Source organism: Bacillus sp. NEAU-Y102, assembly GCF_054788175.1.
The window spans coordinates 229,680-287,350 of sequence record NZ_JBTWFK010000001.1 but is presented as its reverse complement, the minus strand read 5'-3'; the positions used below and the strand labels follow the sequence as shown (position 1 = coordinate 287,350).

The window sequence follows — 57,671 nt, the reverse complement described above, 5'->3', positions numbered from 1 at the left end:
GGATAAAGATCCGGTTCCAGTTTGGTCTAAGGATGGTAAAACTCATTATTGCTTTAGTGGCAAACGAATCACGCGTGGTCTGTACCAAAGTAAAGCAGGAACATGTATCCATGCTGATATTAATGGTGCGCTGAATACATTGAAAAAATCAAAAGTTGTAGAATTAGATGGCAATCTCAAGGTAAAAACGCCGATTCTATTAGAAGTGCAAAAACGTAAGGCTGTTGCTTCGCGCATAGCTTAGTGGGTGTGTCAACCATCCATGTGTACTCGACTTGTCGGGGCTTGTAGCACACGCCGGATTCATCTGAGTGGTGGCTTCTTCTATAAGGGAGAACTGCTCTTTTTCGAAAGGGTGGTGGAAGTGGGAAAACAATCATTCGTTGTCAGTACCAACCAAAAACATACTTGGGGTGTTACCATAAGGTGGCATGAACGCTAGAGCGTCAACTGTCTAGTAATAGACAGAAAAGACCTAGCATTCAAACTCAAGCCCCACTGAAAGGCTTTATCTCAGTAGGGGTAGTTGACGGCTACAGTATGTTAATATATGAGAAACAATATTTTTGATTGTAGGAGGAAAACAATGAACAGCGACTTTACCTTGGCCATACACAGTTTAACTTATTTAGCTTTACAGCCAGACCGGATGTCAACAAGTAATGCTATTTCAGAAAGTGCAGGTGTTCACCCAGTACGCATTCGCAAAGTACTAAGTTTGTTAAAAAAACATAAGTTTATACAATCGAAAGAGGGGACTGGTGGCGGTTTTATTTTCGCTCGCGATTTAGATGAAATTAATCTTTGGCATATTTATCAGATAACCTCTGAAGGTGCTTTGCAGCCGAAGTGTCCAGAATCAAACAATCAGTGTGTTGTAGGTTCGAACATGCGAAAAGTTCTTTTCGCTATTTTCTTAGGTGCTGAAGAGCATCTAGGTGAATACTTAAAGAATTATACAATGAAAGAAGTTGTTGAACTTATCAATCAAGAGCGTTAAGCGGCTTAATTATTATATAGCCGTGAGTTCTTAATACTTAAATGTAATGAAAAATATTACAGTATAATTTGTTTTTATATCTTTTTTATCGTCACAAAAAATATTTATAAGAAGGTGAAACGGTATGATGTCAAATAATAATCATGTTTTAAAAGTAGGAGATTGGGTTCGTGGAATATCAAATGAAGGTGAATTAATAGTTGGTTATATTGTATCACTTGATGATGTAGAGGATATAGTTACAGTTAGTATTGTGAAACGTGACGGCAAGTACACAATAAACGAAGCGATTTTACTCTTTAGTAAACACGTTAACAAACTTCCTGAATCAAAGGTAATAAATAAGGAACAAATCCTTTATCTTATAGATCTTGCATTATTAACAGGGGATGAAGAATGGTTTATCGAGCTTTCTTCAAAATTAAACTCGATAAAAGAGCTAGTTAATGAGGGATTTTAAAATTTAAACTTTTGAGGATGCACACAATCCGCCTTATGGAGAGGACATAATTACTTTTCGCATAAAAGGAAATGATGTAAAAACGATTCATTACAAACATAGAGATATCCCTGAAGAAGAGCCGAACAAACTACAATTAAGATGATATTGAAGTGATTTGTTTGTGTATTCCTGATAACGATAATTATGTAAATGAGCTGTCCATATGGGGCAGCTTTTTTGTTTTTTGCTCAGTGTAGCTTTTTAAATTGTATATGAATTCAATATTAATAATATATATCCTAAAATTTGGTTTTTGTATTTTGGGATTTTTTTCTTTTTACCTACATTAATTATTTATTAGAATATCTTTTATGTTTAAAATAAAATTTTTTGATAAAAGGGGATATAAGTATCTTTATAATAAGTCACCTAGAAAAACAATGTATTATTGTATTTTTTACTAACTAATTCAGCTTTAAGCGATAAAAACAATGGCTACATGCTAACTGTAAAATATTATCCATATAAAATTATTCCGCTTTAATATTTCTGAAAATATAAAAATATTAATTTTATAAATATACACGTTATAATGAGGGCGTCGAGAGAAATTTTATTATCTCTGGAGAAAATATAAAAAATGCGATTATTAGTAAGAAAGGTGTGTGATTAGAGGCGAAATGTATGTAATGTGCTTCAGTGGCTTGTGTAAGCAATATCATCAGTGCTACCGAAGTTATGAAGGTAATGTATAGAATTGAGAAAGAAATGCCTCGCAAATGAAGAGAGGCCGGTTTAGCTAAAATTACTGTTAAAAGTAAAAAAAGAGAAACCATTAAAGTAATACACTGTTATTAGAAATGTTGCAACGTATTTATGAAGTCTATTCTATATTGTTCTCTTAAGAGGTCTTTATATAAAGAGCGGATATTACGAGTAAACTTTTTTGTGAACGCTAACAATTATATTAGGACGCTAACTAGCGAATGTTTCAATTTGGATTCATTATGATGAAGGACATACAAAGTGGGGCAACTTGTAAGGAATTCATTTTCCGAAAAGGGAATATTTGTTAGGTGTAAAGAGAGATGTAGGAATAGATACAAGGGGGAGTTATTATATGAACGGGAATACTGCAAAGAAAATAGAAGTTCAAGCTGAAAATACCGCACTAAAAAATGAGCAATATGCAGATCCGAAAAAGTGGCATAAGCAGGATACTACATGGGCACTCAGTCTATTTGGAACTGCAATTGGAGCAGGGGTGCTCTTTTTACCGATTAATGCAGGTTCAGGTGGTTTATTATCTTTACTACTAATTACATTACTTGCATATCCAGTTATGTACTACTCACATAGGGCGCTTGCTAAAATGATATACGCTTCTAATTCTGCTGATGAGGGGATCACAGGTACAATTAGAGAGTATTTCGGAAATAAAGCGAGTATCATTTTTAACATCGTATATTTCAGTTCAATTTATACAATCGTACTAATGTATTCGGTTGCGCTTACAAATACTGCAAGTAGTTTTATCGTGCATCAATTGCACATGCCAGAGCCTCCAAGGGCTATTTTATCACTTGTATTAGTTCTTGGTCTTATCGCTATACTGAATTTTGGTCAAGATATCACTGTAAAGATCATGAGTATGCTAGTGTATCCTTTCATAGCTTCTCTACTGTTTATCGCAATATCTTTAATTCCACAGTGGAATACGTCAATGCTTAGCTTTTCAGCTGTTTCTACTGCTTCAACAGGAACAGGATATTTGGGAACGATACTGTTGATTCTACCAATCATCGTATTCTCATTTAATCATTCACCTATGATTTCATCATTTGTTGTGAAACAGAGAGCTACGTATGGAATCGAAGCCACTGATGCTAAATGTGCGCAAATACAAAAGGTTTGTTATATCATGACATTCGTTGTAGTTATGTTCTTCGTTTGGAGTAGTGCACTGAGCTTAACTCCAGAGGATTTAAAAATGGCAAAAGAGCAAAACTTATCAATCCTTTCATATCTTGCGAATGAACTTAATTCACCTGTAATCACGATTGCAGCTCCAATTATTGCTTTTGTGGCTATTACAAAGTCTTTCCTTGGCCATTATATCGGAGCATTTGAAGTAATGCGTGACATGATTATTAAGTTCGGTAAATCACGTGGAAAAGATATTGAAGAAAAAACAATTAAGACAATCGTCCTTACTTTTGTTGTATTATCATGTTGGTTTGTTGCTTATACAAATCCAAGTATTCTTGGACTTATTGATTCTCTAAGCGGTCCTTTAGTTGCTGCTATCTTATGTCTATTACCGATGTATGCGATTCAAAAAGTGCCAGTACTAGCTAAATACAAAGGGAAAATGAGCAACGTATTTGTTATTATTGTAGGTGTACTTACTGTCTTAGCAAGTATTAAGTCATTATTCTAATTCACTATTATTGGTATTAGTGTAAAAATAGTTAACATGAAAAACTTTTTGGACAAACTTCTCACATTGGAGAGTTTGTCCTTTTTTAGTCATTCTATCAACTTGCCGACAAACAAGCCACCTTCCAGGCAGAAGGTGGCTTGTTTCGGTATTAATTTATTTTAACTATTCATGTCTGAATGGCCCTTTTGGAGCAATTAGCTCTAAATTAGTACCATCTGGATCGGGGAAGTAGGCAACTCCTGTACCAAATCCAGATTTCTAGCCGTCTTCTTGAAAGATAATTGGTTCGTCATATGGTGCTATCCTATGCCCATCAAGCTAACAAAATGGATTGCCTCTGAAACAAAAAATGATTTTTATTACTATAAAAAACGTAAAGTATCTGTTTTTAGAAAAAATTAATTTTTATAAATTGATGGAGATATAACTCAATTCTTTTATATATTTAGTTAAATATGATTGTCAGAATGAACTTAAAGTAATTATGATTTCTAGAAATACGAACTGATGTTTTGAATTGGTTTAAAGTTGCTGGAACAAAATAAAACCAATTGAGCAAAAAAACTTGCAAAAATAAAAAGAGAGATGTATATTAATTGATGTATCAATAATTGATGCATCAATTAATATTTTGACAAGAAAGAAAAGGAACATTTTATGAAGGAAATGTTCGTAAATATCAGTGGAGAAGAACGCAAAATACTTATTCATGTTCTATTACAGATACAAAAAAATGTAGAGAATATTAAAGAATAGAGAGTGTAGGGGGCAGAATAGTGTGGAAATAATCGCAGCTATTTTAGTCGGGATCGTAGCATTAGAACATTTGTTTATCATGATCCTTGAAATGTTTTTTATTGATTCAAAAGTAGCGAAACGTGCTTTCAAATTACCGAAGCATTTAGAAGGAGATCGAAACGTAGCCATTATGTTTGCAAACCAAGGTTTATATAATGGATTTTTAGCGGCTGGTCTCATTTGGGGACTTGTACTTGGGCTCAATCCAATTGGTTATATGGTCCAATTATTTTTCGTGATTTGTGTGGTGATAGCAGCTATTTTCGGAGGTTTCACATCTAATAAATCAATTATTGTGAAACAAGGACTTCCAGCTGTTTTAGCACTAGTTGCTCTTTTATGTATGATATAGAATCAAAGTTTCTCAATAAAAGAACTCATTTTTGAAAAAATACGCTATTCTTTCTTTAGAATTATAGGAAAGGATAGCGTTTTTGTATGTCTATTTCTATATGTAGTGAATTACAACTATTCCTTCAAGGGATTCAACTGCTTTTCAGCTTTTGGATATATTTTCATCCATCTTTGTTTCCTCCTATTGTTGGATAGTGTAATAATTGATAAAAATTTTGATGAAATTGGATTATAATGATTGATCAAAAAAGCTAGTGATTAAAAATATTATTCTTTAGTACATACATTTTTAAGATGTTAAATATATTTCATAATAGTCTCTGTAAGATAAGGGTAACTAGAATAGTACTTTTTATAACTTTGAATATCATTCATAATAGCACCAGTAAGAAGAAAACAAGCTTTACGGTACTAGTCACCAAAGATGTTACAGTAGTTTATTTAGAATCAGATTGATTGAAAGGTTGTACTATATGGCCTAATAATTTCGAAAAAATGTCGGTGTGGCATAAAACAATTATGGAGGTTAAAGATATGAGTACTTCAAATTTGAATGAAATAAGTAAACGAATTTTAATAGAGGAGGAAACACTTCAATTTTCCTCTTTTACAAATGAAGATGCACTGCAACTAGGTTTATTTATCATTGAAACAGCGAAGAAAGAGGGGAAATTGATTGCTGTTGATATAACGAAAAACGGTGTGCAATTGTTTCATTTCAAAATGACAGGGACAAATGAGGAAAATACGAAATGGATTGAGCGTAAAAAACGAGTCGTTTCTCTGCATGATCATAGCTCGTATTATATGCAGATACAAAGTGAAATAACTGGAATCTCATATAATGAAAAATATCTTTTAGATACTTCGGAATATGCTGCGTTTGGTGGCTGCTTTCCTATCAGAATAAAAGACGTAGGGGTTATTGGAATGATAACAGTTTCGGGATTACCACCAGAAGAAGATCACGAATTGGTTATAAGAGCAGTTAAGAATCATCTGAAGCAATAATAAAAAGGCCAAAACGAACAAGAATATGTTCATTTTGGCCTTTTTATTATTCATTTCATGTAATGAACATAGATCTAATCTTTTTCTAATAAATACATGAGTACTAAAAGATATTAGGGAATGAAGAATCTTTAATCCGAGACACTTTTCTTGACGATGATAATTTATGTAGTTAATATGATAGATATAAAATAACTTAATTACTTTTAATAATTAAATTATTTTATATAAGTTATAGTAATTAAGTAGTATGTGGTAAAAATGCTTTGAATTGCCACTATTAATATTGGGGACAATGAGAAAGCGACAAATATAAAAAATTTGAAGTTAAGAAGCAAGAGTGAATCAACAATGATAGTAGCTTCTGTACAATGCATTTTTACTATAGTGACAATGACTATACATCACGAGGGGGACTGAACTTGGAATCAATGACCTTTGTTTTATTTGGAGCGACAGGGGACTTAGCAAAACGCAAAATTTACCCCGCGCTATATAACTTATATAGAGATCAAAAGCTTCCAAAGCAAATATCTGTTATCGGGCTTGGAAGACGTGAAGTGTCTCATATAGATTTTCAAAAAAGAATAAAAGAATCAATAGAGACGTTTTCTCGTCAGAGGGAAGAAGGTACTCCGGAACTCGAAGGTTTTTTAGATAATTTTCGCTATTGTCCATTAGATGTGAGTAAACCGGAAGACTATGAGAGGTTATTACAAGTCGTTCGTGAAAGGGAAGAGGAACTACATATAAAAGGTAATAGAATGTTCTATCTTTCAGTTGCTCCTGAATTTTTCGAGACCATTGCTTTAAATATTAAGGAAAGCGGACTTGATAAAACAGATGGATGGAAACGCCTGATGATTGAGAAACCGTTTGGGCACGACCTTACATCTGCTCGTGAGCTTAATGATAAGCTTAGTCGCACGTTTGAAGAAGACGAGATATACCGTATTGATCACTATTTAGGTAAACCGATGATTCAAAACCTTGAAGCACTAGAATTTGCAAATCCTGTTCTCCAATCGATTTGGAACAAAGAACATATAGCAAATGTACAAATTACAGCTAGTGAAACAGTTGGGGTTGAAGAAAGAGCCGGATATTATGATCATGCAGGAGCCATTCGAGATATGGTTCAAAATCATATGTTACAAATATTAATGATGACTGCTATGAATCTGCCGGAAAAGGTTAATGCGTGTGAAATTCGAGAGGAAAAACGAAAAGTAATGGAGACGCTTCGTAAAGTGAAAAAAGAAGACGTTCAAAGCCATATCATTCGCGGTCAATACTCTTCAGGAGAGATAAAAGGCGGGCAAGTTGTAGCGTATAAAGAGGAGCCAGGAGTAAATCCTTCTTCTAACATAGACACATTTGTTGCTGCTCGTTTGTGGATCGATAATCCATTTTGGACTGGCGTTCCATTTTATATACGAACAGGAAAACGAATGAAAGAAAAGTCCACTCGTATTGTAATCGAGTTTAAAAATACGTTAAAACAGCAATATCAAGATAATAATCCAAATGCAGCACCTAACTTATTAATAATTGAAATTAGCCCAGGTGAGAATGTTTCATTACAGTTAAATAGTAAAAATCCATTGAAAAATGGAGAGATTGAACCGATGCGTATTAACTTTACTTGCGAGCAAGTGGATGTGGGAGTACCTGAAGCGTATGAAAGACTCATTCATGATGCGGTGAGTGGAGACGCTACATTCTTTGCACATTGGAGAGAAGTTGAATTGTCATGGGAATGGGTACAACCAATTCTTGAAGCGTTCGAGGAAAACTTATTACCGCTTCATGAATATGAGTCTGGTTCATATGGTCCAGAAGCGTCTAATGAACTGTTGCAAGAAAGTGGATTTAAATGGTGGTTAGATCAAGAGACGGAAAAATAAGTACTTTCTTTCATGAAAGCATTTAGGGGGACGATTACTATGGCACAAAACATAAATCAATTAGCAGTGAATACACTTCGTACGTTATCGATTGATGCTATTAATGCGGCAAACTCAGGTCATCCAGGTCTTCCGATGGGAGCAGCACCAATGGCTTATGCATTATGGGCGAATCATTTAAATTACAATCCTAATCACCCAGAATGGTTTAACCGTGATCGTTTCGTTTTATCGGCAGGACATGGATCTAGTCTGTTATATAGCCTACTTCATTTAGCTGGATATGACGTTTCAATTGATGACTTGAAAAACTTCAGAAAGTTAAATAGTAAAACACCAGGACATCCTGAGTTTGGTCATACTCCTGGAGTTGAAGCGACTACAGGCCCGTTAGGACAAGGGATTGCTAATGCTGTCGGAATGGCAATGGCAGAAGCTCATTTAGCAGCGAAGTTTAATAAGGATGGTCACTCTATTATAGATCACAATACGTATGCTTTAGTCGGAGATGGTGACTTAATGGAGGGTGTCGCTTATGAAGCGATGTCAATGGCAGGACATATGAAACTTGGCAAGTTAATTGTACTGTATGATTCAAATGAAATTTCACTTGATGGTGAATTAGGCATTGCTTTCTCTGAAGATATTCAGAAAAGGGCAGAATCTGTACATTGGCAATATGTAAGAGTTGAAGATGGAACCGATGTCGATGCTATTACAAAAGCCATTACATTAGCGAAAGAAAATACGGATCAACCTACTCTTATAGAAATTAGAACCATTATAGGTTATGGAAGTCCAAAAGTTGCTGGAACGAATAAAGCACATGGTAATCCGCTTGGAGTAGAAGAAGCGACAGCGACAAAACAAGTGTATGGTTGGCACTATGAGGAAGACTTCTTTGTGCCTGAAGAAGTAACAGCTCATTTTAATGAACTGAAACAAAAAGGTATTGAAAAAGAGAACGAATGGAATGAGCAATTTAACGTATACAGAGAGTCAAACCCTGCACTAGCAGATGAATTAGAAAAAGCGATTACAGGTGAGGTTTTAATTGAAGCGAAAGACATTCTATCTTTTGATACTGAAAAAACAATTTCCACTCGTGTTGCAAGTGGGGAAGCTATTAATCATTATGTGAAATCGATTCCTTCTATTTTCGGTGGAAGTGCGGATCTTTCTCATTCTACGATGACAGATATAAAAGGTGAAGCAGTATATGCAGTAGAATCATATGCTGGACGAAATATATACTTCGGTGTACGTGAACATGCAATGGGCGCGGCAGCGAATGGACTGGCTCTCCATGGAGGAGTAAAACCTTTCGTAAGTACATTCTTTGTATTTAATGATTACCTTCGTCCATCGATTCGACTGGCTACACTGCAAAAGTTACCTGTTACTTACGTATTTACACATGATTCGATTGCTGTAGGAGAAGATGGTCCAACGCATGAACCAATTGAACAATTGGCAGCGCTTCGAGCAATTCCTGGTCTAACAGTTATCCGTCCGTCAGATGCAAATGAAACAGCAAGTGCTTGGGCGTATGCTTTACAGCAAACGGATGGTCCAGTCGTTTTAGTACTGAGCCGTCAAAATTTACCGGTGTTTAATGAAACGAAAGCGAACATAGAGAATCTCTCTAAAGGAGCTTACGTATTAACACAAACAAATGAAAATCCGGATGTAATTTTAATTGCGACAGGTTCTGAAGTTTCTTTAGCTGCTAGTGCGAAAGCAAAATTAGAAGAAGATCAAGTTTCTGTTCGCATCGTTGCAATGCCAAGCTGGGAGCTATTCGATCACCAATCGAAAGAATATAAAGAATCGGTTCTTCCGTCTTCTGTAAAGAAACGAGTATCTCTTGAGATGGGTGTCTCTCTCGGCTGGGAGCGTTATGTAGGACAAGAAGGAAAAGTGCTATCAATTGAAACATTTGGAGCTTCAGGAACTGGAGCTGAAGTCATGAATCTATTTGGATTTACGACAGAAAATGTTGTTCAAATTACAAAAAATGTGTTGAATTCTTAAGCTATGACTGTGAATACCTTTCTGTACATATTAACATTTCAGTGCTGAAAGGTATTCCAGATTGTAGTGATATGGATTTTTAATAAAAGATGATTTGAGGAGGAATTATATTATGCAAGTAGGATTAATTGGGTTAGGTAAAATGGGATTAAATTTAGGGAAAAATTTAATGGATCATAAACATGAAGTAGTAGCATTTGATTTAAATACGAGCGCAGTAGAAGAAATGAAAGAGTACGGGGCAACAGGTACATCTAGTTTAAGTGAACTTGTTCAGTCATTACAATCACCAAGAATTCTTTGGGTAATGGTACCACACGCTGTTGTTGATTCTGTTATTGATGAGGTTACACCACTTTTATCAAAAGGAGATATTTTAATTGAAGCTGGTAATTCACATTATAAAGAGTCTATCCGCCGATATGAGCAATTAAAGAAAGATGGCATTCACTTTATGGATGCAGGAACTTCTGGTGGAATGGAAGGCGCTCGCAATGGTGCTTGTTACATGATCGGAGGAGATCAAGAAGCTTGGGACATCGTTGAACCTATCTTCCGCGATACAGCTGTAGAAAATGGGTACTTATATGCTGGAAAAGCTGGTAGTGGTCACTTTTTAAAAATGATTCACAACGGAATTGAATACGGTATGATGGCTGCTATTGGTGAAGGATTTGAGGTTTTAGAAAAAAGTGAATTTGACTACGATTATGAAAAAGTATCAAGAGTATGGAACAACGGTTCAGTAATCCGCTCTTGGTTAATGGAATTAACTGAAAATGCATTTTCTAAAGATGCAAAACTGGATGAAATTAAAGGCGTTATGCATTCTTCTGGTGAAGGGAAATGGACAGTAGAAACAGCATTAGACCTTCAAACAGCAACTCCTGTTATTGCGATGTCTCTATTAATGCGCTACCGCTCATTAGACAATGATACATTTACAGGAAAAGTTGTAGCAGCTCTGCGCAATGAATTTGGCGGACATGCAGTAGAAAAGAAATAAAGTGAAACTTTAATCAGTGGGGGCTTCATCCCACACCAATCGGGCTTTTACGGGATAATCATATTAAACATGTAACTCATCAACGTATAAAAACTGGAGGGAATTGATCATGAAATTTTTTATTGATACTGCAAATCTTGAGGACATAAAAAAAGCATATAAACTTGGAGTTTTAGCTGGTGTTACAACGAATCCTTCTTTAGTAGCAAAAGAGGGCGTTAAGTTTGAAGACCGTATCGCAGAAATTTGTCAGACAGTACCTAAAGTTGAGTCTGTATCGGCAGAGGTAACTCCGGATGCTGTTACGGCAGAAGAAATGATTGCTCAAGCAGAAGAATTAATTAAAATTAACGGTGGCGATAAAAATGTCACGATAAAACTTCCAATGACGCTAGCAGGATTAGAAGCTTGTCGCTACCTTACTGAAAAAGGTGTGAAAACGAACGTTACACTTATTTTCACTGTGAACCAAGCACTTTTAGCTGCTCGAGCAGGTGCAACGTACGTTTCTCCATTTTTAGGGCGTTTAGATGATATTTCTGAAGATGGCGTATTATTAGTTGCTAAAATTGCTGAATTATTCGATGTTCATCAATTAGATACACAAATCATTGCAGCTTCTGTTAGACACCCAGATCACGTAACTCGTGTAGCGATGGCAGGCGCTCACATTGCAACAATTCCTTATAAAGTAATTGAACAACTTGCTATGCATCCATTAACAGATCAAGGTATTGAAAAGTTTGCTGCGGATTGGGCGAAAGCGCCTAAATTATAATGAAGTGAAATGTTCACTAATTGCTTTTTTACGAGAGGGTCAATCTCTATGTGACTTCATCCTATAAACTTAATCTTGATTTTGACACCTTATTACGTGAAAACAGCAATATCATACAGAAACGATTCATTTTCAAATTAGTACAATAGATATGAAAAGGCCCCCTTATGAGAGTAAAGTTAGTTAGCACGTAATTCTCATAAGGGAGAGTCTTTTTTCGTATAAACCATGGTACTCCCAAGTATGTATACATAATTAGTAAAGAATTGAGAGTGTTCTTTTTTAATGGGATATTCTGAAAGGGGTTACATAGTGAGATCGAAATATATGATCGGTGTAGATATTGGGACAACTAGTACAAAATCGGTTTTGTTTTCAATTGATGGATCTGTTATTGCAAGTCATGGAATTGAATATCCTTTATATTCTCCTACGCCTGAAATAGCAGAACAAGATCCAGAAGAAATCTTTCAAGCGGTGATACATACGATTAAAGAAGTTGTGCAATCAAGTAATATACAAGCGGTTGATATTCTCTGTGTTTCTTTCAGTTCGGCAATGCATAGCGTTATCGCTGTAGACGAAGATGGAAATCCGTTAACGAAATGTATCACGTGGGCAGATAATAGAAGTGCAAGCTGGGCGGAGAAAATAAAGAATGATATGAATGGTCATGAAATTTATTTACGTACTGGGACACCTATTCATCCGATGTCACCACTTTCGAAATTAGTTTGGTTACAGAATGAGCGGGTAGAATTGTTCGCAAGAAGTTATAAATTCATTTCTATTAAAGAATATGTTTTCTACAAGTTATATAAAGAATATGTAATTGATTATTCTATAGCATCAGCGACAGGGATGTTTAATTTGAAATCTTTAAAATGGGATGAAGAGGCTCTACATGTTGCGGGAATTACAGATGACAAGCTTTCTAAACTTGTTCCAACAACGCACAGTTTAACAGGATTAGATGAAGAGCTTGCCAAAGGGATGAATGTACTTGTTTCTACGCCTTTTGTAGTAGGAGCGAGTGATGGAGTACTATCTAATTTAGGTGTAAATGCAATAGACCCTGGCGTTGTGGCTGTTACAATTGGTACAAGCGGTGCGATACGTGCTGTAACAAATCGTCCTGTAACAGATCCAAAAGGTAGAATTTTTTGTTATGCGTTAACTGAAGACCATTGGGTAATCGGTGGTCCAGTTAATAACGGTGGTATGATTTTCAGATGGGCTCGTGACCAATTGGGCACTTCAGAGATTGAACTTGCGAAGCGTTTAGGAAAAGATCCATATGAAGTACTTACTGAAATAGCAGCAAATGTGAATCCTGGATCTGACGGTTTATTATTTCATCCGTATTTAGCAGGGGAAAGAGCTCCTTTATGGAATGCAAATGCACGGGGATCTTTCTTTGGACTCGGATTGCATCATAAGAAAGAACATCTTATCCGTGCTGTTTTAGAAGGAGTAATTTATAATTTATATACCGTTCTTCTCGCTTTAAAAGAGCTAATTGGCGAACCAAAAAAAATTCAAGCGACAGGCGGTTTTGCAAGATCGGAACTTTGGAGACAGATGATGGCAGATATTTTCCATCAAGACGTATATGTTCCTGAAAGTTTCGAAAGCTCTTGCTTAGGTGCTGCAATCCTCGGTTTATATAGTTTAGGTGAAATAGATACATTATGCGTAGTTTCTGAAATGGTAGGGGCAGATTTTCATCATGGGCCAAACATGGAAAGTGTGGAAAAATATAAAGATTTAACACCAATCTATATTCGTCTGTCTCGTCAATTGGAAGAAGAATATGAAAGTATAGCAGCGTACCAAAAAAAGTGGGTTTAAAAGCTATTTATCAAGAAAATATGGTAACGTATAAAGAGGTACTCCGATTTTTTAGGATACTCTTTCAACATAAAATATTTTAAGAAGTATGATGAACGAAAAATATAGGGAGAGAGGGTTATAAAAATGAAGGATAACAAAGAGTTTATTGGATATGTTGGAACTTACACAAAAGAAAATAGTGAAGGAATATATAAGATTACTTTAGACACAGAAGCAAAAAAAATTAGTAATGTAACACTTGCCGCTAAGCTGGATAACCCTACATATGTAACGATTAACCGAAATAATGAGTATCTCTATTCCGTTGTTAAGGAAGGAGAATCTGGTGGTGTAGCTGCCTATTCAATTGATAGTAAAACTGGAGAGTTAAAGGCAGAAAACAGACAAGTAGTAGAAGGGGCTTCTCCTTGTCATGTGAGCGTTGATAGTGGGAATCATACGGTAGTTACAGCAAATTACCATAAAGGAACGATTGAGTCTTTTGAAATAAATGAAGAAAATGGAACTGTAAATCCTGCTTCATCTATTATGGCGCATGAAGGTTCAGGTCCAAATAAAGAAAGACAAGAAAAACCACATGCACATTACGCGGGATATACTCCTGATGAAAAATATGTGATAGGTGTTGATTTAGGAATTGATAAGTTAATTACGTATGAAATAAAAGATAGTACATTAACAGAAGTGAATAGTTTATCTGTAAATCCAGGGAGTGGTCCAAGACACATTACTTTTCATCCAAATGGAAAATACGCTTATGTAATGACGGAGCTTAGTTCAGAGGTTATTGCGCTAACATATAACTCGGAAGAAGGATCCTTTACAGAAGTACAGTATATTTCTACTCTTCCAGAACACTTTGATGAAAATAGTCAAGGAAGTGCTATCCATATTTCTTCTGACGGCCGTTTTGTATATGCAGGTAATCGTGGTCATAATAGTATCGCTATTTATAGCGTAGATCAAAATTCAGGTCAGCTTACATTTGTTGAACATACATCTACAGAAGGAAATTGGCCGAGGGACTTTGTATTAGATCCCACTGAAAAGTTTCTTGTTGCTACAAATGAAAAGTCACATAATCTTGTGCTATTTTCAAGAGATGAATCTACAGGAAAGTTAACACTTTTACAATCTGATGTTGCTGTGCCAGAGCCTGTTTGTGTGAAGTTTTTAAATGTTTAAGTTGTGTTCGATATAATTTCATATACTCAGAAAACAATAAAAAGCAAAGCGATATCGCTTTGCTTTTTATTGTTTCTTTTTCGGTCTACGTACTAATTCGCCGCCGCAGTTTGGACAAACGTTGTGTCTTTCTTCTGTACATGGTGCGCAAAATGTACATTCATATACACAAATGTATGCTTCAGAATCTTGTTCGAGCGATTGATCGCAAATTTGACAGTTTGTTTTCATTTGTAGTGCCATAATAAGTCTCCTTTTAGTTAGAAAATTTATAATTTAATTATAATTCATTAAATAAAAATAGTCCTTTTCAATTGAAAGGAAATCGAATGATAAAGTTATGAATTGAAACGAAAGATGCCGGTTTATTTTAAAATTGATTATTTATTACAGTTGGAATATTATGAAATAGTCAAAAGACAACAGGGGGTATAGATTTTGACTAATCATAATGATCATTTAAAAGCAAACTGCGAAAAATGCTTCGGTCTATGTTGCGTTGCATTACCGTTCGCAGCATCGGTAGATTTTGCAGTGAATAAAGATGGTGGTAAACCATGTTCCAACTTACAATCAGATTTTAGATGTAGTATACATAAAAATCTTAGAGGAAAAGGTTATAAAGGTTGTACAGTATTTGAATGTTTCGGCGCTGGGCAGAAGATTTCTCAAGTTACATTTAACGGGGTTGATTGGCGGAAAGATGCTAAGCATGCGAGAAAAATGTATGATGCTTTTCCAGTTATGCATCAACTTCATGAAATGCTTTGGTATTTGAATGAAGCGATTCTTTTAAAGGCAACACAGCCAATTCATAAAGAGCTGAAGACCGCAATTGAGGAGACAGAGCGACTTTCGAATTTAAATCCAGATGAGTTAATGAAAATAAATGTTCCAGTGCATAGGGCAGAGGTAAACATTCTTCTTTTAGAAACGAGCGAATTAGTATGGAAGGAAATGAATACTGCGCGTAAGAAACGAATCATACACCGCGGTGCAGACCTTATGGGAGCAAATCTGAAAAAGAAAGATTTACAAGGTGCAAATTTAAGAGGAGCATATTTAATTGCGGCAAACTTAAATGGAGCAGACTTACGAGGGGCAGATCTCATCGGAGCAGATTTACGAGATGCAGATATTCGCGGGACTGATTTTACAAATAGTATTTTCCTGACGCAAGTTCAAGTTAATGCGGCTAGAGGGGACAAACATACGAAATTACCGAAATTATTGTCTCGTCCATCGCATTGGAGTGCGTAAAGAGTGAGGAGTATTTAGTGTGGATATATTTCAGTATTTAGAAGAGATGCAAGAGGATGTCTTTTCGTTAGCAGTAGAGCAAATAGAAGCGAAGTATTATGATATTTGTTGCATGTTGGCGTCTACAGAATATGCAGAACGAATTAAAGCAATTGATTTAGAGTCATATAAGGAAAGTATTCGAGTAGGTTTGGATGCAGCTGTAGAAATGGCTACTAATGAAGAAGCAAAGGCGATTTATTTTGAGTATGATCTTGATAACGAGTGGAATAGTCAGTTTTATCCCGCATTAACGGGCAGTAAGACCCCCACCTCAAAATTCAGCGAAAGCAAAGAAGTTACGTGGGAGGTCAACTGCCCGTAAAAGCCCGATTGGTTCAACTAATAATCAGTGGGGATGAAGAACGCCCCCACTGATTAAAGTTTCACTTTATATTTGTGAGGAATATGTTTCAATGGAAGAAGAGGACGATAATTGGGCTTCTGAATGGACATATAATATTGAGGGGCCGGGGTCTGTAGAATTAGCGGATATGTATAATGAAAATGGCTTTGACACAAGTGAAAAAGCAATCGGTATAACTTTATATTTAATTGCTAAAACGCTGTGTAGTTTTATAAGTGTACGTAGTGAAGTGCAAAGTAATATACCGATTTGTATTGGTTTTCACGACCAAGATCCAATTATACGAACAGGCAGAGACTAAGAATCTCTGCCTGCTTTTTATTTCTTTTCAAAAGTAGTAATTAAAACGCTACATATAATGAGAATACCACCAATGAAAAAGTTACTATTTAATGTTTCATTTAAGAGCAACCAACCAAGTAACGATCCAACGATAGGTTGGAAGAAGAAAAATAAGGAACCGATGCTTGCATCCAGTAATTCTAATCCTTTATTCCAAAGGAAAAAGGCACCTGCTGTTGAGACGATTCCTAAGTATAATACGCCTAATATTACGTACGTATTTACTGTTCCGATAGAGGCCGCTTGTAGCTCCCATATCATAAAAGGTGTAATAAAAAAGAGTGAAAAGAAAATTGCGTACGTTGTAATAACTAAGGATGAAAATTGGATTGAAGCGATTTTTACATAAATAGATAGTAAAGCCCACGTAATAGCGGCTCCAACTAAAATGATTGTTCCGATAAAATAGGAGCCGATTTCAATATCCCATCCGATTACGATAATGACACCGATTGTCGCTATTACAGTAGATAAAAGTCTACGAGCAGTTAGTTTTTCTTTCAAAATGAGCGCTGCAAATATAACCATAAATGCAGGTGTAGCTGATGTAACTAACGAGCCTGTATGAGCGTCGGATAATTTTGTTCCGATAAATTGGCATGTGATTGAAATGAAATAGCCGATAAATCCAATCCAAGCGAATAATAGCCAATCTTTTTTGCGAATGGTTGCTTTTTTCTTTTGCTTTTTCTCAGCTATTTTCAAAATGAAATACAAAACAACAAAAGCGATAATAAAGCGTAACCAAACGAGTGTCAGTGGTGGGATAAAATCGAGTATGTATTTGCTAACAACATACATACCACCCCATATACTTGCTGCTAGTGATAAATATATAGCTCCTAAAATTGTTTGTTTCATGTAAAGTACCTCCGTCTATTTTTAGGGTAATATGAGTTCCCTAAGACGAGGCGTAGTGTATGTGCTAAATGAATGCCCGTCTTAGTTTATAGACGGCCTACAGGTTGATCGTTTTCGAATGAAGTGTTGTAGTACATGAGTGCATTCCTCCTTCATATTTTATAATGATATTATAACTTAATTTTCAGTTTATTGTACTGGGTTATTTTTTTAGAAATAGAACGGTATGTTCTAAAATAAGAAAAATTGAAAAGAACAGGTGATTTCATAAATATATTTGGCTAGCACGTAATTAATGAAATTTAATAATTTAATTATATAAGTAGAATCATATTCTATAAGTTTAAGAAAATATATGAAGTTGTGTATAAATTGTGAATAATAAACCGTCACGTTTGACTGTACAGTTTATGTGTTGTATGATGTAAGTAATATAAACAAGGGGGGAAGATCGTTGGGAAGGTGTATCGAATCGGACAGTTGGCTCTCATGGCTCACGTGTCGAAACGAACGATTGATTATTATACGAATCTAGGTATCTTAAAAGCGGAGCGATCTCAATCTAATTATCGCTATTACGACGAAACAGCATTTGAGACATTACAATTTATTGAGAAGTGCAAAGAAATGCATATGCCGCTTTGTGAGATTAAAGAGAAAATCGAGGAGAAGAAGAAGCTGCTCGGTATCAATGAACACGTTTCGAAACAAGTGAATGAAGTGACAGACCATATTCACCGATTAGAAGTGGAGCTTACTGAGTTAAAACCGCTTTTAGATGAATTGACTGATTCACAACGTGAAAAAATATCGAAATCTTTATCAGGTCAAACGACAGCTTTAATACAGACACTTGCTCTATTATTATAGAATAAGTGAAATCCGACCTCTTTAATTTTTGTATCGGGCTATGTTTTCTAACAAACAAATAAGAAAACATTATAGTATACAGGAGGTGGACACCTTAGTTTTTTAACTAAGGGGATTCATTGGAAATATTTAATTTAGTCATGGTTGCGATTTTAATCGCATTTACTGGATTTTTCGTAGCAGCAGAGTTTGCGATTGTAAAGATACGTTCAAGCCGTATCGATCAGCTTGTTGCGGAAGGAAAACGCGGTGCTTTAGCAGCGAAAAAGGTAACAACAAATTTAGATGAATATTTATCTGCTTGTCAATTAGGTATTACAGTTACAGCTATGGGATTAGGTTGGTTAGGTGAACCGACAATCGAAAAGTTATTACACCCGTTATTTGAGAAATGGAACTTAAATCCGTCTATTTCATCAGTATTAACATTTGGTCTTGCTTTTATGATTATGACGTATTTACACGTTGTAGTAGGGGAATTAGCTCCGAAAACGATGGCAATTCAAAAGGCTGAAAGGGTAACGTTATTATTGGCAGGTCCATTAATGATGTTCTATAAAGTAATGTATCCATTTATTTGGGTATTGAACGGTTCAGCTCGTGTGATAACTGGTTTATTCGGTTTAAAGCCAGCTTCAGAACATGAAGTAGCTCATACAGAAGAAGAATTACGTCTTATCCTTTCAGATAGCTATGAAAGCGGCGAAATTAATCAAGCTGAATACAAGTATGTAAATAACATTTTTGAATTTGATAATCGTATTGCGAAAGAGATTATGGTACCGCGAACAGAAATCATTGGTTTCTACCTGGAAGATTCAGTAGAAGAACACATGAAAGTAATCCAAAATGAGCGATACACACGTTATCCGATTTTTGGAGAAGATAAAGATGATATTATCGGTATGGTCAACGTAAAAGATTTCTTTATTCGATATATGACCGAGGATCAAAAAGATTTATCATCTATTCGCTCGTATATGCGTCCGATTATTGAAGTGATGGAAACGACTCCAATTCACGATTTATTACTTCAAATGCAGAAAAAGCGAATTCCGATGGCTGTTTTATATGATGAGTACGGAGGAACAGCCGGAATTGTAACGCTTGAAGATATCTTGGAGGAAATCGTCGGCGAAATTCGTGACGAATATGATGAAGATGAAGCACCACCAATTCAACATGTGAACGAGCAACATATCATTGTTGATGGAAAAGTGCTTATCTCAGAAGTGAAAGATTTATTTGGATTACACATCGAAGAAGATGATGTGGATACAATCGGTGGATGGATTATGATGCAAAATCATGAAATCGAAGAAGGACAACACGTTGAGGCGGAAGGTTATGAATTTAAAGTGTTAGAAAAAGACGCTTACCAAATTAAACGTGTTGAAATTCGTAAGATGGAACAAGAACAAGAAGAAGAGAAAGCAGCAACTGTGTAAGTTGCTGCTTTTCTTCTAAAGTACAAAAAATGAGAACTTAGGAGCGGATATTTTGATTCAAGAAGCCTTACGTGTATATCGATTACAATTGTATGTGATCTTTAGTGGTTTACTACTTATGTGGACGATTACTCCGTTTGGAAAACAAGTGACAGGGTTTGGTATTGGATTAGCAGTAAGCGCCTATTGTCTTTGGTTATTAGCTCGCAGGGTGGAGAAACTCGGAAAAAGTATCGTAATGAAGGAAAAGGCTCCTGGGTTAGGAGTTCTAAACCGATTTGCAGCTGCCATTTTAGGAGCAATCATCATGTATGAAATTGAGCATGAAATGGAAATGTGGGCATTTGGTACAGGCATTTTAGGTGGTCACTTTTTAATGATTGCAAATTTAGCTTATGCGAATATGCAGTTAGTGAAAGAGGAAGAGGAAGAGAAGCAAAGGGAACATGCTTCGAAAAACATAGAGCTATGATGAAAGGGGCCTAATGGGGTTCCTTTTTTGTGTTTAAGTGAGCTAATGAAAGGAATCAATTTTACGACAAATATAATACGCTTCTTTTTTTCGTTTTTCAATAGTATGAAAAATAATGTAAAAAAATTTAAAAACCCATCGATTTCTAAAGGTTATGTATGTTATTATGACAAAAGACTTTTTGAAAGAGGTGGATACCAATGTTACAAGCGTTACTTATTTTTGTGCTTCAAATTATTTATGTTCCAATTTTAACAATCCGTACGATTTTGCTTGTAAAGAATCAAACAAGATCCGCTGCTGGTGTTGGATTGTTAGAAGGAGCTATTTACATTGTCAGTTTAGGTATTGTGTTTCAAGATTTATCAAATTGGATGAACATCGTTGCCTATGTCATTGGCTTTAGTACAGGACTTTTATTAGGCGGTTATATAGAGAATAAATTAGCAATTGGTTATATTACGTATCAAGTTAGTTTACTAGACCGTTGTAATGAATTAGTAGATGAACTACGTCACTCTGGATTTGGTGTTACGGTATTTGAAGGCGAAGGAATTAATTCTATACGTTATCGCTTAGATATCGTTGCAAAGCGCTCTAGAGAGAAAGAACTGTTAGAAATCATTAATAAAATTGCACCGAAAGCGTTTATGTCTTCTTATGAAATCCGTTCATTTAAAGGCGGATATTTAACGAAGGCGATGAAGAAGAGAGCGTTAATGAAGAAGAAAGATGAACATGCATCGTAAAGAAAAGGGAGTAGTGCAGCTTTAAAAGCACGGCATAACCCCCATATGTAAAAGAGAGGAATCTATTTCAAATTTGATTCCTCTCTTTTTTATGAAGGGATTTATCTGTTAATTGGAAAAATTGAATCGTATAATTATTTTTTCTATTCATCCTCAAATTAATGATTAGCCATACAACTTGAATAAATACTGGTATAATAAACGCGATTAATAAAACGATAAGTGATATTGATTTAATTTCGGATGTTTGAGTAACACCAGCACCATCAACATCTCGTAGCCAAATAATAGCGGCCCATATTCCAAAAATGATAATCCAAAACATGTTGCCAATCCACCAAGAAACCCATCGTTTTTTCATGTTAGAATTCCTTATATTTACACTCTGTTAAAAGTATATTTTCGTTCGTTACATTGATCCCACTATTTGCCGGGCAGTCCGTAAAAGCTCGATTGGTGAGGGTTAATAATTAGTGGGGGATGATGCACAAAACCCCTACCGATTAAAGTTTCACTTTATAATGAAATAACTATAAAATTAGTTTTTCTTAACTGTATACCTAACTTGTTTAAAGGTTACCATTTCTCCATCTTTATCATCATCTTTTGTTTGCAAAAGTTGAACTTTTGGCTTGTAGTCCGTCCTATGAGCGTGTTCGATATCTTTAATGTTAAGCTTGTAGGATTCACCATTATTAATTTTTTGTTCCAATACTTTTTTATTAGCAACATAAATAAAGGTCACTTTATTTTCATCAATGCCCTCGGTCTTAATTTCTAATTCATTATCTTTTGTTGTAATGGTTGGTGTTAATAATTCCATACTGCCGTTTCCAGTTTCTAAAGAATTTCCTGCAATAGCTGAACATCCGGATAATATGATTCCGGTGAATAGAAGAACAGCTAATTTCTGTTTCATAACATCCCTCAATTCCATGTGAATTTTGATTTTGGTATTGCTAGATTACTAGTGTGGAGCGTAAATGTTTAGTTAGTACCCTTTTAATTGTACCATAATATGTAAATTAAAACAGGATGTATATCCAATTTAAGGGAGATTAAAAAATTTACTGATTGTTGTAAATTCGTGTGTTTTAGCTTCTATTTCAATCGAAATGTAGACGAGAGAAAGAAATTTTTTTATAGAAATTATAATTTTTACATTTTACAATAATGATAGGGAATAGATGAATTCATTTACTTCGGAGGTAGTTATTTGAACATTAATGAGAAGGCAATTGAAATGTTTGAACAAAATAAATATGAGGAAGCAATGGAACTGTTTCAACAAGCAGTACATGAATCTAGAGACGTACAATCTCTCAATAATCTGGCTTGGATGTACTTTTATGAGGAAGAGAATGATGATAAAGCTCTTGAATTAATAAGAGAAGTTGTTAAGTTGAATCCTTCTTCATACTTTCCTTATAACATCTTAGGGGAAATTTACACGAAACAAGAAAAATGGGAAGAAGCGAAAGAAGTATTGCAAAAATCTATTTCGATGCAACCATCGGATGAAGCATTTCACAATGTAGCTGTAGCGCATTATAACCTTGGAGAGTTAGAAAAAGCTTCGGAATTTTTTTTGCGAGTTGCAGGGGATTCGGACTATATAATGTATAGCTATGTAAAATGCTTAATTGATTTAGGGCGAACGACAGAAGCGAAAGAGAAGTTAGATGCTTTTAACAGGAAATCTGATAATTTTTTAGGAGAAATTCATGTAGCAGATTTATATGTTGAGTTGAATTGCTATAACGAAGCAATTGAATGGTTCGAAAAGGGATACAAAGAAGTTTGGAAAAGTCCTAACTGGATTGGTAGGTTTGTATATGCTCTATATAAAGCTAATAATTTCTCCCATATAAATGAAGTTATACAGGAATCTATCGAAGCGAAAACATCAGAAATAGAAGATGTTCAGAATGAAGAAGTAGAAGAAAACTGGACAGAAAAAGATAAGAAAGAGTTAATTGAGGAATATACAGAAGAGAATAATTGTTATAAAACAATGATAGAACGTATCAAATCTGGATATGTTCCAGGGTTAGAATTTGAAACTTATCATTTAGGGGGGTGCTATTTATTTGGTTGTAAAAGACATAATCATCTTGAATATGAAAAATAAAAAGATTCGACTGTCAAGTATGATGGTCGAATTTTTTTATTATAGGTTGCTTGTCTAAAGGTACCATCTCAATTGTAATGTGTTAAAGAGGTTTCGTCTCATTACATAGGTATATATCCTCTTTAGAGCTCCCTTTTTTAATATTTAAAATATGGAGTGAAATAAAACCAATAACTCCTATTCCGCCGAAAATAAGCCATGGTGTATACATTCCGTTTAAATTGGATGTAAACGATGTCCCGGTATAGTTACCGATGATAAAACCAAATGCGAGTGATAGTTGATAAAATCCGAAGAAAGTGGCTGTATATGATTCATTACTGTAATTTGCAATAGCGATATCAGCGTTAGGTAATACGAGTGTTTCACCGATTGTAAATAAAATTACACAAATAAAGAGCCAATATGGGTGTTGAAATAAAGGAATGAGTAAAAAGGAAATACTCATTAATAAAACACCGTATTTAATAATCGAAAGTGTGTTGTATTTGTGGAATAATTTTCGGAATAATACCATAAATATGACGCCTGTTATCGCATTTATCGTAATAACGAGTGTAGCAAGTTGATTGCTATTACTAATGTTTTTCATATGAAGTGGAAGTGCGACAGTAAGCTGAGTAAACATAATATAGAAGAAAATCATGATAAAGGAAAACAGAAGGAAAGACTTGTTTTGTAAGATGGCCTGTATTCCTAATGTAATAGACGTGTTTTCAGTAGTGACATGGAAGTGATTTTTAAGTAAGTAAAAGATAAAAGCAAATAACAGCATAAGAGATCCTGTTAGAGAGAAAGCGTAGAGTGGATTGAGTAAGAGTAAGAACCCTCCTGCAATTGGTCCGATTATTGCACCGCAATTAAAGCTAAGGTTTAAATATGTAAATAAATTTTTTCTCAAATGAGCTGGCTGTGAGCCAAATATAGCGCGAGCGGCAGGTTCGTAAAATGCAGTTCCGAAGCCAATAAGTGCAGAAGAAATAGAAATTGTATAGAAATCAGAGCATATTCCTAAAGCGATAAATCCGATTCCTCTCAAAAATAAACCAGCTATCATCATAATGATATAGCCTATTTTGTCAGCAATTAACCCTGAGAATAATGGGATAACTCGTGATGTAATTGTCATAACCGTCAACACTGTTCCTACTTGGACAGCAGAAAAATGAAGAAAGGTTAATAGATAAATAGCTAAAAATGCGTATACTGCAAAATACCCAAAAGACATAAAAAATGAAGAAATAAGCATGAAACGTATCGGTGTTGAGAAACTTTTCATAGAAATCCCCCTAATTATGTAACCAGTAAAATTATTTGATGGTTAACTATTTTATACTATAATTATACATAAAGTCAGAAAAAAGTAAATTTTAAGAAGAAGGTGGATCGAATTGAATCAAAACGCTCCAAATGAACTAGAATATATTCGGGAATTTTTAAATACATGGAGAATACCAAACGATACGAGAGAGCCAATTGATTTGCTGCAAACAAAAGAAGATATAAAGCTCTTTATGAAAGAATATTTTGATGAAGAGTTTCCATTTCATACGATAGAGGAATTAAGAGGTTTTCGAGAAGATATTCGGATGACAATTGAAGGCGAAGGATCATTGCAAAAATGGTTAGAGAAATACCCATTTCATGTACATATAAAGGAAGATATGAAAGGTATTACATATGAACCAGTATATGAAGAGAATGTGTATACAAAAGTGCTAAGCATTGTGTTAATGTCAATTCAAGAAAATGTGTGGGGAAGGTTAAAAGCATGTCCAGATTGTCGCTGGGTATTTTATGATCATTCGCGAAATGGAAGTAAAAGATGGTGCGGTATGTATGCTGGAGAAGAAGGAGGAAGAGCATGCGGGACGATTGCAAAAGTGAAAAACTACCGGGCGAAGAGAAAAGGGCGATCTGGTTATGATATGTAAGTAATATTAGAGAAAGAAAAATGGATGGGGGGAATGATATGGAAGGCACACAAATGTTAGCTTTAAACAAAAAGTGTTGGGATACAGTTGCACCATATTTCTTTCAAGTGGATTGTTTACCGAAATATGGTCCGTATACGGCGTCTGAAGATGAGATTCATTTGTTCGATTCAATTAGAAATAAAAAAGTTCTTGATATTGGGTGTGGAAGTGGACATTCGTTGCAATATATGGCAGAGCATAGGGCAGAGGAAGTATGGGGTCTTGATCTTTCAAGTGAACAAATTAAAACAGCGAATAAAACGTAAAAGCGTTGGAATCCAAAGTTAATATGCGGAGCAATGGAAGAAGAAGGAGATATTCAGAAAGGGTATTTTGATATTATATATTCCATTTATGCATTAGGTTGGACTTCAAATTTAGGAAAAACAGTAGAGTTTATATATTCCTATTTAAAGCCAGGAGAAAGTTTTATTTTTAGTTGGGAGCACCCAGTATATTCAAACTTACAATATGGTACAGAAGAAGTTGCTATAAAGTCTTCTTATCATGAGGAAACGTCCATTACGTTTGAAACATTTAAAGGAGAAAATGTACAAGCGATATTATATAAGAGAAAAATAAGTACATATATAAATGAGTTAAATAGAGCAGGCTTTATAATTGAGAGAATAGAAGAGCCTGAACCATCGAGCTCGTTTGATGGAGGACTAGCTGAGCCGTCTACGAAATATTATTCTTTATATAAAGCTAGGATGGTACCAACTACTTTTATTATTAAGGCGAGGAAATAAATTGTTTTATAAAAAGAAGCCTATCGTTTCAAATAGTTGAAATGATAGGCTTCTTTATTTTTAAAAAATAAGGTCAGAGGTGTACTTTTTTTAAAAAAATGCATTTCATATAAAAGGTGTAATGATTTTAGGGAAGGGGGATTGTTGTGCGTCATCATAAAAATTGCAAAAAATTCGGAGTGGCACTGCCTCTTCCGCTTATAGGTGCAACTGGTCCAACAGGTAATAGTGGCCCTGTAGGTCCAACTGGAGGGCATGAAGGTCCTGTTGGTCCAACAGGGACGACTGGACCGACGGGAGCAACTGGTCCCCAAGGACCTCAAGGTATCAGGGGAATACAAGGTTCGCGAGGGACAACAGGAGCGCAGGGAATACAAGGAGCTGTTGGTGATACCGGAGAGCAAGGTATAACTGGTCCAACTGGCCTCCAAGGTGCTCAAGGATTAATCGGAAACCAAGGTCCAATTGGTGATATTGGGGTACAAGGATTAGAAGGAACACAGGGAGCTACGGGTCCTGCTGGTAGTCAAGGAATACAGGGCATACAAGGAATACAAGGGGAAGTAGGTGAGCGAGGACAAACGGGGGCACAAGGAATACAAGGAGAGAGAGGGGTAACTGGTTCCCAAGGTCCTCAAGGTGTTCAAGGGATACAAGGAGAGCAAGGGGCTACTGGTATACAAGGAGAAGACGGCGCTCAAGGAATACAAGGAATTACTGGAGAACAAGGACACCAAGGTGATCAAGGGGCACAAGGTGTAGTAGGACCAACTGGTTCTACTGGAATACAAGGTCCTCAAGGTATAAGCGGAATAAAGGGAATAACCGGTGTAACAGGCCCTCAAGGTCCACAAGGAGTTCAAGGAATACAAGGAGTAAGTGGATCCACAGGTTTTCAAGGAGCAAAAGGAGTACGAGGGATAACAGGAGCAACTGGTCCTACTGGTACACAAGGCTCAGAAGGACCACCGGGTGGTCCGACGGGAACAACCGGTCCAATTGGTCCATCTAGTGGAGTGACTGGTCCATCAGGTCCACCCGGCCCGCCAGGAGGTCCAACAGGTCCAACGGGTGCGACTGGTTCAACAGGTGTAAGCGGAGGGATAGGACCAATTGGAGCGCAAGGAGTGCAAGGTATAACAGGTCCAACAGGTCCTCAAGGTGTAAGGGGAGTCCAAGGTTCCCAAGGTGTAGTTGGAGCAGTTGGAGTCCAAGGGGCACAAGGTCCTCAAGGTAACCCAGGTATAACGGGTCCAACGGGTGCAGAAGGTTCTCAAGGAATACAAGGTACGCGTGGAGTAACTGGTCCGACAGGTGCAGAAGGCCCTAAAGGTATTCAAGGTATTCAAGGTGTAATAGGCCCAACAGGTGCACAAGGAATGGTGGGAGTACAAGGGATAGCCGGTCCAGCTGGTGTTACAGGAGCGGAAGGAGTTCAAGGTGAACAAGGAATCCGAGGAGCAACTGGTCCAGCTGGAGCGCAAGGTATACAAGGAGTACAAGGAATTCAAGGGGAAACAGGAGCAGCTGGAGCACAAGGTCCTCAAGGAGTTCAAGGGATACAAGGGACTACGGGATTGACGGGTGCACAAGGTGCACAAGGTCTTCAAGGAGTGCAAGGAATAATCGGTCCGACTGGAGCTATTGGTTTGCAAGGTCCTCAAGGATTACAAGGAATAACGGGTCCAACAGGAGTTCAAGGAGTGCAAGGAATACAAGGAGTGCAAGGAATAATCGGTCCAACAGGAGCACAAGGAATTAGAGGTCCCCAAGGAAATACAGGGGAGGTCGGTATAACTGGCCCTCAAGGAGTCCAAGGGGCACAAGGTAGTCAAGGACCCCAAGGCCCACAAGGGAATATTGGAATTACTGGTGCAACGGGTGAAACTGGAGCTACTGGAGCAACCGGGTCAACTGGACCACAAGGTGTGCAAGGTGTTCAAGGGATTACGGGAATACAAGGAATAACAGGAATGACAGGCGATATAGGTGCAACGGGTCCGCAAGGAATACAAGGTATACAAGGAATTCAAGGTTTGCAAGGCCCAATTGGAGCAAGTGGGGTGACAGGTGCTAGTGGTAGTATAGGCCCAGTTGGAGCGCAAGGTAGTCAGGGGCAAAACGGAGCGGTTGGACCAACAGGCGCAACTGGTAATGTAGGATCAATAGGTTTCTCGGGGATAGCAGGAGCGACTGGAGCGACTGGTTTACCTAGTGGGGGCGGTTATTTCTTTTCCACTGCAACGAGTACAATTGCAGCGAATGCGCTAATACCAATTAATTCTGGTTCTACAATTTTTGGAGCAGGAGTTAGTTTAACAAATGCGACAACTATAACGTTAAGTACGCCAGGGATATATTTAATAAGTTATTATTTTCAAGGGGATGCAATTTTGGGGAATGAAACGATTTCGGTAAGGCTTGTTTTAAACGGAACGCAAGTCGCAGGGAGTTTTATTCTTTATGTTACAAAAGGTAATTTTATATTAGAACCAGCGATTTCAAATACGATGGTAATTGAAGTTACTTCTCCAAATTCCACTTTGTCATTACAAAATGGTCCATTAGCTATTGGGCATGTAACGACATTAGCGGGAGTAATAACAGCTAGCTTAAACATATTACAAATAGTTTGATGCGTTACAAACGGGAGGAGATGCTTGTGAAGAATCAAGATAAGTGTAGTAAGTTTCAAGCACCTATTCCTTTTCCGCCGCCAGGTATTACGGGGCCCACTGGACCAACCGGTCCAACAGGTGCTTTAGGTGGACCAACTGGACCGCAGGGAATACAAGGCGTACAAGGTCCAATCGGTCCAACAGGTCCGACAGGAATACAAGGGGTGCAAGGGGTACAGGGAGAAAATGGTCCAACAGGTCCAACAGGTTTAACTGGACCACAAGGCTCTCAAGGTAGTCAAGGACCTATGGGAGAACAAGGCCCACAGGGAATACAAGGTGTTCAAGGAATTCAAGGCGAAAGAGGTCCGACAGGTCCAACTGGTATTCAGGGGATACAAGGAATTCCTGGTCCAATCGGTCCAACAGGTTCAACAGGAATACAAGGCATACAAGGAATGCAAGGAGAAGTCGGTCCGACAGGTCCAACAGGAATACAAGGTATACAAGGAGTGCAAGGGGACAATGGTCCAACAGGTCCGACTGGAAATACTGGTATACAAGGTGTTCAAGGTAATTTAGGAAGTAGTGGTTTACAAGGTATAACAGGAATACAAGGAATACAGGGTCTAATTGGTCCAACAGGCCCAACAGGTTCTCAAGGAATCCAAGGGGAACAGGGGCCAATGGGGCCACAAGGGGAAACTGGTGTTCAAGGTTTACAAGGTCCCCAGGGAGAAATGGGGCAGGTAGGTCCAACCGGTTCTCAAGGAATCCAAGGAGTGCAAGGTGTAATCGGTCCGACAGGGGCAACTGGTTTATAAGGGGATCCAGGTCCAACTGGAGCAACCGGATCAACTGGGATAACCGGTCCGACTGGTTCTGCAACGGGTCCAACAGGAGCAACAGGTCCAACCGGTCCAACCGGTCCAGCAGGATCACCAGGGGGTCTAACCGGTCCGACTGGAGCAACAGGGGCAACAGGGGCGACAGGAGCAACAGGAGCAACAGGAATCCAAGGAGTGCAAGGAATACAGGGTCCAACAGGAGCAACCGGTTTAACAGGTTTGCAAGGGGTACAGGGGCCGATGGGGGCAACAGGTCCAACGGGTGACCAAGGCATTCAAGGTCCACAAGGGATACAAGGAGTAACCGGCCCGACAGGTCCGCAAGGTCTACAAGGATTACAAGGCTCAATCGGCCCAACCGGTCCGACAGGTCCCCAAGGAGTGCAAGGGGCACAGGGTCCAATCGGTCCAACCGGCCCACAAGGGGTTCAAGGTATACAAGGTGAGCAAGGAGTAAGGGGAGCGACAGGTCCAACTGGTTTACAAGGTCTACAAGGCGTACAAGGTCCGAGTGGCCCAACTGGCCCACAAGGAGTGCAAGGCGTACAAGGTCCGAGTGGCATAACAGGCCCAACCGGTCCTCAAGGAATACAAGGTATCCAGGGACCGCAAGGAAGTATAGGCCCAACCGGTCCTCAAGGAATACAAGGAGTGCAAGGTCCCCAAGGTCCAACAGGTCCGACAGGGGCAACGGGTCCTCAAGGAATTCAGGGAATCCAAGGTCCAATTGGTCCAATTGGTCCAACTGGTCCCCAAGGAATTCAGGGGATACAAGGAGTGCAAGGTCCAATCGGCCCAACCGGTCCAACCGGCCCTCAAGGTCTACAAGGAATAACCGGCCAGGCGGGCCCAACCGGTCCAACAGGAGCAACCGGTCCGACTGGAGAAACGGGTCCCCAAGGTCCTCAAGGAATTCAAGGATCACAAGGAGAAAGGGGTCCAACGGGAGCAACCGGCCCGACTGGAGAAACGGGTCCCCAAGGTCTTCAAGGAATCCAAGGTCCCCAAGGGATAACGGGTCCAACGGGAGCAACCGGCCCGACTGGAGAAACGGGTCCCCAAGGTCTTCAAGGAATCCAAGGTCCCCAAGGGATAACAGGTTCGACGGGAGCAACCGGCCAGACGGGAGTGACTGGTGCCACTGGCCCGACTGGAATACAAGGCATACAAGGAATAACTGGAGCAACAGGAGGAACGGGAGTAACAGGCCCAACCGGCGCCACTGGTCCAACCGGCTTAACTGGAGCAACAGGATCATCTGCTATATCGACAGGTGGTGGCTATTTCTTTTCTACATCAACAAGCACAATTGCAGCAAGTGCCAATATTCCAATTAACTCGGGATCCACTGTATATGGAACTGGTGTATCTTTAACTAGTGCTACAACTGTCACAGTATCGACGCCAGGAATATATTTAGTAAGCTACTATTTCCAAGGGGACGCGACTGGTGGGAATGAAGTAGTATCTGTAAGATTACTATTAAATGGAACACAAGTAACAGGGAGTTTTATACAAAATGTAACGACATCAACTGTAGTATTGGAACCATCTATTTCAAATACGCTTCTTGTAAATGTAGCTAGTGCAAATTCAACGTTTATATTACAAAATGGCCCGCTCGGTGTTGGGCATGTGACTACAATAGCAGGTACGATTACGGCAAGTTTAAATGTAGTGAGAATATTATAAGAAATATAAAAACACAAGGAATGTCTTTTTAGACACACCTTGTGTTTTTGATGTTAAATGAACAATTTTTTATCCTGCATTAACGGGCAGTAAGACACCCACTACAAAATTCAGCTAGAGTAAAGAAGTTAGGTGATAGATCAACGGACCGTAAAAGCCCGATTGGTTTAACTAATAATCAGTGGGGATGCCCCCACTGATTAAAGTTTCGCTTTATCTTTTTGGCTGAAAAATATGTTGAAAGAAGTATTTGTGATGTAAGTTATCTACAATTTTATTTGCTTGATATGTGCGATGTTGTTCGAGTCGAAGTCTTTGCTCCATCATTTTTATTGCGTGATCAGATAAACGTAACATAATACATATCTCCTTTTCTATAAATATAGGTGACTATTTGATATCGATCCCATATTTATAATTAAGGAGGCAAAATGTGTAACATAGGCAAAAAGCACCTTCCTCTCCCATTACGCTTACGAGGTTAGCTGTCGGACTCGGGAAGTGAGAGTTTCCCTACTTAAAAAAGATTCGCCCCAAGTAGCATAGCTACAAAATTGGTTCCCCCGCTCCAAAATTTGGACTCAGCAAAAGGTATTATAAGGTAAAAGATAACATAAATAAAACGATTAGTCAAATTATTTTATTTTTTCTGTTTTTTAAGTTGTGTAAGTACTATTCCATCAGGTAGTTCGGTGTATGTTACTTCAAGGAAGCCGTGTTTTTTATATAATGCGATAGCAGGGGTATTTGCCTTACCTGTTTGTACAATGTATGTCATAGAAGAAGGGAACATGTTAAATATATAAATTAGGAGTTTCGTCGCAATTCCTTTTTGAAAAAAATCGGGCGATACAACTAACCTGTGGATATCAATTAGTTTTTCTTCTTGTACAAAAGAAATAAAGCCGACAAGTTTATTTTCAGAAAAATATCCATAGAATGTTTCAACGCAACTTTGAATATCGTTTACAGTATCATATAAACGGGGTATGGCAGTACTATTTAAGTAGTCCCCTTCAACTTTATAGGCTGGAATTTGAACTTGTAAAATGGATGTTGCTACTTCAAAAGAAGTGGAATTTAACTTAAGAATCATAGATAATGAAGCCTCCTTTGAATATGGTATATTAATATAATTGCTTTATGGGTGAGTTTGACAATATTTTTCTTTTTTGCATATAATATATGTATCTCCATATGTAAAATAGTAGTAAATATATTTCTATAGTGAAATATGATTAGCAATGATAAATACATATGTTTGTATTGAATCATACAAACTATAATAGAAATGGAGGACTAAAAATGGGATGGATTATCACATTAATAGTTGGTGCTATTATAGGTGCAATTGCTAGTTCTATAACGGGTAAAAATTTCCCAGGTGGTATGTTCGGAAATATTATCGCAGGTTTATTAGGTGCTTCGTTAGGTGGTAGATTATTTGGATCCTTTGGGCCATCATTTGGTGGGATTCATGTCGTGCCGGCATTATTAGGTGCAATCGTGTTAATTCTTATTGTATCATTTGTAGTGAAAGCTGCAAGGAAATAGAGATATAGATTATGATGAAGAGCCCTGAATAAGGGCTTTTCATCATTCGAAGAGGTGGTTTCATTGGAGAAAATAAATATAAGAAAAAGAGATAAGTTAAGAAAGTTTTTTAGAGAACAAAATTATTTGGCGGTATTGCTTGGATTTGCGTTATTGTTTATTAATATTTTATTACTAACAAAAATATCATTTGTTTTTACACCGTTTATCGTATTTTTAAAAACAATTTTCTTCCCAGTACTATTGGCAGGCGTGCTATTCTATATTTTGCATCCATTCGTTTCACTTTTAGAAAAGAAAGGTGTTTCAAGAATCGTATCGATAGCCTCAATATACTTAATAGTAATCGGATTATTTGTGTTTTTAGTTGTAACTGTTATCCCTATTATTAAAGATCAAATTGATGCATTAATTGATAACTTACCGTACTTTGGCCATGAGATTGAACAAGCAGCGCGTAGATTCGGGGAAAGTAATTTACTTGGTAAAATTCAGGAGAATTTAAATATTAATGTTGCGAATATGGTAAAAGACTATACAGTTGATTTTACAAAGTCATTATCATCAGTAACTGGGAATGTAACTGGATTCTTGAGTACTGTTACAGAGGTTGTTTTAACATTTGTAATGGTTCCATTTATATTGTTCTATCTTTTAAAAGATGGCGAACAATTGCCGAATCACTTCTTAAAATTCATTTCAGAACAAAGACAACCAGCAGCAATGAGAATACTAGATGATATGCACTATGCGATTAGCTCGTATATTAGAGGGCAAATTATCGTGAGCTTGTTTATCGGTATTATGCTATTAATCGGTTACCTTATTATCGGTATTAAATATGCGGTACTACTTGCGATTTTAGCGATGATTGTAAATATCGTTCCGTACGTAGGACCAATTATTGCTATTACACCAGCGTTAATTATCGCATTTATCGACTCGCCAGCAATGGTGTTAAAAGTAATCATTGTTATGATGGTTGTACAATTAGCAGAAGGTAAATTTATTTCTCCTCAAGTAATGGGGAAAAAGCTAGATATTCACCCAATTACAATCATATTTATCATTTTAACTGCCGGAAACTTATTCGGGATTATGGGCATTATTTTAGCCATTCCAGGATACGCGATATTAAAAGTGTTAGTTACGCACGGTTATAGATTTGTTAAGTTGAATACGTGAAAAAAGAGCTAAAACAGTGGGAACTGTTTTAGCTCTTTTTTATTAACAATTCATTTGCATATTGGCGCGCCCATTGATCCGCTTCTAATATAGCATCTAGTGAAAGGTCTTTTACGTTATGATGAGCTTCAACTGTTTTGTAAATTGTTTTTTCAATATCGAAAAAGACAATTTCATTTTTTAAGAATCGTGCATTCGCAATTTCATTTGCTGCATTTAATACAGCGGGAGTAGTACCACCGATTTTGCCACATTCATATGCGTATTGTAGACAAGGGAACTTCTCTAAATCTGGTTTTTCAAAATGTAAACTACTGATTTCTAATAAATTTAATTTTTTATAGGAAGAAGGTAGCCGAGTAGGATAGTGAAACGCATATTGAATAGGCATTCTCATATCAGGAGCACCGAGCTGTGCCATAACTGATCCATCAATAAATTCTACTAAAGAATGAATGATGCTTTCTTTATGAATCATTACATCAATTTTTTCATACGGAATATCAAATAGCCATCTCGCTTCCATTACTTCGAATCCTTTATTCATTAATGTGGCAGAATCAATCGTTAGTTTTGCGCCCATTAACCAGTTTGGATGTTTTAAAGCGTCCTTAGCTTGTAACGTTTGCATTTCTTCACGTGTTTTATCACGAAAAGCACCACCGGAAGCTGTTACAATTAACTTCTCAATCTCTTTATTATTTTCTCCGTTTAAACATTGGAAAATAGCTGAATGCTCACTATCTACTGGAATTAAGCGACATCCGTTTTGTTTCGCTAGTTCAGTTACGATATGTCCAGCTGCAACTAAAGTTTCTTTATTAGCAATAGCGATATCTTTCTTCGCTTTTAATGCTTCAATTGTTGGGAGTAATCCTGAAACACCGACAACAGAACTTAATACAAGATTTGAATCAGGGTGAGTAGCTACTGCAATTAAGCCATCAGTCCCGTGTGTGATTTTTGTATTTGCTGAAATACGCGTACGAAGCGTGTCTGCTAAGTCTTTTGTCGCAACGCTTACAATACGAGGTTGAAACGTTTTGATTTGTTGCTCAAGAAGATCAATGTTATAATTTGCGGTTAAACCGACGATTTTGAAATGTTCAGGATGAGCTGAAACAACATCTAATGCAGATGTGCCGATGGATCCTGTGGAACCTAAAATGGATATATATTTTAACATGAAAAAACCTCCAAAGTTGTTTTGAATATTTCTGCAAACCTATATAAGATTAGACAATTGAAGTGGAAATTCCTGCTATATAAAATAGAAAATTCGGGTTTGTTTGGAAGTGAAATGTGATAAACTGTAAAAAAATAACGAAAAAGCAATGAAAGAGAAGAGTACATATTCGAAACTTTTCAGAGAGCTGATATGTGGTGAGAATCAGTAAGGGATGAATATGGAATGGGCTCTGGAGCTTCTAACTGAAATGAGTAGGTTAAAGACGGTTACTTCACGTTAAGAAGTTGAAGTGAGCTATAATGATAGCTAATGAAGGTGGTACCGCGGGAGTTTCTCGTCCTTTTTAAGGATGAGAGGCTCTTTTTATTTTGAGAAAGGAGGAGTTAGTGTGAGTGAAAAAATAATGTTAACAGGAATTAAGCCGACAGGTTATCCGCATTTAGGAAATTATATTGGTGCGATTAAACCTGCATTGCAAATGTCAAAGAATAATGAAGGAAAAGCATTGTACTTTATAGCTGATTATCATGCGTTAAATGCTGTGCATGATTCAGAAAAGTTCAGCAGTTATACGAAAGAGGTAGCAGCTACTTGGTTATCGCTTGGACTTGGGGAAGATGTTATTTTTTATAGACAAACAGAAGTGCCGGAGATTCTAGAATTAGCTTGGATATTAGCTTGCTTAACTCCGAAAGGACTTATGAACCGTGCTCATGCGTATAAAGCGAAGGTGGAGCAAAATAAAGAAGCGGGTTTAGAGATAGATGCAGGAGTGAATATGGGATTATATACGTATCCGATCTTAATGGCGGCGGATATATTACTATTTCAAGCTACTCATGTACCAGTTGGGAAAGATCAAATTCAGCATATTGAAATTGCACGTGATATTGCGACGTATTTTAAGCATACATTCGGCACGACATTTACACTTCCGGAGTATGTCATACAAGAAGAAGGAGCAATATTACTAGGACTTGATGGAAGAAAGATGAGTAAAAGTTACGGGAATGTAATCCCATTATTTGCAGAGAAAGAAAAACTACGAAAGTTAATATTTAAAATCAAAACAGATTCTTCACTTCCGAATGAACCGAAAGAACTAGAAACGTTATTTATAATTTATAAAGAATTTGCGACAGAGGCTGAAATACAGTCGATCCGTGAAAAATATGAGACTGGAATCGGATGGGGTGATGTGAAAAAAGAGTTGTTTCGCGTTGTAGATCGTGAGTTAGCTGGACCTCGTGAGAAATACGCTAGGTATATGAATGAGCCAAATTTATTATACGAAGCGTTAGAAAAAGGTGCTGAGCGGGCAAGAGAAATCGCGAAGGTAAATTTAGCTGAAATTAAAAAAAGGATTGGATTTGAGAGGGGGCGCTGAGCGTTCCCTTGTTTATCTATATAATATTCTTCATATTGATATGTAGAGCAAGGAATTCGCACTTCTTTTCAAAACTTATTAGTTGCATATGTTAAAAAGTATGCTAATATAGGGTTACTTATTAAATGTGTTTAATAAGTATGATTTAAGTCACTTATTAAAGAAGTTTAATAAGTGGATCTCATTCAATAAAAAAGGAGATGAATGTATGAAAACGGAGAAAGAAAAGATGGTGGCAGGAGAAATGTATATGCCAGATGATGAAGAGTTAGTAGCTGATAGAACTGAAGCAAAACGTTTAACACGCCTTTATAATGAGGTGATGGAGATAGGAGATGAAAAACGTTTTACGTTATTAAATCAGCTTTTAGGTTCTTCAGCTGACGGGAAAGCCCAAATCAATCCTGATTTTCGTTGTGATTATGGCTACAACATCCATGTTGGAAAGAGCTTTTTCGCAAATTTCAATTGTGTGATTTTGGACGTTTGTGAAGTACGAATCGGTGATAATTGTATGTTTGCACCTGGTGTTCACATTTATACTGCTACGCATCCGCTACATCCGGTAGAGCGGAATTCTGGTAAAGAATATGGAAAGCCTGTAAAGATTGGTAACAACGTTTGGGTTGGCGGGGGAGCTATAATTAACCCTGGTATTTCAATTGGAGACAACGCTGTAATTGCCTCAGGGGCAGTTGTGACAAAAGATGTACCTCATAATGTAGTTGTTGGTGGTAATCCAGCTAAAGTTATTAAAACGATAGACTTATAGAAATCGTTTTTTTTTACGGGTATATGAATAAACTGGTGTCTTATCGTATAGACAATGGGGAAGGTGTTTCATATGGAGAAATATAGTGCGAACAATCATACAAAGACATTACTTGCCTCTCGAAACGCTCTTTTTCTCTTATTTGCTTTGCCAGGTTTCGCGTTTGCTACATGGATTTCAAGAACAGCAGCTACTCGAGATATGTTAGCAGTGTCAAATGCAGAAATGGGCTGGATTTTGTTCGGACTATCTGTTGGTTCAATAATTGGTTTACTGAGTGCAAGCCGCTTCATTGACTGTAAGGGAGCTAGAGACGTTATTATAGGCAGCATGTTTTTTATGATTGTTGGATTGATTTGTTTAGGTATAAATATTTATTTTGTTTCTAGTATGGGGGCTTTTAGTAGCTTACTAGTATTTGGAGTAGGCTACGGATTGGCGGAAGTCGCATTGAATGTAGAAGGTTCTTCCATTGAGCAGAAATTAGGAACAACTCTTCTTCCAAAATTTCATGGCTTTTTTAGTGTAGGAACTTTAGTAGGCGCGCTCAGTGGTTCTGTCGCAGCGTCGCTTCACATCCCGATTCTGTATCAGTTTTTTGTGATTTCGGTCATGTTTCTATTACTTGTATGTATGGTGTATCGTTTTCTTCCGCATGGAACAGGAAAGAAGGAGAAATCGCGGAACAAAAGGAGAGAGAAGCGTACTTCCTTACGTATGGAAAAAAAGGTGCTTTTAATTGGTCTTTTTGTGCTTGGAATGGCATTTGCAGAAGGTAGTGCAAATGATTGGCTACCTATCGTGATGGTAGATGGACATGAGCAAAGTATAGTGGCAGGTTCTATTATGTACGCAATTTTTGTATTAGCAATGACGTTAACTCGTATGTGTAGCAGCTATTTCCTTGATCGATTCGGTCGTGTCGCTGTCGTACGTGCCACTATTATGATGGCGATTCTAGGAATTTCAATCGTAATATTTGGGAGTAATTCGTATTTTCTAGCATTTGGCGTAGTACTGTGGGGGATTGGTGCAGCGCTAGGGTTCCCAATTGGTCTGTCAGCTGCTGGAGATGACCGTGAAAATGCGACTTCTAATGTTGCTGCAGTTTCTATCATTGGTTATACAGCCTTTTTAGTCGGACCACCATTTTTAGGGATACTTGGGGAAGCATTCGGAATACGTAATGCCTTGCTAGCTGTTTTATTATTTGTTCTTTTGTCTGGAATTGTATCGTCTATTACAAGAGAGAATACACCGAGCTAAATAAGGGTTGCATGCAGCGGAAATATATCATCTCTATTGCTTTAGAAAATGATGTATGATATATTGTCAACGCAACTTATTAAAAGTGTTTAATAAGTATGTTGATTAAGGTGGTGAGCGATTTGAGTGAACAATTTGTTACTCAAAAATCAATTAAAGAGACGATCCTTCGCGGCATTCGTACGGCTCTTCTAGAGCAAGGAAGTGCGACGAAAGTTGAACTTAGTAATACATTAGAAATTAGTTTTCCAACGATAAGTAAATTTATAGAAAATATGAAACAAGATGGTGAAGTCACTTTAGTCGGTTTAGATGATTCAAGTGGCGGAAGAAGAGCGAAACGATATGCGTATAATCCAGAATATATGTTAGGATTAGCGATATTTTTAGAAAAAAATGAGACGAATTATACAATTTTTAACTGTTTAGGGGAAGTAAAAGAACAAGGGAGTACTTCAAGTGCATTAATTGATGCGGGACTAAGCGTATTAACAGAACATATAGAAAGTCTTATAGCTATGTTTCCAAAAATAAGTTCTATATCAATTGGTGTCCCTGGTGCGGTCGATAATGGGCGTATTTTCTATATTCCTGGATATGAAAAGTTTCAAAATTTTAATTTGAAAAGTCACTTTGAGGAACTGTTTTCTATACCAGTAGTAATAGAAAACGATATGAATGCTGCAGTGCTCGGGTATCATAAAAACACGAGGAATAATGACAATTCCTCTCTTGTATATTTGTATTCAGGTCAAAATGGCCCAGGTGCGGGGATTATGGTAAATGGAGATGTCGTACGCGGAAGTACATTTTTCTCAGGAGAGATATCTTTCGTTCCGCAGTATGATAATAAAAATTTCTTACAAGCTTTGAGAAGTGGGGATTCGCATAATTCAGAGGAATATAATATAGATGCTATTACTCGTTTAATAGCTACATGTATAGCTATTATTAACCCTCATACGTTTATCTTCTGTGATGATGAAGTGAATCAATTTGTAATAGATCAAATTGTAAAAAGTTGTCCGCAGTACATTCCGGCGGAACATATTCCGAAAATAACAGTGAGTAATTGGAAAGAAGATTATTTATATGGATTAAAAAGTCTTGGACTTGATCTTATGATTACTAGAACGAATAAAGAAAATTAAATGTGCTGGCAATGAAGCATCCAATTGTCAATTGAATAGCATAAAAGAAAAGGTGTCGATTATGAAAATTGAACATGTAGCAATTTGGGTGAATGATTTAGAAGGAATGTGTGATTTCTATAAACAGTACTTCGGTGGTGAAGAAAATAGCTTATATCACAATCCGAAAAAGCAGTTTGAATCTTATTTCATAACTTTTGAAGGTGGTGCGCGTCTAGAACTTATGAGACAAGTAGGGATAGACGATAAAATAAAAACACAAACAGTAGGATATGCGCATATTGCTTTTTCTGTAGGTAATAAAGAAAAGGTGAACGAATTAACTCATACATTAAGAGAAGCAGGGTACCCTGTGTTAAACGGCCCACGAACTACAGGGGATGGTTACTATGAAAGTGTAGTAAGTGATCCTGAAGGGAATCAGATTGAGATAACAATCTAACATTATATTTACTAATAAAAAATAAAATTTTGTTGTTCCCCCAAATGTTTACGAGAAACCTATTATTTCTGCAGAAAGGGGGACATAACATTGAGTGAAATCATTTTTATTTTCTGTATATATCCATTGCTTATTTGTATTTTTTCAATAGCTGTGACATATAAAGTAGGTACATTTTACGCGATGCCAATTGTAACATTTCTTATTTTTCTTATGTTAAGTGTTACAGTGCACGATCCAGCATTTTTCTTTTGGGTTGGCATGTATACTATTCTTTCATTTATTGTTTCTTATATAACTATCCTTTTTATAAAGGGATATAAAGTTGTAGAAAGAGAGCGTTAATATCATTTTGGGGAAATAGGGATTTACGGTGAACGATAACAACCTCATTTCACGTTGTAATGACGGGAAATGAGGTTGTTTTATTTATATTTTTAATTAGAGTGATGAAAATCGCGAAGAATCCCCTCAATGACTGGATGAAGAGTACTAGGTAACTCATCAAACGGAAAGAAACGTAATTCTTTTGACTCAGTTTTATCACATATAAGCTCCCCGTGAAATTCGCGGCAAATATAAACAACGAGTACACCATGTACTTGATCGCCGTTTGGATAGATTTCAAAGAAATCTGGCCCTGAGTATGTACGGAATAGTTCTGGATTTTTAATAATAAGTCCAGTTTCTTCAAATACTTCTCGTTTTAAAGCACCTTCTAACGTTTCGTTATATTCTAAGGCACCCCCAATAATGCCCCATCGGTTAAAATCTGTCCGAAGCTGCAGTAATACTTCATCTTTTTCATTTAATATAATGGCATGTGATCCTATTAAAATAAGTGGATGATTTCCTACTAGATTTCTCATGTCTTCAATGTAGCCCATATTTTTGCTCCTTGTATTTAATAATAGTTAGGGAGTTCTTTTAACATTCTTTCTGTTTTACGCGCTGTAAAAGCTAAGTTATGGTCATCTTTCGTTCTGAAAAATAATGTGCGTAAAAAGGTTTTAATGTTGGCGCATAAAATACAATACTCATTAAGTGAAAGGCGTTTTCTAATTTGAGGAAGCCTTTTTATTTTTTTATGAATAATAGAAATTAACTCGTTTTGAGGAAAATCATGATACAGCATTGCTAGTAATGGAGTAACAATGCGTTCATCTTCATTATTATGAAAAAGGTCAGATGGAATAAAAATTTTATTTAATAAACAATGAATTAATTCTTCGTACCATTCAAAGGTCGTATACGTATTATGAACAATTTCGGTGAAAGCATCAGATACGTGGGCAAGACAATGAGCCCATCCTTTGTTTTCAATATAGCCTCGAAAATCCGTTTCTAAGTTTGTATATGTAATGAGTTTATTTTTTATTTCTTCGATATCCTCCTCTGTACAAAAGTAGTGCGAATTAGCGAATTGGAGTATTAACGCAATTAACGAAACAGTGTAAGAACGTGTGAAAACCCCATCTGTATGTGGGGAGTAAATGTCACAATATAAATACTCATCACTTAAACAAGTTTGCAGAAGTAATTTCAGCTGATCGTCCATAAGGAATTCATGATGAATGAAATGCGCAAAACATTTATATATAAGTTGGTAACGAACGTAGCTATCAGTCGTTCCGATATACTGAAGCATGTTCAAAGTTAACTCATTTACATCTATATGTTGCAGTTGCGTATAGTCATTTTGTTGTATAAGCTCTAACTGTTGTTGCAATGCTGTAATATCCAATGGAGAACCTCCTCCGCACTTTAAAGATGCGATCTTTTCTAGTATTCTATATATTCAAGGACAATCCTGCTCATGCAAGGAGAACGATTAGAAATTCGAGTATGATATAGATGAGGGAAGAATATGACGACGATAGAACAGTTAGAAAAACATTTTAAAATAAGAAGAAGTGCTTCTTCTATTATGATAAAAGAAAATAATGCAGAGATTTTTACAGAAGAGCAATTAGAGGGAATGATGCAGTATTGCGTTACTGAGGCTGAAAAAGAGGGAATAGAAAACTTACATTTTGAAACTTCTTCAAAAAGCCCAAATTATGATGTGTATAAAAAATGTTTCGACACGTATTCATTTGAATATATTACTGAAAACATGATTGTATTTAAAGATATATATGAAGTAGAAGATGTAGAAAGTGAAATTGATTTTAAGCTTATTGAAGAAGTTGGAGAAGAGGCTTTTTATTCACTGTGGAATGAAGCGACGGGAGAACCAGTCGCTCATGATCAATTTGTGCATATGATGCTACAAGAAATTGGTGAGCAATGGAAAGAACATTGTTTAACAGCAAGTGTCGATGAAGAGCCGATAGGAATTGTAATTCCGCATATTGAAAGAGGTACGTTAGAAGAAGGGAAACTTATGTACTTCGCAGTTACTCCAAATATGCGTAATAAGGGATATGAAGCTGCACTATTTGCAGGTGCGATGTTTGTCTTAAAGGAAATAGGTGCATCTTATTATATTGGTGAGACAAATGTACAAAATGAATGGATGAAGGATGTTTTTGAAAAGAATGGATGTCAGTTGCTGAGTTGTACTGAGCGGTATGTGAGGGAGTTTTAGGAGGGTGAATGATGTACTCTCTCGAACTCATTTAGTGGGAGGGGTATATATGTTAAAACAATCCATGCATTCATTCGTTTTACTGTATCCAAATGTGTTGTTAGAAGGATGGGAAATTGAAAAAGTTTCAGAACGTTTTGAAGGTGAAAAGTGGGAAACTGTTTGGTTTCAGATTGATACTCCAACTGGAATGTTTCGAGTAAAGGAGTTTTTTCTCGATATAATGGAGCCAGTATTTCCAGATACCTGTATTTCTCAAGCAAAAGGGGATTGTTTTCAATATAAAAAGCTTGTGTATTGGAAAGGTGTAAATTATAAAGGGAAAGAAAGTTACGTTACATCTACATGGAAAACACAAGTTGAAATTTCTGTTGATCATGGATATGTAAACCAAGGCGAAATGGAAAGGTTTCTACTCGGATTACAACCGGTACATACAGAGTTTGCGAAAACGATATTACATACACCATTTTACTTATTAAGCTTTCAAGCTAAGAGAGGTGAAATGGGTGAGATAGGAAGATGTCGTGAGTGGAATGATCCAGATAACATACGCTATGTAAAGTTATCAATTCATAAAAAGCTGAGTTGGAAACTTGAATCGGTCGGTTTTGGAAATGATGAAACGCAGTATGTATACTGGGACGAAGATAATAAACTATATGCACTTTGGGTTTGTAGACATAAAAACAAAGCGTATTATCCTGTTTCTTCATGGGCAATGAATTATGGTCCACAACAAATTATAAACGGGTTAGAGTTTTATTCTCACCCTGATCGTGGAACAGTTGTATATGAAAATCTAGGTAATGAACAAATCGCATACGTATTTCGAAGGAATCCATGTACAATTTTGAACAAGTAAAAGAACTTTTTGCCTGTTTGTAAGATAAAAAGAAAAATGAGAACGACAAAGTAGATATTCCTATAATACAATGAACACTCCCCCACTTAGCGAAGGTTGAAGTGGGGGTTTCTAACGTTTCGACCTAACGGACGATTAACGTCAGGGGAGTTAACACATTAGCGAGCTGTTTCACGCCTAACCCCTCTATCCCATTTGTCCATGCATTTGGGATTACTTTTCGTAAAATGTTAGCCGCAGCATTTACATCTGCATTAATTAAAGTTTTATTTGCTGAACGATATATGCCGCGCTTTATTCGTTTTCCTGAAAAAGTTGTATTTTGGTCATTTTCTCCATACGTTGGAATGAAGTCGTTATCCAGAAAACTTGCTTTCGATGTATATGATTCTTCAGTTACAACAACTTGAATGCCTACAGCATTTGCTTTGTATGTAATCATTTGAATCAATAAATTATGCGGGATATGACAAAACGATTGGTTATTTCTTTTTCCCATATTCGTTTCTTGTTTCCAATTTTTGTTTTGACCAATAACGATTTTACAAACTTCTTCTTCTTGAGCTAGTTTTACGATGTGGTGACTAACTTTATGGAAGACGTCTTTTATTTTCAAATAACGTTTTTGATGAAGTTTTTCTATCCTTTTAGAAGTAAAAGGTCTTTCATTAGTTTGTTTTCCATTTCTAAGAACGCTTGTAAAATGACTCTTCATTTTGTTGTAATATTGATTTATGCTTTTGACATGTTTGCCCTTAACAAGGACAGGTTTCATACCTGTGTTTGTTACGATGGTTGCAAGGTTATCAATCCCTAAATCAATACTCATATAACGAGCATTCTCTTCAATCATTTGTTGTTCAGAAGGAACATCAATTACCAATTCCACTACATATTCATTGTATTTTGGAATCACACGAACTTGTTTCAGTTTACCTTCAGTGAAACCTAGTTTCCCAATATTTAATTGCAATTTCGTCTTTGGAAACTTTAAAAATCTACCGTTTTTAATGATGCAATCTTGGTTTGTATACAGAATCTCTTTTTCAGAAGAACGAATATACTTTGGAATCCTAGGCATTCCAGCATATTTGTTTGGATTCTTTTTATAGTCTTTTAAACTAGCAAAAAAAGATTTCCAATTTTGGAACAAACCTTTCATGATGGACTGGCTACATTGCGTAGGCAAAGCTCGATAATCATTTTGAATCATAGCCTTAAATAGTGCATCTAGAAAGTTGTAATCTACATAAGGTTTTTCAAAATTAGGTTCTGAAAACAAATTACATTTAATCTCTTTCTGTTCTTCTTTAGGCTTTAATTTCTCTTTTTCCAATTTCTTCTGATAGGCAAGACGTTGTGTGTCATTCATCTTACCAATATTTTCATGAATATTATCCAGAACTTCTTTTTGCAAAGGCTGCAACTCTTTTTCTTGTGTTAATCCAGTGTACACCTGGCGTATATAAAAGTTTGTGGTGTTGTACATATTCTTAGCGTTATGACAACATTCTTGAAAATAAGAATACATACGATGCCCTTTTTTAATCCAGATTTGAAGAGTTTTATAGTTTGATGGATTTTCTTTTGCCATTTTATTCACCTCCTTGTTAAGGATATTATAGCAAAAAACGGAACGTATGTTTCTGTTTTTATTTTTTTGAAAATAAAATATTTCTTTCGATTCACCTCACCACCTTCACTTACGTTTAGAGGTGGGAGTCCTCTCGAAAGGTATGATAGAATAAGATTTGACTATAAGAGAAAGCGTTGGTGAAAGAATGGGACAGCAAAGACATTGGTTACAAGCAACTGTAGAAAGAAATAAAGATAATACGTTACAAATAAAGTGGGAAAATAATATAGAGGAAGTTCGCATTTACTGGAGTACTTCGCCAGATCATATTGAAGAAAATGGAGAATTACTTGCAACGTTAAATGGAGAATTATCATATACAATTGAAAACCCGAGTGAAACTGAACGTCCATATTTTAGACTAGTAGGAAGTAATGGACAAGCAGTAACAGTAGCTGAACGTAGACTGCCATTACAAGGCGCGTTTAACTTCCGTGATATGGGAGGATATGAAACGACTGAAGGCCGTAAAGTAAAATGGGGCAAGTTGTACCGTTCTGAAGAATTGGCAGGACTAACAGAGTGGGATATCGACTATTTACAAAAGTCTGGCTTGAAATTAATTTGTGACTACCGTACAGACTTTGAAGTGAAGCATAAGCCAAACCCAGAGATTACAGGTACTCGTCAAGTGTGCTTACCAGTTATGCAAGATTTAGCGAAAGACTTAAATATAAATGAATTTTTCCAAGTTGGTGACCTTTCTATGTTAGGAAAACCAGGTGAGTATCTTGTGAAAATGAATCAAGGTTTCGTAAGTGGTAACGAGGCATTTGTAAGCTTCTTAAACTTAGCGCAAAATCCGGAAAACTTACCGTTAGTAAACCACTGTACAGCTGGAAAAGACCGTACTGGATTCGGATCAGCACTATTATTACTTTTACTAGGTGTACCGGAAAAAACAGTAATGGAAGACTACTTACTAAGTAACGGTTTCCGTGAAAAGCTAAATGAAAAAATGATGGCCTTTTTAGGTGCGAAATTACAAAACGATGAGAGCAGAGCGATATTAGGTGCAATGTTTGAAGCACGTGCTGAATACTTGCAAGCTGCGATTGGTGAAATTCAAAAGCAATACGGATCAGTTGAAGCATACGCTGAAAGGGCTCTTGGCTTTACGAAAGAGTCGTTAGAGGAAATGAAAGAGTTATTACTAGAAGATTAATAAGTAAAAGGAGGCTGAGCGGATTAGCCTCCTTTTACTTATAGCGTAGTTGAAAATAGAAGATAATGGTGTATTCAATAAAGAGCAGGTTAAGCGCCTCATAATGAAATATATAAACTTATATTACTATCGTGTTATTATGTTAAGTGACGGTAAAGTCGTGTGATTTATAATGATTTCTATAATGAACTATAGGGAAAAAGCAAGAAAATGTCTATGTATTTGATGGAGGGTTATCATAATAGAAAGGAAATTAGGAGATGGGGAAATCAATAAAAAGTGAATTAATAGGATTGTTTACCTTTAATGAGACATGTAAAGTATATCAGCAAAAAAATGAGGAAATACATTGGCAATTGGATATTAGAAATGAATATGTAGATGTTAATGAGATGATTAAAAGGGCAGAGAAGCTTTTTTTATGTATAGAAGAATTTGATAAAAAGGCTAAAGTAGCCATAGCAGAAAAATTGATAAATTACAAAAATGATTTTTGGCCTGAGTATGATGATAATGATGAACATTTAAATTGGGATGCTGTAGATGCAGGAGAATATGATATAACGAAAGAAAAATTTGCAAAAGCGATTACGCTCTATGACATTGAAATTAGAGAAAATGATATATACTGTGAATATCATGATGGAGATTTATTTGGTGGACACATGATACATGCCTATTTTAATAATGATTATAAATTATTAAGCGCAGAGGTGTAATTTTAGTTATATAAAAATTGAATTAAAGTGTGCTTTAGTTAAAAGAATTAAATAAATTTTAAGCAATGAGAACGAAGCTTTTAAAATAGGAATTGAGGAGAACATCATGAAATACAAAGTTATATTATTCGACGTAGATGATACATTATTAGATTTCCCTGAAACGGAAAGACACGCATTACATAATGCGTTTGTACAGTTTGGTATGCCTACAGGGTATAATGATTATCTTGCAAGTTATAAAGAGATTAGTAATGGATTATGGAGAGATTTAGAAAATAAAATGATTACGCTAAGTGAATTAGCAGTAGATCGATTTAGACAATTATTTGCACTTCATAATATAAATGTAGATGCACAGCAATTTAGTGATGTATATCTTGAAAACTTAGGGAAAGAAGTACACCTTATAGAAGGCGCAGTACAATTATGTGAAAATCTACAAGATTGCAAGTTAGGTATTATTACGAATGGATATACGAAGGTGCAACAATCAAGAATCGGAAATTCACCTTTATGTAATTTCTTTGATCATATTATTATTTCTGAAGAAGTTGGTCATCAAAAGCCAGCACGTGAGATTTTTGATTATGCATTTGAGAAATTTGGAATTACGGATAAATCAAGTGTACTAATGGTCGGAGATTCGCTAACTTCTGATATGAAAGGCGGAGAAGATTACAGCATTGATACGTGTTGGTATAATCCAAGTTTGAAAGAAAATAGGGCAGAAGTTAAGCCGACTTATGAAGTGGAGAGTCTGCTACAAATTTTAGAAATTTTGGGAGTGGCGGAAGAAAAGGTAGCTTCATTTTAATTGTGCTGATATTTGTCGGCAAATCGATGATATATTGTAAGTTGCGATAGATATATTTGAAAAATCGCTCATATAAGTTCATATACTAAGATATAGAACAAAAAATAACGCTACTATACAAGGTCATTCACGTGTTATAATGCGTGAATTAAATATACGTATATAAATAGTTTCTCAGAGTGATGCGATGTCATGTATGATTAGTGTAACAACTAGAGGTGAATGAAGGATGTTAACGTTTTTATTTGAGTTAGACAAGAATCTCCCGCAGAAGGATGAGCCACGGTATGTTGCTTATACAAATGGTTTTATCGAAGGGGATTTAACAATTTGTATGGGTGACAGAGTATTTTTTCAAAAATCATGTATGAAGGTTGCAGAGCTGGGCATTTATTTAGGTCAGTGGATGGAACAAGTTCAACACGGGCAAAACGTGCCTATGAAATATGAAACGGCTGACCGTGAAGAGGTCATTCTTGGCTTATTCTATGAAGAGGATCATAACCAATGGAATGTTTCTTCCAGCTGGCAAGAATTTGAACTTCAAGAGCGTATCTCTACTGAAACATTAGTAGAGAGCGTTCAATGCTATTTATATGAGCTAAATAAGGAACTGCGTGCGATAGAATATCCTGTGACGTTTGATCAGTACTTAAGAGGAGAGCGAATGATGCAGCTTTCTTACAAACGACCGTGTGATAGCAAAGCAGATACGACGCCGATAGAGGTTTATAATGGAAGCGAGCAAGTAGGCGTAGTAAGGGGCTATTATAAAAATACGCTGATGAGAGTGCTGGATTTTATTCCGAAAATTGGTAGTAATATCATTTATGAAATAAAGGATATTAAGAACAATATTCGCGTCATTGCAAAGGATGTAAGTAGGCAGCGCCAAAGAAAGATTTTAGTAACGTACATCGATAATAATGATGCAGAGCATGAAATACTTGTATGTGACGGAAAGTTATTGGATGCAAATTTTATATTTACCTTTACATATAAGGCAGAAGAATATGTTGTTCATAAAACTTCATTTGGAATGGGAAAATTATTACGAAAAGGCTATTTAATCGCAGATTGGAATATTCGTCTTGAGGAAGATATGTATTACATCGAGATGAATGCATATGATGGAGATTACATGGAGGATCAATACTTACTATTAGGCGTATTTCATGCGGTTTTATATGGATAATCGATGAGAAATACCGTCATTCTTCTTGGAAAGAATGACGGTATTTTTTATTTATCCTCAAAAATAAAAATCTCATCAATCGTACTATGAAGTGCCTTCGCTATATCGTGAGCGAGTTGCAATGAAGGATTATACTTACCTTTTTCAAGGTGGCTAATTGTTTCACGGCGTACACCAACTTGCTTCGCTAAATCTTCTTGTGTCATGTTCAATTTTGCGCGGTATTCTTTTATCTTCGTTACGAACGCCATGGTGCATCTTCCATTTCATCAACAGGTTTATCATAAAAGAACATAGAAAAACCGAACGTAAGAATGAGTGTGCCGAAAATAAGAGTGATATCAATTTCTTGTAAGATCGGGTTTGGAAATAACATTTCAATAAACATAATGATAGCGGTAGTTAGTAATGTAATGATAAATGCATTGCGACACGATTTATTGACAATTTGTTCAAACAGTTCATCGTGTTGAACTGTTCTATACGATGTGAAAAAGGAGAAGAAACAGAACATAGTAAACAATCCTTTTTCATAAAAAAATCCGAGGAAACCGAAGAAACCGAGAAATCCTAAATATTTTATCCAAGTTGTTTTCATGATAGGTCCTCCTTACGTTGTTAGAAATAAGTCACGTTATGTTACAAATATATCACAATTGGATAGGAATGGTAATAATAGTTTTCCAGTTTGCTTCATAATAATAGTAAAAAGAGGAAATATGCTGCGAAATAAAGAGGATAATATTGTAAAATGGTTGTAAGGAGGGGGAGGAAGAAATGCTAACTTGGATCATGATCGTTGTATTACTTGTAGTGATTACTGTCATTGCGACGGTGTTAATTGGGCGGAATGGTGATGCAAATTATAGCAAAGCGACAAAGGGGAATATTAAACGATTAACAATGATTTATATTATACTAGCTGTCGTTTTAGTTGTTGGATTAGGGGTGTATATTTATTTTAAAGGTTAAATAAACTGAAAAATGTAAAAATCTTAAAATAGAAGTATGCTATAATATCAATATAGTTATTTGGTAATTAAGGAAAGGATTGGATGGAATGATTGAAATTACGAATGTGTCAAAAAGTTATAATGGGTCTACTTATGCAGTAAAAGATTTAAGTTTATCTGTACCTAGCGGCGAAATCTTTGGATTTTTAGGACCGAATGGTGCGGGTAAATCCACGACAATTAAGATGATTACTGGCATTCACGGGGTGGACAAAGGGACTATTACGATTAACGGAAAAAATATTATGGAAGAGCCGATGGAAGCGAAGAAGACGTTTGGTTATGTGCCGGATAGCCCAGATATGTTTTTACGTTTAAAAGGAATTGAATATTTAAACTTTATGGCTGATATGTATGAAGTGCCGAAAGAAGTAAGACAAGAACGAATAGAGTCTTTAGCGAAGAAGTTTGATCTTTATAATGCATTATCTGATCAAATTCAAAGTTATTCGCACGGTATGAGACAAAAAATCGTTATTATTGGTGTGCTCGTGCATGAACCAGATGTATGGATTTTAGATGAACCGTTAACAGGGCTTGATCCGAAATCTGCATATATTTTAAAAGAAATGATGAGAGAACATGCGGATAAAGGAAAGATTGTATTTTTCTCTACACACGTATTAGAAGTAGCGGAAAAAATATGTGACCGGGTTGCTATTATTAATAAGGGGAATTTGCAGTTTAAAGGAAATTTAGATGAAATGAGAGATCATTTTAAATCCAATGAATCACTTGAAAAAATGTTCTTGGAGATGACGGGCAATGAGTAAAATTTGGACGTTAACGAAGGTACTATTAAAGTTAAATTACGCAGATTTTATAGCAGATAAGAAGAAGCGATGGGCGTATTTATTTTCATTTGCAGCTATTTTATTTGTTGGATTTTTAATATTTGGTTCGATGACGCACGGAATGTATGAAGGTCTGAAACAATTAGGGCAAGGGCCGGGAATGATTATTGCAATGGGACTTGCGATTGCGAGTATATGGGTATTTTTAATGAGTATAACGAACATTTTAACTGTATTTTACTACAGCAATGATATTGAAATGTTACTGCCGTTACCATTAAAACCAGCGCAAATTATTTCGGCAAAATTTTTAACGGTATTAATTACACAATACGTAATGAGTTCATTCATTTTATTACCAATCTTCATTACGTACGGTTTAAAAAGTGGCGCATTTATTACATATTACATATATATGATTTTTATTTACTTACTCTTCCCAATCGTGCCGTTAGTATTAGCTTCGTTACTGATGACAATTATTATGAGGTATACAAATATAGCGAAAAATAAAGATCGAGGAAATATATTTATTGGAATCGTAAGTATATTATTTATTGTAGGAATTAACGTATTTATGCAGTGGAGAAATAAAAGTGCGTTTTCTGGAGATGGGGCTGCGGAATACCTTGTAAATAATCAATCTTCTCTTTTAGTACAAATGACAAATTATTTTCCAACTACATATTTTGGAGCAGTGGCATTAGTAGAAAATGCAAATTGGAAGGGACCTTTATATGTAATAATCTTTGCAGTTATTTCATTTGTCTTCTTTGTGTTGTTTTATTACATAGCAGAGCGTACATATTTAAAAGGGGTTATTGGACTTTCAACGAGTACAGCAAAGAAACAAGTTATTTCGGCGGAAGGTTTACAGAAATCAACAGTACAAAGTTCGCATTTAAAAGCGTATGTGAAAAAAGAATTTAAAACGTTATTCCGTACACCACAATTTTTCTTAAATTGCATTGTACAAACTTTCGTTATGCCAATTATGTTGTTCTTTATTTTATTTGTGCAAGATGGAAATTTAAAGTTTATTACAGAGTATATTAACAATCCAAAGACAACAGGATTTGCAATTGGTGTTGGTCTTTGTGCATCGTTATTTTTAATGGGTAGTAACGTCATTGCAACAACGTCATTTTCGCGAGATGGAAGCTCTTGGTTTGTGAATCGTTATTTACCAGTAAAGGCTTCGGATATCTTTTTTGCGAAAGCAATCACTGCTTGGTTAATTAATGTGATCATTTTAGCAGTATTCGGTATTACGATGGCAGTTGTAGCTGGGATTTCTCCAGTCTTTATGATACTGTGGTTTTTACTAAGTGCGAACGGGTTGTTATTAATTAATTTAATCGGAACACGCTGGGACGCGCAAACTGCAGATATTCATTGGGATACAGAGCAGAAATTATTTAAGAGCCGATATACCACTTTGTGGAATTTTTTAGCTAATATTTTAATAGCTTTAATTATTGTGGGGGGAGTAAGTGTATTATACTTCTTCCTTCATGTCGGACTGTGGGTTATGTTTATCGTTTTATTTGTAATGTTTACGATTGTAAATTATATCTTTATTAAAATGTTAAAATTAGGTGCTGAACGTATACTGTCAAATATTCAATAAGAAGATAGATCCTCTGTATTCATGCAGGGGATCTGTGTATAGATGGAGGAGAAAAAGGTGAAGAAAATAGCAATTGTAACAGGGGCAACTCGTCTGAATGGAATTGGTGCAGCTGTATGCAAGGTGCTTGCTCAAAAGGGGATAGACATTTTTTTCACGTACTGGCCAAAGTATGATAAAGCGATGCCATGGGGAATGAGTGATCAAGAACCCTTTTTGCTGAAAAAGGAAATTGAAAGTTACGATGTTCGATGTGAAATGGCAGAAATCAATTTATCGCAGTCTTATTCGCCAAATCGTTTGTTTTATATGGTATCAGAACGGTTAGGTGATCCATCTATTCTAGTTAATAATGCAGTATATTCTACTCATACGAGAATTGAGGAATTAGATGTAGAGCAGTTGGATAAACATTATACAGTTAATATTCGGGCTACTATGCTATTAAGTTCATTGTTTATAAAACATTATTCACTTAAAACGGGCGGGAGTATTATTAATCTTACTTCAGGACAGTCAGTAGGTCCAATGCCAGATGAACTAGCATATGCAGCAACGAAAGGGGCAATTGAAGCATTTACAAAGTCAGTAGCACCAGTAGCGATGGAGAAGGGGATTACTGTTAATGCCGTTGATCCAGGACCAACAAATACAGGGTGGATTACAGAGGAATTAAAACATTATTTAGTATGGAAATTCCCGCAAGGTAGAGTTGGAGAAACAATGGATGCTGCGCGCTTAATTTCTTTTTTAGTAAGTGAAGAAGCGAAATGGGTTACTGGGCAAGTTATTCACTCGAATGGTGGTTATTCATAAAAATATTATGTTAACAAATGTTGAGAAACAAAAAACGAAAGGAAATTTTATTTTTTTGTATAAATAAAATGTCAAGAAAGATAAAAATTTGATAGAAGAGTATATCGTCATATAAAGATAGTAATTCTTAATGTGACAATATACTCTTTTTCTTTTACTTACGAGCAGAAAAATGAAGTAGAAGAAACTCGAATATTAAAATGAGTTTATCAGTTTTTGTCCGTATTATTATGAAGATTACTGTCGGAAAGATGGTAATTCGTATGAAAAGGGATTTTTTAAGGGGAAATCGAATCGTAAAGGGGAGGATAAATAAAGTAAACATAGGGGGATTTATATGAAAATGAAAAAGGTCGCTATCGCATCGATAACAATTGGTACAATGCTTACTATGGCAGCTTGTAGTCCATCAGCAGATAAAGAGGCAGAAAAGAAAGAGCAAGTAACAGCGCAAAATGAAGGAGAAGCAAAAACGACAAGTGCAGATGAAGCGTCCAAAACAACGAAAGATACTGAAAAAGAAACAAATACTTCTTCAAATGAAAAAACAGATAAAGATGCAAAAAATACGAAAGAATCATCAGGAACAGAAAGTAACGGCAAAACGTCAACTCAAAATGAGAATGTGAAAACAAAAGAAAAAGAAACGACAGGAAAAACGAATGACCAAACGACTAGCGGGAAAACAGCAGATCAAAGCACAAGTACAAGCTCAAACACAAACAATAACGAAAAGACAACGAAAGATCCGAAGAAAAGTGTTGCTGTGAAAACGAACGTTAAAGAAGTTGTGGCATTAATTGATAGCTTGGACAAGCAGTTAGCTGCTAATCCAAAATTGGAAACAGTGAATAAGCTTGGCAAACAAATTAATGAAAAGTGGGACGTGATTGAAAAAGAGCTAGAAGCATCACATCCGACGGATTCTAAAACAATCGGTCAAAGTATGTATCCGTTAATTGTAGGAGCGGAGAAAGAAAAAATCGATATTAATAAAATGAAATCATTAACGACGAAAACGAAAAAAGATTTAAATCAGTTATTGACGAAACTTTCATAGTTTCAAAAGCCTACTCGTGTGAGTAGGCCTTTTTTAGGTTGTTGTAATGTGCACAGTATAACTTATTTATTATCATTTTCAATTACGATGCGAAAGGAACTGAATGCTTGTTGACTGATATAATCTTCTTCGCTAACTTTAAAAGGAAATGGAAAAGCGACGAGTTGAAAATTACTTTCCTGATCCACTGAAGGCAATGTGAAATTAAAGATTTGTCTTGTTTCAGGTGCAACCTTAGTATAAACGACTTTTCTATTGTTAAATATTTCAACTTGTTTCCAATCTTTAAAAGCTACGATTGCGTAAGTCATTTCATCATTCGTTTCATTACCGTTTGATAGGGTTAATTGCTTGCCTTCCTTTTCAAAGAAGACAGTTTGTAAGTTCTCTTCACGGTTCGTAACAAATAATGGTTCGTAAAGACCATCTTTTAAAATAGCATCTGGATCTATAAGGGAGAGTTTTATTTTTTCGTTTTCTTTCTGAAAAGGATGCATTGAATATCGCATACTTAGAATATCTTCTAAAATTGCTGCTTTATTTAAGTTATTATCTTTTAATTTGTATTCAGGTTTTTTAATTATTAAAAAGGTTAATTCATTTCCATTAGGAGAGGTGTGTAAAGAGATTTTCGTAGTAATTGAACTGTTTGGTTTCATATCAAAAAAATAGTGTGATATTTCATTAGTAGTATCTTCTATTCTAAAAGGTTTTTGTTCGTAATCTTCTAGAACAATTAATCCATATTTTCGGTTTTCATTAATAGTATGTACGAATGATAATGTTACATTAATTTTATTATCCTCACTAGTAATTGTACTGCCATTGTTGATATGTTGGCCTTGATTATCCTTCAATCCGTAAGAAATAGTATTGGTTTGTTGCTCTCGTTTATTTTCTATGGAAAGAGGATGAGGTTGTATGATTGAAGTATTGAACAAAATATAAATTGTAAGTAATGAAATAAGTAAAACACCGCTAATAATATATATTTGTTTCATAAATAGCACCTCAATATATGTAAAGTATTAGAGAAAAAAGATATGCAAGATGCATATCTTTTTTCTCTTTCTTACCAGAAGGCTTTTGTTTCGTGATTTACATCATTATAACCACTTAATTTATAGGTATGATTACCGATAGCGTAATCATCTCCATAATAAACGCTTGTGTTGGTCGCTGTAGCATTTACAAAGGATGATTTTTTTGCACTATTACTTTTCGTATTTACTAATGAGCCATCGCCATTGAAAGTTCTTGCTTTTGCATAAACATAGTCTTCGGTCGTAGTTGATTTCGATTTCGCAACTGCATATGGGTTACCAAAAAAGGGAGTATATACGCTAATGTTAGAGTCATTCTTAGGTGCAGCTGCAACAGTCAAACTAGGAACAATAGATGTTTTTGTTGATTGAATTGTATCAAAGTCAACTAAAACGGGCTGCTTGTCTACAGTGTCGACCTCTGAAGCACTTGCGTTATTAGTAAAACCAAAACCTAAAACCGCTAACCCTAAAGTTGTCACCGATAAAGATTTTTTCATATTCACTAATTTTCCCACCTTTTTAAATTTTTGAGTTCGAACTCAATTCGTACAATATATGAAAAATTCGAAATTCTCAATGGTTTATCCCATATTTAACTTTTCTTTTACTTTCAATTCAACATATCTTCATTTGCAAAAAAGCGAATATATCTTCTAATGCTTAGCCAGCAAGGAATATAGGTTTAACCTTATGAAATTTGTGTGAATTTTAATCTATTCATGTCATTATGTCTGTTATTTTTAAATTCATATGGGAAACTTATTTAAAAAAGGATGGTGACAAAAATGACAATTGATCGAATTTGTACAATTGGACCCGCAAGTAATAATAAAGAAACGTTAGCACAGTTAATAAAGAATGGTATGAAAATTGTTCGACTAAATTTATCGCATGGCACGCATGAAAGTCATAAAGACATCATTCGTTTAGTGAAATCATTAGATGACTCTATTAAATTTTTGGGTGATGTACAAGGTCCTAAAATAAGATTAGGTGAAGTGAAGGGAGAGCAAATTACACTTCAGGCAGGAGATTCTTTTATTTTACATACACAACCAGTTACAGGGAGTAATACAGAAGCAAGCGTTGATTATGAAGGAATTGCGAATGATGTGAAAGTAGACAGTAGAATTTTGATTAATGATGGAGAAGTTGAATTAATTGTTGAAAAGATAAGTACGGACAAAATAGAAACGAAGGTAAAAACAGGTGGCAATATCTCATCTCATAAAGGAGTTAATTTACCAGATGCGGCTGTTCGTTTACCAGCTATTACAGAGAAAGATAAAAAAGATATTCAGTTTCTTTTAGAAGAGAATGTTGATTTTATCGCGTGTTCTTTCGTAAGAAAACCTAGTCATATAAAAGAAATACGGGATTTTATACAACAGTATAAAGAAACGTCACCTAATGTAATTGCAAAAATAGAAACGATGGAAGCAATCGAGAATTTTCAAGATATATGTAAAGAAGCAGATGGAATTATGATTGCAAGGGGCGATTTAGGAGTAGAGTTACCGTATCAATGCATTCCGCTTTTACAGAAAATGATGATTCAGGAATGTAATCGAACGAATACATATGTCATTACAGCAACACAAATGCTTCAATCTATGGTAGATCATTCTATTCCAACAAGAGCAGAGGTGACTGATGTGTTTCAAGCTGTACTGGACGGGACGAATGCAGTTATGCTTTCAGCTGAAAGTGCATCAGGAGAACATCCAATCGAAAGTGTGAGAACATTACGTCTCGTTTCAGAATTTGCGGAGCATGTTAAAAAAGATGGACCTTTTGCGATGAAAGATGTACTGCAATTACTGCGTGAGTCTCTGGATGAGTAATAAATAAAAAGAGGGCGGATATGCATCCGCCCTCATGTTTTTCATTCATACTATTCTTGCTCTTGCTCATCCAAAATCTTTTCAAACGCAGCAGATACTTTATCAAACTCTTCATCATTTTCAATGTATGAAAACTCATTATCTTCTTCTACTTTTAAAAAGAAAATATCAATGTCTTCCTCAGTTTCTGTTTGGATATCTTCAACAAAGGCAACTGCAATATATTCTGCGCCTTCGACATCCATCGCTCCAAGTACTTCTACTTCTTGCTCTTCGTTATTCTCATCACTAAGAGTAA

General features: G+C 36.1%; 55 protein-coding genes, 6 pseudogenes, 1 riboswitch and 1 other annotated feature (2 of these 63 cut by a window edge). Of the genes and pseudogenes, 44 read left to right on the top strand and 17 right to left on the bottom strand.

From position 1 onward, the window contains the following. The 5 genes and pseudogenes from ACYFX0_RS01420 to ACYFX0_RS01400 form a co-directional block, all read left to right on the top strand. Positions 1 to 244, top strand: partial view of an RNA-guided endonuclease TnpB family protein gene (locus ACYFX0_RS01420; RefSeq protein ID WP_086397784.1) — the final stretch only. 1,112 nt of this gene lie to the left of the window's left edge; only the last 244 of its 1,356 coding nucleotides appear in the window; its start codon lies beyond the left edge, outside the window; its stop codon occupies positions 242 to 244. 342 nt (positions 245 to 586) lie between these two features. Then, positions 587 to 1,000: an Rrf2-family transcriptional regulator SaiR gene (gene saiR, locus ACYFX0_RS01415; protein ID WP_001083466.1), complete on the top strand. Its 414-nt coding sequence runs from the start codon at positions 587 to 589 to the stop codon at positions 998 to 1,000. Between the two features lie 124 nt (positions 1,001 to 1,124). Then, positions 1,125 to 1,460 (top strand): IDEAL domain-containing protein, encoded by a 336-nt coding sequence (locus tag ACYFX0_RS01410; RefSeq protein ID WP_000987461.1) that lies wholly within the window; start codon positions 1,125 to 1,127, stop codon positions 1,458 to 1,460. Positions 1,461 to 1,467: 7 nt separating this feature from the next. Continuing rightward, positions 1,468 to 1,605 (top strand): annotated as a pseudogene (locus ACYFX0_RS01405) (DUF3888 domain-containing protein); the annotation flags it as partial. Positions 1,606 to 2,562: 957 nt separating this feature from the next. Next, on the top strand, positions 2,563 to 3,882 hold the full coding sequence (locus ACYFX0_RS01400; protein WP_001014174.1) for an aromatic amino acid transport family protein: 1,320 nt from the start codon (positions 2,563 to 2,565) through the stop codon (positions 3,880 to 3,882). A 165-nt stretch (positions 3,883 to 4,047) separates the two neighbouring features. On the opposite strand, the pseudogene ACYFX0_RS01395 reads toward ACYFX0_RS01400, so the two are convergent. Continuing rightward, a pseudogene (locus ACYFX0_RS01395) lies at positions 4,048 to 4,176 on the bottom strand (VOC family protein); the annotation flags it as partial. 487 nt (positions 4,177 to 4,663) lie between these two features. Between ACYFX0_RS01395 and ACYFX0_RS01390 the strand changes: the two are divergent. The 8 genes from ACYFX0_RS01390 to ACYFX0_RS01355 all read left to right on the top strand — a co-directional run bounded on the left by ACYFX0_RS01390 (position 4,664) and on the right by ACYFX0_RS01355 (position 14,812). Beyond that, positions 4,664 to 5,035 (top strand): DUF1304 domain-containing protein, encoded by a 372-nt coding sequence (locus ACYFX0_RS01390; protein WP_000402472.1) that lies wholly within the window; start codon positions 4,664 to 4,666, stop codon positions 5,033 to 5,035. A 497-nt stretch (positions 5,036 to 5,532) separates the two neighbouring features. After that, the gene (locus ACYFX0_RS01385) at positions 5,533 to 6,048 is read left to right on the top strand and encodes a heme-degrading domain-containing protein (protein WP_127726080.1); all 516 of its coding nucleotides are present in this window, start codon (positions 5,533 to 5,535) and stop codon (positions 6,046 to 6,048) included. Positions 6,049 to 6,470: 422 nt separating this feature from the next. Beyond that, entirely contained in the window at positions 6,471 to 7,955 is a 1,485-nt protein-coding gene (zwf, locus tag ACYFX0_RS01380; RefSeq protein WP_000445329.1) for a glucose-6-phosphate dehydrogenase, read from the top strand. A gap of 39 nt (positions 7,956 to 7,994) precedes the next feature. Beyond that, entirely contained in the window at positions 7,995 to 9,989 is a 1,995-nt protein-coding gene (tkt, locus tag ACYFX0_RS01375) for a transketolase (protein WP_460269712.1), read from the top strand. A gap of 112 nt (positions 9,990 to 10,101) precedes the next feature. Then, a complete protein-coding gene (gene gnd, locus ACYFX0_RS01370; protein WP_001195926.1) occupies positions 10,102 to 10,995 on the top strand; it encodes a phosphogluconate dehydrogenase (NAD(+)-dependent, decarboxylating) in 894 nt (297 codons plus the stop codon). A gap of 109 nt (positions 10,996 to 11,104) precedes the next feature. Then, the gene (fsa, locus tag ACYFX0_RS01365) at positions 11,105 to 11,773 is read left to right on the top strand and encodes a fructose-6-phosphate aldolase (RefSeq protein WP_106082311.1); all 669 of its coding nucleotides are present in this window, start codon (positions 11,105 to 11,107) and stop codon (positions 11,771 to 11,773) included. Positions 11,774 to 12,100: 327 nt separating this feature from the next. Next, positions 12,101 to 13,624, top strand: coding sequence for a gluconokinase (gene gntK / locus ACYFX0_RS01360; protein ID WP_142398806.1), 1,524 nt, complete (start codon positions 12,101 to 12,103; stop codon positions 13,622 to 13,624). 126 nt (positions 13,625 to 13,750) lie between these two features. Beyond that, positions 13,751 to 14,812 (top strand): lactonase family protein, encoded by a 1,062-nt coding sequence (locus ACYFX0_RS01355; RefSeq protein ID WP_000654322.1) that lies wholly within the window; start codon positions 13,751 to 13,753, stop codon positions 14,810 to 14,812. 66 nt (positions 14,813 to 14,878) lie between these two features. Here ACYFX0_RS01355 and ACYFX0_RS01350 read toward each other — a convergent pair whose 3' ends face one another. Beyond that, positions 14,879 to 15,055 (bottom strand): DUF1272 domain-containing protein, encoded by a 177-nt coding sequence (locus ACYFX0_RS01350; protein WP_001207874.1) that lies wholly within the window; start codon positions 15,053 to 15,055, stop codon positions 14,879 to 14,881. Between the two features lie 195 nt (positions 15,056 to 15,250). Here ACYFX0_RS01350 and ACYFX0_RS01345 point away from each other — a divergent pair, with 195 nt between their 5' ends. After that, positions 15,251 to 16,072, top strand: coding sequence for a pentapeptide repeat-containing protein (locus ACYFX0_RS01345; RefSeq protein ID WP_106082310.1), 822 nt, complete (start codon positions 15,251 to 15,253; stop codon positions 16,070 to 16,072). Positions 16,073 to 16,091: 19 nt separating this feature from the next. Further along, positions 16,092 to 16,779 (top strand): annotated as a pseudogene (locus tag ACYFX0_RS01340) (hypothetical protein). A 17-nt stretch (positions 16,780 to 16,796) separates the two neighbouring features. Here the strand turns inward: ACYFX0_RS01340 and ACYFX0_RS01335 are convergent. Continuing rightward, positions 16,797 to 17,681, bottom strand: a complete 885-nt coding sequence (locus ACYFX0_RS01335) for a DMT family transporter (RefSeq protein ID WP_460269708.1) — start codon at positions 17,679 to 17,681, stop codon at positions 16,797 to 16,799. A gap of 462 nt (positions 17,682 to 18,143) precedes the next feature. On the opposite strand from ACYFX0_RS01335, the gene ACYFX0_RS01330 reads away from it, so the two are divergent. The 4 genes from ACYFX0_RS01330 (at position 18,144) to ACYFX0_RS01315 (ending at position 21,220) form a co-directional block, all read left to right on the top strand. After that, entirely contained in the window at positions 18,144 to 18,551 is a 408-nt protein-coding gene (locus tag ACYFX0_RS01330; RefSeq protein WP_000285639.1) for a MerR family transcriptional regulator, read from the top strand. 119 nt (positions 18,552 to 18,670) lie between these two features. After that, entirely contained in the window at positions 18,671 to 19,999 is a 1,329-nt protein-coding gene (locus ACYFX0_RS01325) for a hemolysin family protein (protein ID WP_000402255.1), read from the top strand. A gap of 52 nt (positions 20,000 to 20,051) precedes the next feature. Continuing rightward, complete coding sequence (locus ACYFX0_RS01320) at positions 20,052 to 20,471, top strand: ATP synthase subunit I (RefSeq protein WP_000613871.1); 420 nt, start codon at positions 20,052 to 20,054, stop codon at positions 20,469 to 20,471. 200 nt (positions 20,472 to 20,671) lie between these two features. Further along, on the top strand, positions 20,672 to 21,220 hold the full coding sequence (locus tag ACYFX0_RS01315) for a DUF2179 domain-containing protein (RefSeq protein ID WP_000938443.1): 549 nt from the start codon (positions 20,672 to 20,674) through the stop codon (positions 21,218 to 21,220). A 67-nt stretch (positions 21,221 to 21,287) separates the two neighbouring features. Here the strand turns inward: ACYFX0_RS01315 and ACYFX0_RS01310 are convergent, their stop codons facing one another. Beyond that, positions 21,288 to 21,581 (bottom strand): DUF3923 family protein, encoded by a 294-nt coding sequence (locus ACYFX0_RS01310; protein WP_016077440.1) that lies wholly within the window; start codon positions 21,579 to 21,581, stop codon positions 21,288 to 21,290. A 177-nt stretch (positions 21,582 to 21,758) separates the two neighbouring features. Next, the gene (locus tag ACYFX0_RS01305; protein WP_000810640.1) at positions 21,759 to 22,139 is read right to left on the bottom strand and encodes a hypothetical protein; all 381 of its coding nucleotides are present in this window, start codon (positions 22,137 to 22,139) and stop codon (positions 21,759 to 21,761) included. 297 nt (positions 22,140 to 22,436) lie between these two features. On the opposite strand from ACYFX0_RS01305, the gene ACYFX0_RS01300 reads away from it, so the two are divergent. Continuing rightward, positions 22,437 to 23,351, top strand: coding sequence for a tetratricopeptide repeat protein (locus ACYFX0_RS01300; RefSeq protein WP_106082306.1), 915 nt, complete (start codon positions 22,437 to 22,439; stop codon positions 23,349 to 23,351). A gap of 82 nt (positions 23,352 to 23,433) precedes the next feature. On the opposite strand, the gene ACYFX0_RS01295 is transcribed toward ACYFX0_RS01300, so the two are convergent. Continuing rightward, complete coding sequence (locus ACYFX0_RS01295) at positions 23,434 to 24,630, bottom strand: MDR family MFS transporter (protein ID WP_106082305.1); 1,197 nt, start codon at positions 24,628 to 24,630, stop codon at positions 23,434 to 23,436. Between the two features lie 112 nt (positions 24,631 to 24,742). Between ACYFX0_RS01295 and ACYFX0_RS01290 the strand changes: the two genes are divergently transcribed. The 4 genes and pseudogenes from ACYFX0_RS01290 (at position 24,743) to ACYFX0_RS01275 (ending at position 31,237) form a co-directional block, all read left to right on the top strand. Continuing rightward, positions 24,743 to 25,285: a CGNR zinc finger domain-containing protein gene (locus tag ACYFX0_RS01290; RefSeq protein WP_106082304.1), complete on the top strand. Its 543-nt coding sequence runs from the start codon at positions 24,743 to 24,745 to the stop codon at positions 25,283 to 25,285. A 38-nt stretch (positions 25,286 to 25,323) separates the two neighbouring features. Further along, positions 25,324 to 26,079 (top strand): annotated as a pseudogene (locus ACYFX0_RS01285) (class I SAM-dependent methyltransferase). Between the two features lie 146 nt (positions 26,080 to 26,225). Further along, a complete protein-coding gene (locus ACYFX0_RS01280) occupies positions 26,226 to 28,715 on the top strand; it encodes a collagen-like protein (RefSeq protein ID WP_460269704.1) in 2,490 nt (829 codons plus the stop codon). Positions 28,716 to 28,735: 20 nt separating this feature from the next. Continuing rightward, positions 28,736 to 31,237 (top strand): annotated as a pseudogene (locus ACYFX0_RS01275) (BC_3345 family exosporium-associated protein). Between the two features lie 213 nt (positions 31,238 to 31,450). Here the strand turns inward: ACYFX0_RS01275 and ACYFX0_RS01270 are convergent. Both ACYFX0_RS01270 and ACYFX0_RS01265 read right to left on the bottom strand, forming a co-directional pair. Then, on the bottom strand, positions 31,451 to 31,594 hold the full coding sequence (locus tag ACYFX0_RS01270) for a hypothetical protein (RefSeq protein ID WP_000945244.1): 144 nt from the start codon (positions 31,592 to 31,594) through the stop codon (positions 31,451 to 31,453). A gap of 97 nt (positions 31,595 to 31,691) precedes the next feature. After that, a riboswitch (cyclic di-AMP (ydaO/yuaA leader) is annotated at positions 31,692 to 31,834 on the bottom strand. Positions 31,835 to 31,877: 43 nt separating this feature from the next. Further along, a complete protein-coding gene (locus tag ACYFX0_RS01265; RefSeq protein ID WP_000601235.1) occupies positions 31,878 to 32,333 on the bottom strand; it encodes a GNAT family N-acetyltransferase in 456 nt (151 codons plus the stop codon). 209 nt (positions 32,334 to 32,542) lie between these two features. On the opposite strand from ACYFX0_RS01265, the gene ACYFX0_RS01260 reads away from it, so the two are divergent. Together ACYFX0_RS01260 and ACYFX0_RS01255 are read left to right on the top strand one after the other, a co-directional pair. Then, entirely contained in the window at positions 32,543 to 32,791 is a 249-nt protein-coding gene (locus ACYFX0_RS01260; protein WP_000539733.1) for a GlsB/YeaQ/YmgE family stress response membrane protein, read from the top strand. A gap of 63 nt (positions 32,792 to 32,854) precedes the next feature. Beyond that, positions 32,855 to 33,976 carry an AI-2E family transporter gene (locus ACYFX0_RS01255; protein ID WP_000411479.1) on the top strand — a complete coding sequence of 374 codons (1,122 nt, stop codon included), beginning with the start codon at positions 32,855 to 32,857 and terminating at the stop codon, positions 33,974 to 33,976. Between the two features lie 28 nt (positions 33,977 to 34,004). Here ACYFX0_RS01255 and ACYFX0_RS01250 read toward each other — a convergent pair whose 3' ends face one another. After that, a complete protein-coding gene (locus ACYFX0_RS01250; RefSeq protein ID WP_460269701.1) occupies positions 34,005 to 35,162 on the bottom strand; it encodes a 1-deoxy-D-xylulose-5-phosphate reductoisomerase in 1,158 nt (385 codons plus the stop codon). Between the two features lie 139 nt (positions 35,163 to 35,301). Next, positions 35,302 to 35,510, top strand: a binding site (T-box leader). A gap of 43 nt (positions 35,511 to 35,553) precedes the next feature. Between ACYFX0_RS01250 and ACYFX0_RS01245 the strand changes: the two genes are divergently transcribed. From ACYFX0_RS01245 to ACYFX0_RS01220, 6 genes are all read left to right on the top strand, one after another. Further along, positions 35,554 to 36,552 carry a tryptophan--tRNA ligase gene (locus tag ACYFX0_RS01245; RefSeq protein WP_106082302.1) on the top strand — a complete coding sequence of 333 codons (999 nt, stop codon included), beginning with the start codon at positions 35,554 to 35,556 and terminating at the stop codon, positions 36,550 to 36,552. A gap of 208 nt (positions 36,553 to 36,760) precedes the next feature. Further along, entirely contained in the window at positions 36,761 to 37,324 is a 564-nt protein-coding gene (locus tag ACYFX0_RS01240; protein WP_460269700.1) for a maltose acetyltransferase domain-containing protein, read from the top strand. A 72-nt stretch (positions 37,325 to 37,396) separates the two neighbouring features. Continuing rightward, a complete protein-coding gene (locus ACYFX0_RS01235; protein ID WP_247727461.1) occupies positions 37,397 to 38,590 on the top strand; it encodes an MFS transporter in 1,194 nt (397 codons plus the stop codon). 122 nt (positions 38,591 to 38,712) lie between these two features. Then, complete coding sequence (locus tag ACYFX0_RS01230; protein WP_000003031.1) at positions 38,713 to 39,741, top strand: ROK family transcriptional regulator; 1,029 nt, start codon at positions 38,713 to 38,715, stop codon at positions 39,739 to 39,741. A 61-nt stretch (positions 39,742 to 39,802) separates the two neighbouring features. Next, the gene (locus tag ACYFX0_RS01225) at positions 39,803 to 40,183 is read left to right on the top strand and encodes a VOC family protein (RefSeq protein WP_000687550.1); all 381 of its coding nucleotides are present in this window, start codon (positions 39,803 to 39,805) and stop codon (positions 40,181 to 40,183) included. A gap of 90 nt (positions 40,184 to 40,273) precedes the next feature. Further along, entirely contained in the window at positions 40,274 to 40,528 is a 255-nt protein-coding gene (locus ACYFX0_RS01220; protein ID WP_001289513.1) for a YbeF family protein, read from the top strand. A 92-nt stretch (positions 40,529 to 40,620) separates the two neighbouring features. Here ACYFX0_RS01220 and ACYFX0_RS01215 read toward each other — a convergent pair whose 3' ends face one another. Continuing rightward, positions 40,621 to 41,070, bottom strand: coding sequence for an NUDIX hydrolase (locus ACYFX0_RS01215; protein ID WP_000540465.1), 450 nt, complete (start codon positions 41,068 to 41,070; stop codon positions 40,621 to 40,623). Between the two features lie 17 nt (positions 41,071 to 41,087). Next, complete coding sequence (locus ACYFX0_RS01210; protein ID WP_000355454.1) at positions 41,088 to 41,927, bottom strand: DUF2785 domain-containing protein; 840 nt, start codon at positions 41,925 to 41,927, stop codon at positions 41,088 to 41,090. 123 nt (positions 41,928 to 42,050) lie between these two features. On the opposite strand from ACYFX0_RS01210, the gene ACYFX0_RS01205 reads away from it, so the two are divergent. Further along, the gene (locus ACYFX0_RS01205) at positions 42,051 to 42,773 is read left to right on the top strand and encodes a GNAT family N-acetyltransferase (RefSeq protein ID WP_106082299.1); all 723 of its coding nucleotides are present in this window, start codon (positions 42,051 to 42,053) and stop codon (positions 42,771 to 42,773) included. Positions 42,774 to 42,822: 49 nt separating this feature from the next. Next, positions 42,823 to 43,661 (top strand): annotated as a pseudogene (locus tag ACYFX0_RS01200) (hypothetical protein). 101 nt (positions 43,662 to 43,762) lie between these two features. Here the strand turns inward: ACYFX0_RS01200 and ACYFX0_RS01195 are convergent. Then, entirely contained in the window at positions 43,763 to 45,232 is a 1,470-nt protein-coding gene (locus ACYFX0_RS01195; RefSeq protein WP_106082298.1) for an RNA-guided endonuclease InsQ/TnpB family protein, read from the bottom strand. Between the two features lie 187 nt (positions 45,233 to 45,419). Between ACYFX0_RS01195 and ACYFX0_RS01190 the strand changes: the two genes are divergently transcribed. From ACYFX0_RS01190 to ACYFX0_RS01175, 4 genes are all read left to right on the top strand, one after another. Further along, positions 45,420 to 46,439: a tyrosine-protein phosphatase gene (locus ACYFX0_RS01190; protein WP_106082327.1), complete on the top strand. Its 1,020-nt coding sequence runs from the start codon at positions 45,420 to 45,422 to the stop codon at positions 46,437 to 46,439. A 260-nt stretch (positions 46,440 to 46,699) separates the two neighbouring features. After that, positions 46,700 to 47,158, top strand: a complete 459-nt coding sequence (locus ACYFX0_RS01185; protein ID WP_000520300.1) for a DUF2262 domain-containing protein — start codon at positions 46,700 to 46,702, stop codon at positions 47,156 to 47,158. A gap of 106 nt (positions 47,159 to 47,264) precedes the next feature. After that, the gene (locus tag ACYFX0_RS01180) at positions 47,265 to 47,975 is read left to right on the top strand and encodes a YjjG family noncanonical pyrimidine nucleotidase (protein WP_000875915.1); all 711 of its coding nucleotides are present in this window, start codon (positions 47,265 to 47,267) and stop codon (positions 47,973 to 47,975) included. Positions 47,976 to 48,204: 229 nt separating this feature from the next. Continuing rightward, a complete protein-coding gene (locus tag ACYFX0_RS01175; RefSeq protein ID WP_000955110.1) occupies positions 48,205 to 49,170 on the top strand; it encodes a tubby C-terminal domain-like protein in 966 nt (321 codons plus the stop codon). Between the two features lie 47 nt (positions 49,171 to 49,217). Here the strand turns inward: ACYFX0_RS01175 and ACYFX0_RS01170 are convergent, their stop codons facing one another. Further along, a complete protein-coding gene (locus tag ACYFX0_RS01170; protein ID WP_000896294.1) occupies positions 49,218 to 49,421 on the bottom strand; it encodes a helix-turn-helix transcriptional regulator in 204 nt (67 codons plus the stop codon). Continuing rightward, positions 49,409 to 49,768: a DUF3796 domain-containing protein gene (locus ACYFX0_RS01165; RefSeq protein WP_098829130.1), complete on the bottom strand. Its 360-nt coding sequence runs from the start codon at positions 49,766 to 49,768 to the stop codon at positions 49,409 to 49,411. The genes ACYFX0_RS01170 and ACYFX0_RS01165 overlap by 13 nt, the downstream gene beginning before the upstream one ends. A 179-nt stretch (positions 49,769 to 49,947) precedes the next feature. On the opposite strand from ACYFX0_RS01165, the gene ACYFX0_RS01160 reads away from it, so the two are divergent. The 5 genes from ACYFX0_RS01160 (at position 49,948) to ACYFX0_RS01140 (ending at position 54,483) form a co-directional block, all read left to right on the top strand. Next, positions 49,948 to 50,142, top strand: coding sequence for a hypothetical protein (locus ACYFX0_RS01160; RefSeq protein WP_000958863.1), 195 nt, complete (start codon positions 49,948 to 49,950; stop codon positions 50,140 to 50,142). 88 nt (positions 50,143 to 50,230) lie between these two features. Continuing rightward, complete coding sequence (locus ACYFX0_RS01155) at positions 50,231 to 50,956, top strand: ABC transporter ATP-binding protein (RefSeq protein WP_000570204.1); 726 nt, start codon at positions 50,231 to 50,233, stop codon at positions 50,954 to 50,956. Then, positions 50,949 to 52,607, top strand: a complete 1,659-nt coding sequence (locus ACYFX0_RS01150) for a putative ABC transporter permease subunit (RefSeq protein WP_000036853.1) — start codon at positions 50,949 to 50,951, stop codon at positions 52,605 to 52,607. The genes ACYFX0_RS01155 and ACYFX0_RS01150 overlap by 8 nt, the downstream gene beginning before the upstream one ends. Before the next feature lie 57 nt (positions 52,608 to 52,664). Then, complete coding sequence (locus tag ACYFX0_RS01145) at positions 52,665 to 53,423, top strand: SDR family oxidoreductase (protein ID WP_002082465.1); 759 nt, start codon at positions 52,665 to 52,667, stop codon at positions 53,421 to 53,423. A 337-nt stretch (positions 53,424 to 53,760) separates the two neighbouring features. Then, positions 53,761 to 54,483 carry a hypothetical protein gene (locus tag ACYFX0_RS01140; RefSeq protein WP_000782525.1) on the top strand — a complete coding sequence of 241 codons (723 nt, stop codon included), beginning with the start codon at positions 53,761 to 53,763 and terminating at the stop codon, positions 54,481 to 54,483. Positions 54,484 to 54,545: 62 nt separating this feature from the next. Here the strand turns inward: ACYFX0_RS01140 and ACYFX0_RS01135 are convergent, their stop codons facing one another. Both ACYFX0_RS01135 and ACYFX0_RS01130 read right to left on the bottom strand, forming a co-directional pair. Next, positions 54,546 to 55,484, bottom strand: coding sequence for a hypothetical protein (locus ACYFX0_RS01135; protein WP_000810164.1), 939 nt, complete (start codon positions 55,482 to 55,484; stop codon positions 54,546 to 54,548). 71 nt (positions 55,485 to 55,555) lie between these two features. Continuing rightward, the gene (locus tag ACYFX0_RS01130; protein ID WP_001056350.1) at positions 55,556 to 56,032 is read right to left on the bottom strand and encodes a hypothetical protein; all 477 of its coding nucleotides are present in this window, start codon (positions 56,030 to 56,032) and stop codon (positions 55,556 to 55,558) included. Between the two features lie 282 nt (positions 56,033 to 56,314). On the opposite strand from ACYFX0_RS01130, the gene ACYFX0_RS01125 reads away from it, so the two are divergent. Continuing rightward, positions 56,315 to 57,373, top strand: a complete 1,059-nt coding sequence (locus ACYFX0_RS01125; protein ID WP_000151077.1) for a pyruvate kinase — start codon at positions 56,315 to 56,317, stop codon at positions 57,371 to 57,373. 50 nt (positions 57,374 to 57,423) lie between these two features. Here the strand turns inward: ACYFX0_RS01125 and ACYFX0_RS01120 are convergent, their stop codons facing one another. After that, on the bottom strand, positions 57,424 to 57,671 hold the 3' portion of the coding sequence (locus tag ACYFX0_RS01120; protein ID WP_002005464.1) for a DUF1292 domain-containing protein. 34 nt of this gene lie beyond the right edge of the window; 248 of the gene's 282 nt are visible here — the last part of the coding sequence; its start codon lies off the right edge, out of view; the stop codon is at positions 57,424 to 57,426.

What these genes read in the sequence shown, in the direction of transcription:
- saiR (WP_001083466.1), top strand. Translation starts at nt 587, where the DNA reads ATGAACAGCGACTTTACCTTGGCCATACACAGTTTAACTTATTTAGCT.
- ACYFX0_RS01410 (WP_000987461.1), top strand. Translation starts at nt 1,125, where the DNA reads ATGATGTCAAATAATAATCATGTTTTAAAAGTAGGAGATTGGGTTCGT.
- ACYFX0_RS01400 (WP_001014174.1), top strand. Translation starts at nt 2,563, where the DNA reads ATGAACGGGAATACTGCAAAGAAAATAGAAGTTCAAGCTGAAAATACC.
- ACYFX0_RS01385 (WP_127726080.1), top strand. Translation starts at nt 5,533, where the DNA reads ATGTCGGTGTGGCATAAAACAATTATGGAGGTTAAAGATATGAGTACT.
- tkt (WP_460269712.1), top strand. Translation starts at nt 7,995, where the DNA reads ATGGCACAAAACATAAATCAATTAGCAGTGAATACACTTCGTACGTTA.
- gnd (WP_001195926.1), top strand. Translation starts at nt 10,102, where the DNA reads ATGCAAGTAGGATTAATTGGGTTAGGTAAAATGGGATTAAATTTAGGG.
- fsa (WP_106082311.1), top strand. Translation starts at nt 11,105, where the DNA reads ATGAAATTTTTTATTGATACTGCAAATCTTGAGGACATAAAAAAAGCA.
- gntK (WP_142398806.1), top strand. Translation starts at nt 12,101, where the DNA reads ATGATCGGTGTAGATATTGGGACAACTAGTACAAAATCGGTTTTGTTT.
- ACYFX0_RS01355 (WP_000654322.1), top strand. Translation starts at nt 13,751, where the DNA reads ATGAAGGATAACAAAGAGTTTATTGGATATGTTGGAACTTACACAAAA.
- ACYFX0_RS01350 (WP_001207874.1), bottom strand. Translation starts at nt 15,055, where the DNA reads ATGGCACTACAAATGAAAACAAACTGTCAAATTTGCGATCAATCGCTC.
- ACYFX0_RS01335 (WP_460269708.1), bottom strand. Translation starts at nt 17,681, where the DNA reads ATGAAACAAACAATTTTAGGAGCTATATATTTATCACTAGCAGCAAGT.
- ACYFX0_RS01315 (WP_000938443.1), top strand. Translation starts at nt 20,672, where the DNA reads ATGTTACAAGCGTTACTTATTTTTGTGCTTCAAATTATTTATGTTCCA.
- ACYFX0_RS01310 (WP_016077440.1), bottom strand. Translation starts at nt 21,581, where the DNA reads ATGAAAAAACGATGGGTTTCTTGGTGGATTGGCAACATGTTTTGGATT.
- ACYFX0_RS01305 (WP_000810640.1), bottom strand. Translation starts at nt 22,139, where the DNA reads ATGAAACAGAAATTAGCTGTTCTTCTATTCACCGGAATCATATTATCC.
- ACYFX0_RS01295 (WP_106082305.1), bottom strand. Translation starts at nt 24,630, where the DNA reads ATGAAAAGTTTCTCAACACCGATACGTTTCATGCTTATTTCTTCATTT.
- ACYFX0_RS01270 (WP_000945244.1), bottom strand. Translation starts at nt 31,594, where the DNA reads ATGTTACGTTTATCTGATCACGCAATAAAAATGATGGAGCAAAGACTT.
- ACYFX0_RS01265 (WP_000601235.1), bottom strand. Translation starts at nt 32,333, where the DNA reads ATGATTCTTAAGTTAAATTCCACTTCTTTTGAAGTAGCAACATCCATT.
- ACYFX0_RS01260 (WP_000539733.1), top strand. Translation starts at nt 32,543, where the DNA reads ATGGGATGGATTATCACATTAATAGTTGGTGCTATTATAGGTGCAATT.
- ACYFX0_RS01250 (WP_460269701.1), bottom strand. Translation starts at nt 35,162, where the DNA reads ATGTTAAAATATATATCCATTTTAGGTTCCACAGGATCCATCGGCACA.
- ACYFX0_RS01240 (WP_460269700.1), top strand. Translation starts at nt 36,761, where the DNA reads ATGAAAACGGAGAAAGAAAAGATGGTGGCAGGAGAAATGTATATGCCA.
- ACYFX0_RS01235 (WP_247727461.1), top strand. Translation starts at nt 37,397, where the DNA reads ATGGAGAAATATAGTGCGAACAATCATACAAAGACATTACTTGCCTCT.
- ACYFX0_RS01225 (WP_000687550.1), top strand. Translation starts at nt 39,803, where the DNA reads ATGAAAATTGAACATGTAGCAATTTGGGTGAATGATTTAGAAGGAATG.
- ACYFX0_RS01215 (WP_000540465.1), bottom strand. Translation starts at nt 41,070, where the DNA reads ATGGGCTACATTGAAGACATGAGAAATCTAGTAGGAAATCATCCACTT.
- ACYFX0_RS01205 (WP_106082299.1), top strand. Translation starts at nt 42,051, where the DNA reads ATGACGACGATAGAACAGTTAGAAAAACATTTTAAAATAAGAAGAAGT.
- ACYFX0_RS01195 (WP_106082298.1), bottom strand. Translation starts at nt 45,232, where the DNA reads ATGGCAAAAGAAAATCCATCAAACTATAAAACTCTTCAAATCTGGATT.
- ACYFX0_RS01190 (WP_106082327.1), top strand. Translation starts at nt 45,420, where the DNA reads ATGGGACAGCAAAGACATTGGTTACAAGCAACTGTAGAAAGAAATAAA.
- ACYFX0_RS01185 (WP_000520300.1), top strand. Translation starts at nt 46,700, where the DNA reads ATGGGGAAATCAATAAAAAGTGAATTAATAGGATTGTTTACCTTTAAT.
- ACYFX0_RS01180 (WP_000875915.1), top strand. Translation starts at nt 47,265, where the DNA reads ATGAAATACAAAGTTATATTATTCGACGTAGATGATACATTATTAGAT.
- ACYFX0_RS01175 (WP_000955110.1), top strand. Translation starts at nt 48,205, where the DNA reads ATGTTAACGTTTTTATTTGAGTTAGACAAGAATCTCCCGCAGAAGGAT.
- ACYFX0_RS01170 (WP_000896294.1), bottom strand. Translation starts at nt 49,421, where the DNA reads ATGGCGTTCGTAACGAAGATAAAAGAATACCGCGCAAAATTGAACATG.
- ACYFX0_RS01165 (WP_098829130.1), bottom strand. Translation starts at nt 49,768, where the DNA reads ATGAAAACAACTTGGATAAAATATTTAGGATTTCTCGGTTTCTTCGGT.
- ACYFX0_RS01160 (WP_000958863.1), top strand. Translation starts at nt 49,948, where the DNA reads ATGCTAACTTGGATCATGATCGTTGTATTACTTGTAGTGATTACTGTC.
- ACYFX0_RS01155 (WP_000570204.1), top strand. Translation starts at nt 50,231, where the DNA reads ATGATTGAAATTACGAATGTGTCAAAAAGTTATAATGGGTCTACTTAT.
- ACYFX0_RS01150 (WP_000036853.1), top strand. Translation starts at nt 50,949, where the DNA reads ATGAGTAAAATTTGGACGTTAACGAAGGTACTATTAAAGTTAAATTAC.
- ACYFX0_RS01140 (WP_000782525.1), top strand. Translation starts at nt 53,761, where the DNA reads ATGAAAATGAAAAAGGTCGCTATCGCATCGATAACAATTGGTACAATG.
- ACYFX0_RS01135 (WP_000810164.1), bottom strand. Translation starts at nt 55,484, where the DNA reads ATGAAACAAATATATATTATTAGCGGTGTTTTACTTATTTCATTACTT.
- ACYFX0_RS01125 (WP_000151077.1), top strand. Translation starts at nt 56,315, where the DNA reads ATGACAATTGATCGAATTTGTACAATTGGACCCGCAAGTAATAATAAA.